We start from the raw sequence: 57,671 nt of genomic DNA, 5'->3' as shown, positions 1-57,671 counted from the left end.
CATTTAGAACAACGGGATTTCTGGAATCAACATTTTTAGCAATGATCTCTTGCAAATCAAGTGCAAATTGAGCAGCAGGAGTGAAGGAATCTTTTCCTAATTGTGGAGTTCCGCCGTGGCCTGATTTACCAGTAAAAGTTACATAAACGGTATCACAGCCAGAAAATAAGTCACCAGCTCCTGAATAAAAGGACCCAGTCGGAATAGTATTGTAATTGTGCATGCCGAATACAGCATCAACTCCGACCATTCCACCATCAGCTACAATTTTTTTAGCTCCTTCAAAGGTTTCCTCTGCTTCTTGGAAGAAGATACGTATTTCTCCATCGAAATTTTCTTTGGATTCATTTAATATTTTTGCTGCTCCCATAGCCATTGTTGTGTGAGCATCATGACCACAAGCATGCATGACACCAGGATTATTGGATTGAAAGTCTAAATTCAAATCTTCATTGATTGGCAATGCATCAATATCGGCACGTAAGGCGACTGTCTTTCCAGGATTTTTCCCTTTGATAGTAGCAATGGTTGAGGTTTTTCCAACTTTTCTATAAGGAATACCATATTCTTCTAATTTAACAATAACTTTATCTTGTGTTTTGAATTCATTCTCACTTAACTCTGGTTCTGAATGAAGTAATCTGCGAAAAGCAATTAATTCTGTTTCTATTTTTGCGGTTTGTTCTAATGCTGTTTCTTTCATAACCTATGCCTTCTTTCTTTATTTTAGTTTAATCCCATTTGTCTTCAGTGTATTCCTTTTCAACAGCTGCTTCAAAAGAAAGGCATTAATAAAAAAGAAGTGTTAATTTGTTGTGCCAACACCGTTTGCCAATTAACACAAAAAGAAAGACCATTATGGCCTTTCTTCTTGTGTATGTTTATAAGAATAAGGATTTAATTTATTAGAATGTTTTTCCTAAAGCAGTAGCTTTTTCTATTCCTTCAGCCATAATATCTGCTGCTTTATCAGGAGCATAATCCATACCTTCAACAAATAATTCTTGGAAATCAGTAATACCGATGTAATTCAGAATTGTTTTCAAATATTGGTTGGCTGGATCTTTTCCGCCATAAACGCCGCCATTTGCTTGAATATGTAAAACTTTTTTATCGCCAGCTAGCCCTACAGCTTCGCCTTTTTCATTGTATTTAAACGTTTTTCCACCAACAGTGATTGTATCCACCCAAGCCTTTAAACGAGCAGGAACATTTAAATTCCATAAAGGATTTGCTATAACAACTTTATCGGCGTTCAAAAAGCCATCCGTATAACCATTAAACAAGGTGATTTTTTGTTGTTTAACTTCAGATAATTCATCAAATGCTGTGCCACTGCCAAGTTCTGACCAAGCTTGTAATAAGTCACGGTCGATGTCTGGAACAGCTAGATCATATAAATTAATATCTTCAATAGTGTCTTCTGAGTGGCTTTCAATATATGATTTTACGAAAGCATTTGTAACTTGCATTGAACGAGAGATTTCTCCGTCTAATGGATGAGCACGAACCACTAATAATTTTGTCATAAATAAAATCCTTCTTTCGATTTTTTTGAGAGCCTTTTCTTAATGGCCTCTGTAGCAATTTTACTAAAGTTATTCTTAAACAGCAAGAAACAAAAATTGTTAATATAACTTGTGTTAGTAATAAAGGTATCAGAAATTTGAAAAAAAACAGGTGGACACATATAATTGATAAACGGTTACAAAAGAACCATTTTAATAAATAAGGCGTATTAAATTGAATACAGTATGAGAATAATGACCAAAGGAGGACAACAAATGCTCAAATTAATAAGGAAACTAAATTATTGGGCTGTTTTGGGTGCTGTCATCTTCATGATCATTCAAGTTATTGGCGATTTGTATCTTCCAACCTTAACAGCAGATATTATTGATAATGGAGTAGCCACAGGAAATGTAGAATACATTATTTCTGTAGGAGTAAAGATGCTGGGCTTTTCTTTTCTTAGTATCTTAGCAGCAATTGCAAATGTTTATTTTGCAGCACAGCAATCGCAACAATTAGGCAAAAAATTACGTAGTGAGATTTACCGAAAAGTCACTTATTTTTCAAATGATGAAATAGATAAGCTAGGGACGTCTTCTTTGCTTACCAGAACAACGAATGATGTGGAACAAATTCAATTGGTCACTATGATGATGTTAAGAATGATGATTATGTCTCCAATCATGCTAATTGGAGCAGGAATACTAGCTTACAATCGCGAGCCGAAACTAGCAGAGATTTTTATTTATGTGATTCCGGCATTGGCTGTTTTTATTGGAATCATTATGTATTTTGCTGTGCCCTATTTCAAATCACTGCAAAAGAAAACGGATCGCCTTAATTTGGTTTTTCGCGAAGGACTAACGGGTATTCGTGTGATTCGTGCATTTAATCGAAATGATTCTGAAACAAAACGCTTTGATGAAGCCAATAAAGACTATGCAGATACTTCTATCAAAGCCCAAACGATCATGAGCTTTATGCTGCCAATTATGACATTGATTATTAGTGCCACCAATATATCGATCATTTGGTTTGGTGGACAGTATATTAGTGTCGGAGGTATGGAAGTTGGAAATTTAGTTACTTTCATGACCTATGCTATGCAAATCTTAATGAGTGTCATGATGTTGGCAATGGTATTTGTATTTATTCCTCGTGGTCAAGTTTCCGCAGCACGTATCAATGAAGTTTTAGCTATGGAAACTATCATAAAAGATCCGGAAAATCCACTCAAGATCCAAAAAGAAAATGTCGGTTCGTTATCCTTTGAGAACGTTTCGTACCGGTATTCAGGAGCAGAAAAATTAGCATTGGAAGGTATTGATTTTGAAGGAAAAAAAGGTGAAGTGATCGCAATTATTGGAGGAACGGGTTCTGGAAAATCGACCATTGCAAATTTAATTACCCGCTTTTACGATATTGAATCAGGAAGTATCAAGATCAACGGTGTAGACATCCGTGAGATGAAACAAACAGATTTGCGTAGTTTTACAGGTTATGCCCCACAAAAAGCATTATTATTTACAGGCACGATTCGTGAAAATCTAAAGTATGGGAAACCAACTGCAACCGATGAAGAAATCTGGCATGCATTAAAAATTGCTCAAGCAGATGATTTTGTCTCAGCATTGCCAAAAGGTTTAGATGCGGTAGTGGAACAGGGTGGAGGGAACTTCTCTGGTGGACAAAAGCAACGATTAAATATTGCTAGAGCCTTAGTAACAAAGGCAGATATTTTAATTTTTGATGATTCTTTCTCTGCACTTGATTTCAAAACCGATGTTGCTTTAAGAAAAGCCTTGATTCCGGAAACGAGAAATTCAGTAGTGGTCATCATTGCTCAACGCATTAGTTCCGTGATAGAAGCAGACACTATCATTGTTTTAGAAGCGGGAAAAATGGTTGGTAAAGGAACACATAAAGAATTGAAACATACAAATGAAACCTACCAAGAGATCATGAGGTCGCAAATGAAAGAGGAGGAGATGTAATGAGTAAGAATAGTAATGCTTCTACTGAATCTCTTCGCAAAATTAAGCCGAAAAACTTTTGGGGGACATTGAAAAGATTGTTAGGATACATGTCTACTCGGTTAATCGCTATAATTACTGTATTTATTTTAGCAATTATAGCAATCGTATTACAGACACAGACGCCAAAAATTCTAGGAGAAGCAACTACAGAAATCTTTAAAGGTGTAGTAGAAGGCACGAAATCAAAGCAAGCTGGACAACCTGTTGATGTTTTGCCGATCGATTTTGAGTTGATTGCGGGTATATTAGCAACGGTTGCTGTTTTTTATATTCTATCTGCCATTTTCAGATACTTCCAGCAATTTACGATGACTCGTGTAGCGCAACGAACCGTATATGACTTACGAAAAGATTTAAAAGATAAGATGAATCGGGTTCCTATGAATTACTACGATACGCATTCAAACGGAGATATTATGTCTCGTGCAGTAAATGATATGGATCAAATTGCCAATACTTTACAGCAAACACTGACTCAATTTGTAAATAGTGTGATTACATTTTTTGCTGTCTTATACATGATGCTGACCATTAACAGTACCTTGACATTAGTCACCATGATTACTGTTCCGATAAGCGCGGTAGTCATTGTATTGATTGCTCCACGCTCACAAAAATCATTTGCAGCTCAACAAAAACGTTTAGGTATTTTAAATAATCAAGTTGAAGAAACGTATGCTGGACATATTGTAGTAAAAACTTATAATCACGAAGAAACAGAAATTTTAACATTTGAAGAAAAAAATGATCAACTTTATCAAGCTTCACGAAAAGCTCAGTTTTTATCTGGTCTCATCATGCCCTTGATGGCTTTTATCCGTAACCTAGGGTATCTAGTTGTTGCAGTTGTAGGTGGAATTTTTGTTGCTAATGGTACAGTGAAGTTAGGAAATGTTCAAGCCATGCTGCAATATTCTAATCAATTCAATCAGCCAATTCGAGAAATGGCTAATTTGATTAATATGATTCAAGCAACGATTGCTTCAGCTGAACGTGTTTTTGAAGTGTTGGATGAAGAAGAAATGACTGATGAACCATCTGCAATTGAACCTATTGTAAATTCACCTTATAAAGTTCAATTTGATCATGTACAATTTGGTTACGGTGGAGAAGATGCACCTTTACTAATGAAAGATTTTAATTTAAACGTTACGGAAGGACAAATGGTCGCGATTGTAGGGCCTACTGGTGCCGGTAAATCAACATTGATTAATCTTCTAGAACGATTTTATGATGTAAGCAGCGGCAGTATCAAAATCGATGGAGTTGATATCCGAGACTATTCAAGAGAAGACATTCGTTCTCATTTTGCTATGGTTTTACAAGACACATGGTTATTTAATGGAACGATTCTTGATAATATTCGTTACGGGAGTGCTGAATATGGCCAAGATGATGAACGTGTTTACAATTCAGCTATAGCCGCTCACGTGGATGACTTTGTACGCAAACTGCCACATGGGTACGAAACGATTCTTAATGAAGAAGCGAGCAACATCTCGTCAGGCCAAAGACAGTTGATTACGATTGCACGTGCTTTCTTGGCTGATCCAGAAATATTGATTCTAGATGAAGCTACTTCAAGTGTAGATACGAGAACAGAAGTATTGATTCAAAAAGCGATGAGAAAGTTGTTGAAGGGCAGAACCAGTTTCGTAGTTGCTCACCGTCTGTCCACTATTCGTGATGCTGACAATATTATTGTAATGGATCATGGAGATGTTATTGAGACCGGAACGCATGACGAATTGATGGCACAAAATGGATTCTATGCTGATTTATATAATAGTCAGTTTGTTCAGCAAGAAGTAAGTTGAGGTTCTTTTTATCTACGAAGAACCGTTGAAATCAACGTACAATACTTTTCTTTTTAAGAGATTCTGCTAAACTAACACTATAGGTATTAAGAAGAGGAGATCTAAAAATGACCCAAATTAAAAGAATCATTACAGGGACGATTGAAGAAAATTGCTATATTCTTTATCAAGAGAAAAAAGCACTGATCGTTGATCCTGGAGATGAATTTGTTTCTATAAAAAAAGAGTTAGACGAATTGAAAGTTACTCCGGTAGCTATCTTGTTGACTCATACCCATTATGATCACATTGGCGCACTGGAAGAAGTAAGAAAAACCTACAGTGTTCCTGTTTATGTTAGTGATCTAGAACAAGCTTGGCTTGCGAATCCGGTCTTGAATCTTTCTATTCATACAGGACATCCATTTACAGCAGAACCTGCTGAATATGAATTTGAATTGTTTAAGACGTATGGTATCGAAGGATTTAAATTTAAAGTAGTACCTACTCCTGGACATTCGCCAGGTGGTGTAAGTTTTATATTTGATGATTTTGTGGTTTCAGGGGATGCTTTATTCAAAGGTAGTGTAGGAAGAACCGATCTAACGGGTAGTGATTCAGAAGCATTGCTAAAAGGGATCAAAGAACAACTCTTTACTCTGTCCGATGACATGCTGGTTTATCCTGGACATGGAGAGAGCACAACGATTGGTGATGAAAAAAGAACTAATCCGTTCTTTTAATGAAGAATAATAACATACACACAAAAAGGTTGAGATTTGATCTCAACCTTTTTGTGTGTATAAAAAAACCACCTTAGCAGGGAATGCTAAGGTGGAAAGGGTAAGGTTTCTTTTTACTTTGGAGGAGTAAAAAAGAAAGTATGAAAAAGTTGGTTTGTTGTTTTGGTATAAATATAGTATAGAATCTAAATATGAAAAAAGTGTGACGAAAAAATAGAAAATAAGTGAAATTTTTCTTTTTGGTAGAATATATCCTCTTATTACGATGAGATGAAGAAAGAATTAGGTGAAAGTCTTGTAAAGAGATGAAAGTTCCTTTATACTTATTAAAAGTAAGTTAATTAAATGATGATATTAATTAAATTAGAAATGAAAAGAGGAATAAGAATATGCCGTTATCAGAGAAAACGATTATTGGAAAAGTAGTATTGAATGTTGAAAATATAGATAACATGAAAAATTTCTATACATCTATTATAGGATTAGAGCTAAAAAATGAAACAGAACAAATTGTTCAATTGGGTGCGTTCGGTGATGAACAAGTCTTATTGGAATTAAAACCAGTTGTACCATTTGGAGAAAAGCCAGCTGCTACTGGGTTATACCATATGGCCTTTTTATTGCCAACTCGTAAAGACTTGGGAGAAATTTTGTATCACCTTTTAGTATCAAAATACCCATTAACTGGTGCAAGTGACCATGGATATAGCGAAGCTCTTTATCTAGACGATCCAGAAGGCAATGGCATTGAAATTTATACAGATAAGCCTAAATCCATGTGGGATATTCGAGAAGATGGACAAATTGCTGGTGTAACAGAACCAATGGATGCAGAAGCTGTGATTGGAGAAGCTAAGCAAGAATTCCAAGGAATGCCTAAAGGAAGCTATATGGGACATGTTCATTTATTCGTTGCAGAATTAGAAGAAACAGAAGCTTTTTACAAAGATATTTTAGGATTTGATTTAAAATTCAAATTCGGTCCTCAAGCAAAATTCTTTGCAGCAGGCGAATACCATCATCAAATTGGAGCGAATGTATGGGCTGGAAGAAATATTCCTGCAGCACAAGAAGGTATAAGAGGTCTAAATTACTTTACGATCCTAGTTTCATCTGCGGATGAATTAGCACAAGTAAAAGAAAAGCTAGATGCAAAAAATTATAGCTATGTATTAGATGAAACAACACAAGCCATTTCGTTGAAAGATACAAATGGCATAGAAATCAAAATTATGGTGGCTTCATAATAAATAATAAGTTGAACCGGCAATGGGTTTGCCGGTTTTTTGTCGTTTATGAGCCGCTAGATAATTGAACTCAGTATAGAAGAAAATGCTTTATTCGATTATAATTAAGAAATAAATATAAAATTGTTTAAAAGAAAAACAGAAAAATTAGAAAGGATAAGAAAATGTATCCCAAAACAAGCATGTTTATTCACCAACTAATAGAAGATAAATTATTGCCAGGCGCAAGTTTTGGTTTTATCAAAAATGATGAACGATTTGACTATCGGGATGGGTTAACTGCAGTTGTACCTTATGCAGAAACTATCCAAGAGGATCAAATTTATGATATTGCCTCTCTAACTAAAGTTTTCTTAACGACAACGATCATTCTACAGTTATGGGAGGAAGGAAAACTAAATCCAAATGACAAAGTTAGCCGTTATTTGCCAGACTTTTCAGCTCAAGAGATAACACTCAAACATCTACTGACACATACTTCTGGAATAGAAGGATATATTCCTAATAGAGATACTTTATCGGCTAGCGAATTGAAACAAGCCATTTTGCATTTGCCTGTTGGAAGTAACTTCGAAAAAGAAGTGAATTACACGGATATCGGTTTTATTTTATTAGGGTTTATTATTGAAACTATTGAAAAAGACAGCTTAGTCAATGTGTTTTCTAAGCGAGTAAGCGGACCGTTAAATTTAATGGATTCCTCTTACCATCCTAGCGACAAACAAAGATGTGCACCAACTGAACTTGATCCAAAAAGAGGATTAATAAAAGGAGAAGTCCATGATCCAAAGGCCAATACGTTAGGTGACCATTGTGGCAGTGCTGGGTTATTTTCAACACTAAACGATTGTTTGACCTTTAGTCAAATGATGTTGAATAAAGGGAAATTAAATGGAAAACGTATTCTTAATGAAACAACTGTGCTATCATTATTAAGTGATTGGACTCCTAATGGCTCCTTGAATCGGTCTTTAGGATGGGATATCAAATCAAAAGGCAATAAAGACTATTTGTTTCATACTGGTTTTACAGGAACCTTTATCTTATTGGATATCTTGGAAAAGGAAGCGTTTGTTTTTTTATCTAATCGCGTCCATCCTACCAATGAGAATAAAGCAGAATACCTTGAGCAACGAGATAAACTAGTAGAGTGCTATTTAACGGAAAAAGAAAAACAAAAGTAATGGATAATTTTAGGAGGAATAATAAGTGATGAATGAACCATTGATCTTAGAACCTGTTTTACAAGAAAAAATTTGGGGTGGAAAAAAACTGAATGAAGTATTTGGTTATGATTTACCGAGCGACAAAACTGGTGAAGCTTGGGCAATTAGTGCTCATCCCAATGGACCAAGTGTAGTAAAAAATGGAGTCTATAAAGGCATGACTTTAGCCGAAGTATGGGACCAGCATCGGGAAGTATTCGGAAACGAAGAAGGAGATGTCTTTCCTTTGTTAACAAAAATATTAGACGCTGCTGAAGACTTGTCGGTCCAAGTTCATCCAGATGACCGTTACGGTATGGAACATGAAGGAGAACTAGGCAAAACAGAGTGCTGGTATGTCATTGATGCTGACGAAGGTGCTGAAATCATTTATGGGCATCATGCTCAAACAAAAGAAGAGTTAGAACAAATGATTCTTGATGGGAAATGGGACGATCTATTACGCCGTATCAAAGTGAAAAAAGGCGACTTTTTCTATGTACCAAGTGGAACAATCCATGCAATTGGCGGTGGGATAACGATTCTTGAAACGCAGCAATCGAGTGATACGACATATCGTGTGTATGATTATGATCGAAAAGATGATCAAGGTAATTTAAGAGAATTGCACGTTAAACAATCCGTTGATGTGACAACTGTTCCGCATGTTGATGCAACTCCTGAAACAAAAACAACAAAACAAAAAGAAGCTAATGTGACGACATTTATCCAAACAGACTTTTTTGACGTTTATAAATGGGAAGTAAACGGTAAAGCAGACTTCCATGCAACTGCACCATATACTCTTGTAAGCGTTCTGGAAGGAAACGGCAAATTAATTGTCGAAGCAGGAGAGTACTCATTAACAAAAGGTACACACTTGATTTTGCCAAACGACATTAAAGAATGGACTATTGAAGGCAAATTAGAAATCATCGCATCAAATTCATAGGATGCGGAGTTCCCCGGTTAGACACGCAGCGATTTTCAAAAATTGAGAGCAAGAGCATCCCGCGCATTGCGCCAATTATAGAAAATGCCTAGTGTTTGGGGAAAGCAGCTCAACTAAAAATAGGATGCGGAGTTCCCCGGTTAGACACGCAGCGATTTTCAAAAATTGAGAGCAATAGCATCCCGCGCATTGCGACAATTATAGAAAATGCCTAGTGTTTGGGGAAAGCAGCTCAACTAAAAATAAGATGCGGAGTTCGACGTCTAGGCTCGGCAGAAAAATAGTTAGTCGCTGTTAGATGTTTCATCTTTACAGTAACTTTAAAAGAGAAGCGAAATTCTAGTAATAGAGCTAGGACATTGATAGTGATTAGCGTTAACCTGGTTCGTAAGTATAGTTAGTATTCATTAGAAGCACCTCTTTCAAATGGATTTGTCGATATTTACAGTATAGGAAAAGCGTATTTTTTTGAACGTCCAGCAAAACAAACTTAAAAAGTCCGTAGATTTGCATGGAAACTGCAAATCTACGGGCTTTTAAAATTTTTGGAAGGACATACATATTTCCCAGACTCTTTCTATTTGAATACTCCGCTGTTATTTTATGTCCACTTCATCATTATTCATATAGATATGTGAGAGAACTTAAGTTAATAGAGTTGTACTCTATATTCCAGAGAGAAAAGACAAAGAATAGCGAGTAAGGGCATTCTATAAAACATTTTAGAAAGAAAAAGATTGGAGAATCTGAAGTAAAGACGTTCTATCTAACATTCCAGAGAGAAAAGAGTCGCGGAATCTGAACTAGAGGTGTTCTATCCCACATTCTAGGAAGAAAAGAGCTGCGGAATCTGATCTAGAGGTATCTCATAAGCAACACATAGGCTAAAGGAAATGTTTTATTAACACTAGAAGGTGAATATTAAAAAAAGAAGCAGAAAAAATGATACATCCATTTTTTCTGCTCTTATTGTTTAATCAAATAATTCTTCTGCTTCTTTAGGGAATCGTTTTTTTACTGCTTCTTTCAAAATACGATCAGTTAATGTTGTATTTCTAACTAATAAGGGACCATGGAAGTATGAACAGTAGGTTTGCTTATAATGAGCACCTTCTGTTTTATCTTCGCCATTATTGCCATAACCCATTTCAACAACACCCAAAGGTTTAACGCCTTCACCAAGAAAAGTACGACCATTATGGTTTTCAAAACCTTTATAGGTTTCGCCAAAATCATCATTTTTGATAACAATATCACCAATAAAGCGATTGTCATCTTGATTCAAGGTGTAGTGGTTCAAAGCACCGATACCGTTGATTCTATTTCCAGCAGCATCTACGTAATAGTGACCCAATAACTGGAAGCCGCCACAAATGCCGACTGTAACACCATCATTTTCGATGTATTCAGTAATAGCCTCTTTTTTAGCTTGGATATCTTTTGAAACAATCCGTTGTTCAAAGTCTTGTCCACCACCGAAGAAAACCAAATCATATTTATCTGCATCAAAAGGGTCATTTAAACTAACGATTTCAATATTAAAGTTGATACCTCTTTTTTTAGCACGGTGTTTTAACATTAATAAGTTGCCGTTATCCCCATAAGTATTTAATAAATCTCCATAAAGATGACAAACATTTAATTCAATCATATTACATACCTCCCTCAATATAGCCTTGGTTTGCTAACTCTTTGCGCAATTGTAAGACAGCTGTATAAGTAGCTAGGACGTATATTTTTTTCGTTGGAGCATTTTTAAAGTTTTTGATGATTTCAGGTATAGTCGGAATAACTTGAAGCTCTTCTTCTGGAATGCCCGCTACTTCTAAACGTGCTGTAATATCTTCTACACGCTCACCACCAACAGTGACTTGTTTGATATCCATTTCTGTTACGATCTCATAATTGGCATCCCAGATCCAACTGACATCTGTTCCATCTGCATAATTAGCATTTAGAATAGAAACAAGCGAGAAAGGTTCAGGAGTTAGTTTGATCATATCTAAAACTTGATTCAACCCAACAGGATTTTTAACTAAGTTGATCGTAATTTCTTTATCATCGATCTGGATGACTTCTTGACGTCCAAAAACGCGTTTTGATGCAGCAAATCCAGCACGAATTTGATCAGTAGAAACATCCAATATACGGCCAACACTATAAGCAGCTAAAGCATTATAAATATTGTATTGTCCGCCGATTTTAATTTCGAAGTCTTCTCCTTCAATTTCAAAACGAGAAGACTCGTGATCCATGTGCGTTAAGTCTGTTAAGCGATATGTTAGGTCAGGACGTTTAAAATCACAATTCGGACAATAATACTTTCCTAAGTTGCTATAAGTTAAGAATTTATAATGCAAAATATTATTGCAGTGAGGGCATAATACGCCATCCGTATTGTAATGAGCTTTTAATTCTCCATCTGGGAGATGATCAAAACCAAAGTAAACACGTTTATTGACGGTTTCTTTTGAATTGAAAATTGGAGCGTCCCCATTGCTCACAATCAAAGCATCAGGAGCTAACGCTGCACCATTCAGCATCATTTGATAAGTGGTATAAATTTCACCATATCGATCCATTTGATCACGGAAAACATTTGTAAAAACAATGGCTTTCGGTTTGATGTATTTTGTTACATGAATCAAACTAGCTTCATCTACTTCAAGAACAGCAGCTTTTTTCTTATTGTTGTTTGTATAAGAATGGTGTTCAAGAAAAGTTGAGATGATTCCTTGCAGCATATTTGCGCCAGTAGGATTTGTAATGATTTCAGGATATTTTTGTTTTAAAACTTGATAAGTCAAAGCCGTTGTCAGTGTTTTACCGTTTGTTCCGGTTACGATAACCACGTCATAATTTCTTGATAAAGTGCCTAATACGGTAGGATCTAATTTTTGTGTCAGTTGACCAGGATAACTACTTCCGCCTTTAAGGAACGTATGAAGCCCCCATTTAGTTGTTTTTCCTACTGCAATGGCAAATGTGCTACGTATACTCAATTGAGTTTCCTCCAATTACTAAAAATACTTTTTTTGCTACTTTGATATTCTAGCACATATTTCTTGTGAAATTGTTAAAATTGCCTAACTTGTTCATTTTTAAAGGCAAATTTAATCTCTTTTCTATCATTCGATGTAAAGAGCATCGTTCATTAATAGGAAGAGAGGCTTCACTTTTACTTTTTTTTAACGTATAATTCATAATGGATTCCTACAAGAGAAATGAGGAAAAACGAGATGGCTCAACTTTTTTTTAAATACGGTGCAATGAACAGTGGAAAGACGATTGAAATTCTAAAAGTAGCATATAATTATGAAGAACAAAACAAACCAGTAGCAATTATGACCAGCGGATTAGATGATCGTGACGAGATTGGTGTAGTATCCAGTCGAATCGGATTGAGACGCGAGGGAATTGCTATATTCGAAGAAACGAATGTTTTTGAAACCATTCAAGCGTTGGACTACGTTCCCGCTTGTGTGTTGATTGATGAATCACAATTTCTAAAGAAAGAACACGTGCTTCAGTTGGCTCATATCGTGGATGAATTAGATATTCCAGTTATGGCATTTGGCTTGAAAAATGATTTTAAAAATGAATTATTTGAGGGATCACAGTATCTGTTACTATACGCGGACAAAATAGAAGAAATGAAAACTATTTGTTGGTATTGCCATAAAAAAGCAACCATGAATATGCGTATGATCGATGGAAAGCCCGTTTATGCTGGAGAACAAATTCAAATAGGGGGAAATGAAAGTTATTTCCCTGTATGTCGTAAACATTACTTCAATCCAATAATAAAGGACGACTTATAGCGTTCTTGGTGTTGTAAAACAAACGACACAATGATGCAGCAGGCTTAGAAGAAAAGGAGAATAACCCATGTTTGATAGATTGGAAAGCGTTGAAGGACGTTATGAAGAATTAAATGAATTATTAAGTGACCCAGAGGTTGTCAGCGATACAAAACGACTAATGAAATTAACGAAAGAAGAAGCAGCTATTCGTGAAACGGTAACTACCTATCGTCGTTACAAAGAAGTCAGTCGAGATATTGCAGACACTGAAGAAATGCTTGGTGAAAAATTAGATGCTGAAATGGCTGAAATGGCAAAAGAAGAATTAAATGATTTAAAGAAAGAAAAAACAGAAATCGAAGAAGCCATGAAAGTCCTTATGTTGCCAAAAGATGAAAATGATGACCGTAATATCATTATGGAAATCAGAGGAGCAGCTGGTGGAGATGAAGCACAATTATTTGCTGGGACTCTATTTAACATGTATCAAAAATACGCTGACGCACAAGGTTGGAAAACTGAAGTCTTAGATGCCAACATTACGGGCATTGGCGGATACAAAGAAATTACCTTAATGATCACTGGAGACAATGTTTATTCTAAGTTGAAGTATGAAAATGGTGCTCACCGAGTACAACGTGTCCCTGCAACAGAATCGCAAGGCCGTATCCATACATCAACAGCAACTGTAGTTGTTATGCCTGAAGCTGAAGAAGTTGAATTAGATTTGCCAGACAAAGATATTCGGACAGATATCTATCACGCAAGTGGAGCCGGCGGACAGCACGTTAATAAAACAGCCTCTGCCGTACGTTTGACTCATTTACCTACAGGAATTGCTGTAGCGATGCAAGATGAACGTTCGCAAATCAAAAACCGCGAGAAAGCGATGAAAGTATTGCGTGCCAGAGTATACGATCATATACAACAAGCGGCTCAAAGTGAATACGATGCTGAACGGAAATCAGCTATTGGAACAGGAGATCGTTCAGAACGAATCCGTACGTACAATTTCCCGCAAAGCCGCGTAACTGATCACCGTATTGGATTGACGATTCAAAAATTAGATCAAATTTTATCTGGTAAATTAGATGAAATTATTGATGCTTTGATTTTGAATGATCAAACAGCCAAAATGGAGCAATTGCAACATGAAGAGTAAGACAACTTATAGAGAAGTCCTGAAATGGGCTTCTTCTTTTTTAGAAACTTGTAAGAGAGAGCCCATTGCTGCAGAACTTTTACTAAGAGAACGCCAAGACTGGTCTAAAACAGACATCATGATGCATTTAAATGATGAAATCCCCTCTGATGTGAAGCATCAATTGTTAAAAGATGTATCCGATCATGGCTCGGGAATTCCGGTCCAGCAGATAGTAGGATATGGATGGTTTTACGATCGTAAGTTTAAAGTGACAAAAGACACGTTAATTCCACGACCTGAAACGGAAGGAATCGTGGATATTTTTTTAAAGGAAACCAGAGCAAATCAAAAATTATCGGTTTTGGATATTGGAACGGGAACAGGGATCATTGGCATTACAATTAAAAAGGAACGTCCGCTTTTTGATGTAACTGCAACCGATCTGTCTTCTAAAGCATTGAAAGTAGCTAAAGAAAATGCGGAGGTTCTAGATGCAGATGTTCGGTTGTTGGAAGGTGATTTAACAGAACCTGTAAAATCAGAAACATTCGATGTCATTATTTCGAATCCGCCTTATATTTCAAATGATGAAGTTCGTTATATGGATGAAAGTGTTTTGCACTATGAACCACATCTTGCTTTATTTGCTGAAAACAATGGGTTAGCTATTTATCAAAGATTAGCTAAAGAGACGCCTGCTATTTTAAATCCAGGCGGTGAAATTTTATTAGAGATTGGCTTTAAGCAAGGAAAAAAAGTTCAAGAACTGTTCCAGTCAGCTTTTCCAACAGCTAATGTGACAATTGAAAAAGATATGAGCGGCAATGATCGACTAATCAGAGTTAAAACAAACTAAATAAAAATAGTTAATTACACCATCAAATGATTTTTTTGAAATGAACGGAGGAATGACTGTGGAGACTATTATCTATCAACCCTCAGAAGTGCTTAAAGCAGCTCTTAAACTAAAACAAGGTGAACTGATTTCTTTTCCTACAGAAACCGTTTATGGATTAGGGGCAGATGCAACGAATGAAGCAGCAGTGAAAAAAGTCTACTCAGCAAAAGGGAGACCAAGTGACAATCCTTTGATCGTACATGTTGCAGCAATAGATGAAGTTGAACAATATATAAAAGAAATGCCAGAAAAGGCTATGAAATTAATGAACGCTTTTTGGCCAGGACCATTAACAATAATTTTTAAAGTTAAAGAAGATGCTTTTGGCCCCACCGTTACGGCTGGATTAGAGAGTGTGGCAATGCGCATGCCTAATAATGAATTAACGTTACAATTGATTCGTGAAACTGGAAAGCCGCTCGTTGGACCGAGTGCGAATACTTCTGGAAAACCAAGTCCGACAACAGCAAAACATGTTTTTCATGATTTAAAAGGAAAAATAGCAGGAGTGTTGGATGATGGGGAAACAGGAGTGGGATTAGAGTCGACTGTTTTGGATATGACAGATGCGGATAGGCCAATGATATTGAGACCGGGAGCAATGACTAAGGAAGATCTAGAGAGCGTCATTGGACCAGTTTTTATAGATAGACATTTGGTTTCAAGTGATGAAGTACCCAAGGCTCCAGGCATGAAATACAAACACTATAGTCCTAATGAGCCTGTGGTCATTGTTGATGGAGAACGTAATTTATGGGAAAAAGCTATTAAGACCTATAAAGAACAAGGAGAAAAAATTGGTCTTTTAGCGAACGAGGCCATTTTAGCTGAGCTTAAAGATGAAGTAAGTGCTGTCTATTCATTGGGTGAAAAAAATAGTATCCAAGAAGCTTCAAAAGGGTTGTACTCAGGATTAAGGTATTTTGAATCTACAGATGCTACATTGATTTTAGCTGAAGCGTATGAACAAATAGGCTTAGGTGAGGCTTATATGAATCGACTTAAAAAAGCAGCCGGTAATCATTTTTTTGAATAAACTTTAAGTAATCCGTAAATATTTATAAAAACTATTGAGGGATGTGGCCATTATGAACAACAAAAATTTTGATAAAGAGTTATTTGATGCAATTGAAAAAGAAAGCACTCGCCAAGAGAGAAATATTGAATTGATTGCCTCAGAAAACTTCGTATCTGAAGCGGTACTTGCAGCTCAAGGAAGCATTTTAACAAACAAATATGCAGAAGGTTACCCTGGTAAACGATACTATGGTGGATGTGAATTTATTGATGTGATAGAAAACTTGGCCATTCTACGTGCGCAAGAACTATTTGGAGCAGAGTATGTAAATGTTCAACCACATTCAGGTTCTAGTGCAAATATGGCAGCTTTCAATGCTTTATTGACCCCGGGAGATAAAGTATTAGGTATGGATTTAACGCACGGTGGTCACTTGACTCATGGTTCTCCGGTAAACTTTAGTGGGAAAACGTATCATTTTGTTTCATATGGTGTAGATAAACAATCGGAAGAAATCGATTACGAAGTTGTGCGTAACTTGGCAGTTGAACATAAACCAAAATTAATCGTAGCTGGAGCGAGTGCTTATTCTCGTAAAATCGATTTTGCACGTTTTAGAGCTATTGCAGATGAAATAGGAGCTTATTTAATGGTCGACATGGCTCATATCGCAGGATTAGTTGCTGCTGGACTACACCAAAACCCAGTCCCTTTTGCAGATGTTGTGACAACGACAACGCATAAAACACTAAGAGGCCCACGAGGTGGGATGATTTTGGCTAAAGAAGAATATCGTAAAGCTTTAAACAGTGCTATTTTCCCGGGTATTCAAGGTGGCCCATTAGAACATGTTATTGCAGCCAAAGCTGTTGCATTTAAAGAAGCTGCTGCTCCAGAGTTTAAAGAGTATGCTGCTCAAATCATTAAAAATGCTAAAGCAATGGAACAAGTGTTGGGTTCGTCAAAAGGTCATTTAATCAGTGGCGGAACAGATAATCATTTATTGTTGTTTGATGTGACAAATTTTGGCTTGAATGGAAAAGAAGCAGAAGTTCTATTAGATAAAGTAGGAATCACGGTAAATAAAAATACGATTCCATTTGAAACGTTAAGCCCGTTTAAAACGAGTGGTATTCGAATTGGAACACCTGCTATCACAACTCGAGGCTTTGATGAAGCTGATTCTAAAAAGGTTGCAGAATTGATCATTGAAACATTAACGGCCAATGGAGAAGAAGACAAGATGAGAGATATTCAAACGCAAGTTTATCAGTTAACAGCTGATCACCCTCTACACCAAACCAACTAAAGTTACAAAGCAACTCATTCAGCAAATAAAGTGCGCTAAAAATAAAGAAAAAACACTAAAATGGTAGCACAATCGGCTAATATCCTTTACAATAGAAATGTTTGAAAAATAATAGTAAATGAGGGCTGAATAAAATGTCGAAAGTTCAAGTTATGGATCATCCATTAATCCAACATAAATTAACCATTCTTCGCGATAAGAATACTGGTACGAAAGATTTTAGAGAAGCAGTTAACGAAATTGCACGTTTAATGGCATTTGAGGTCTCAAGAGATATGCCTTTACAAGATGTGGAAATTGAAACGCCTTTAGTAAAATCTATTCAAAAAGAATTAGCTGGTAAAAAGGTTGCGATTATCCCAATTCTAAGAGCTGGATTAGGTATGGTCGATGGAATGTTAGATTTAATTCCTGCAGCAAAAGTTGGACACGTAGGAATGTACCGTGATCATGAAACTTTAGAACCGGTAGAGTATTTTGTGAAATTACCATCGGATATCAATGAACGTCAATTACTAGTGGTTGACCCAATGCTTGCTACAGGCGGATCAGCTATTGCTGCTATTGATTCATTGAAAAAACGTGGTGCTTCAACCATCAAATTTGTCTGTCTAGTTGCAGCTCCAGAAGGTGTGGAAGCTTTAGAACAAGCACACCCTGATGTAGAAATTTATACAGCAGCATTAGATGAACGCTTAGACGAAAATGGATACATTATACCAGGACTAGGTGACGCTGGAGATCGATTATTTGGAACTCTTTAATCAATAAAGTACGAAGATCCATTTTTTCTGCTGTTTTTATTAAATAATGCAGCTAAAAAGAACGTAAACAAAAGACTAAGTGTCTTCTCTGTTTACGTTCTTTTTTTGTACAGCAAAGATTTTTTTAGTAATTCTAGTGAAAAATAAATAATAAGGATAAAACTCATCTCATTTTTGAAAAGAAAAAGCATAAAAAAATTCCTTTAGAAGACTGAAAAAAGACAAAAATGAGGCGGCTGTATTTTGCGCTCTTAAAAAGAACAGTGAAAGATAGAGGAATGAAATCAAAAAAAAGAGATAAAATGAGGATTAAATGGAAAATAAAGTAAAAGATTAACCAATTTAAAAATTAAAGACATAAATGAGCACCTTAAAATTGTCATTATAAAAAAATGAGAATAACGTAAAGATAAAATTCGGTATTGAACTTTTTAATCATAAGATGCAGAATAGGTAATGGTATTTTTTGAAAACCCTTTGGAAACCGCATAGATTCAACGGATTGTTGAAAAATAGAATTGTTTTTCATTTTCTTTTGTATTTTAAATCGAATGGTGGTATGATAACGAATGCCAGTGAAAAAAAGAGAAATTATTTTTGGATATAGTCAGTATTTTTTACATCGCTAGATAAATGGAAGTGAGTTTAGGCCTAATCCATTTAAATAGGAAAGAAAACTGTTCTATGCTAAAATAGGCATGTGAAATTAGTGAAGATCACATTTTTTCGCAAGACGTGTTTTTCAAATTTTCCTGTTTGCTATTATAGATTTTAATATGGAAAGAGGTGAACGTTGTGGATCACGAAAATCCGATTGTTACATTTTTGGGGTTAGATTTTAATGTCACCAATATGATTGTAACAGTATCAGCGTGCGTGATTGTATTCTTGATTGCGTTTATTTGTACGAGAAATTTACAAATTAAGCCAACAGGTAAGCAGAACTTTATAGAGTGGGTAGTTGATTTTGTTGGAAACATTGCGACAAGTGCAATGTCTAAACAACAAGGTGAGAGGTTTAAGTTATTAGGTTTTACAATTTTAACCTTTGTATTTGTGTCAAATATGATGGGGCTGCCGTTAATTCTTACTGTTGACCATTATCAAATGTGGAAAAGTCCAACTGCTGATCCAGTTATTACGTTGACGTTAGCAGCAATGGTTATTGTTATGACACATTATTTTGGTGTACAAGAACAAGGGGTCAAGAATTACTTTATGAATAGCTTTGTTAGACCAGTTCCATTCTTATTTCCAATTAAGATTTTTGAAGAGTTTACAAACACGTTAACTTTAGCTCTTCGTCTTTATGGAAATATTTATGCCGGGGAGATCTTATTAGGATTGATTGCCTCTTTAGCTCAAAGTAAAGGAGTCTTTACTTGGGTAATTGGTATTCCTTTAGAAATGGCATGGCAAGCCTTCTCCATATTTATCGGAAGTATCCAAGCTTTTGTTTTTACAACACTGACGATGGTATATCTTTCTCATAAAGTTGAACATGAAGAAAGCACAGATCACATTAAAGAAGCATCATAAGTTCGTTAAATTAATATAGGTACCTAAATGGAATAATAAAAAAATACAGCATTATATTTAATAGGAGGAAAATAAATTATGGGTTTAATAGGAGCAGCAATCGCAGTAGCAGGAGCAGCTATTGGAGCAGCACTTGGATCAAGTAAAGTTGTAGCAAAAACAATCGAATCAATCGCACGTCAACCAGAAATGAAAGGTCAATTACAAACATTAATGTATATTGGGGTTGGTTTAGTAGAAGCAATTCCTATCATGGCTGTTGTTATCGCCTTTATCTTAGTTTTCCAATAAAAAACACCAATTAAAATGAAACTTTAAAAATTAACAGGTAGAGATAGCTAAAAACCTCTCTACCTGTTCTTTTAGAGGGTCAGTGAAGTATGGATGAAGGAGTGTGAAAAATGGTTAGTCTATTAGTTGTAGGTCAAATAACAGCTGGTGATTCAATCGTTACGTTGGTCTCGTTTTTACTATTAATGGTGGCATTAAAGATGGTTGCTTGGAAACCTTTAATGGCAATGATGGAAAAACGTGAACAATTGATAGCAGGGAATATTGACGATTCTGAGTTAGCTAAATTAGAAGCAGACCGATTACTTAAAGAACAACAACAACAATTAGAAGATACAAGAACTAAAGCAAGTGCAATTATTGAACAAGCTAGAGATACAGCTGATAAAGTGGAACGAGAACAATTAGCAGCTGCTAAAGTAGAAATAGCTCGTTTGAAAGAAGAAGCTAAGAAAACAATAGAATTAGAAAGAAAACAAGCATTAGCTGGTGCACAAAATGATATCAGCCGTCTATCTATGGATATTGCTGAGAAATTAATTGGAAAAGAATTATCTAAAGAAGGGCATGCTGAATTAATAGAAGAGTACATTGAAAGGTTGGCGAATAGTAATGAAATTAAATAGAAATATGAATAATCGCCAAATTGCAGATGTCTTTTATCAAGATTCTAAAGAAAAAGGAACCGTTGACGTTGCATTTGATAATATGATGGATGTTCGCCAAGTTTTAGAAGAAGTTCCTAATTTAGGAAGCATTTTAGTAGACCCGAGGTTAGAAAAATACAAACGGGATCATCTTCTTTCAGATTTGATCAAACAGTTTTCAATTAATACTCAAAGCTTTTTCCATATGCTGTATGACTATAATTTGATTAGTGATATTCGAGATATTGTAAATGAATTTGAAAAAATCTATGATTATAAAAATAGGACGGTAGTTGCTAAAGTCATTACGGCAGTTCAACTAACCGATGATCAAGAGGCACGTTTAATAGACGTTATGAAATTAAAATTAGATGCAAAAAAAGTATTGTTGCATACGATCGTTGATAAGCATGTTCTAGGCGGAGTAGTTATAGAAGCTGAAAGCCAAGTGTATGACGGGAGCATTCGATCTAATTTCGAGGCATTAGAAAAGCAACTGATTCGATAAAGGAAGTTATGAGGTGAGTTATTTATGGGCGTAAAAGCAGAAGAAATTAGTTCACTAATTAAAAAGCAAATTGCAAGTTATCAAAGTGAATTAGTAATAGATGAAGTAGGTACAGTTAGTTACGTAGGTGATGGAATCGCTCGTGCTTATGGATTAGAAAACGCAATGTCAGGAGAACTATTGGAATTTGCTGATGGTACTTTTGGTATGGCACAAAATTTAGAAGTAAATGATGTAGGGATCATCATCCTAGGAGAATTTACTGGTATACGTGAAGGCGATATCGTTAAACGTACTGGTCGAATTATGCAAGTTCCAGTTGGAGAAGCAATGATTGGACGTGTAGTAAATCCTCTTGGACAACCTATTGATGGTTTGGGAGAGATTATTACGACTAAAACTCGACCAATTGAAGCAGAAGCTCCAGGAGTTATGGATCGTCATTCGGTTAATGAACCTTTACAAACAGGGATCAAAGCAATCGATGCATTGGTACCAATTGGTCGTGGACAACGTGAATTAGTTATTGGTGACCGTAAAACAGGGAAAACCAGCTTAGCAATCGACACGATTTTAAATCAAAAAGGCCAAGATACGATTTGTATTTATGTAGCAATTGGTCAAAAAGAATCAACTGTCCGTAATCAAGTAGAAACATTAAGAAGACATGGCGCTATGGATTATACGATCGTTATGACAGCAAGTGCATCTCAACCTGCTCCATTGCTATACATTGCTCCTTATGCTGGATCAGCTCTGGGAGAAGAATTCATGTACAATGGAAAACACGTTTTGATTATCTTTGATGACTTAACGAAACAAGCAGCAGCTTACCGTGAACTGTCGCTCTTATTGCGTCGTCCGCCAGGCCGTGAAGCTTATCCAGGAGACGTATTCTATTTGCATTCTCGCTTATTAGAACGTGCTGCTAAATTGAGTGATAAATTAGGTGGCGGTTCAATGACTGCTATTCCATTTGTTGAAACTCAAGCAGGAGATATCTCTGCGTATATCCCTACAAACGTTATTTCTATTACAGATGGACAAATCTTCTTAGAAAGCGATTTGTTCTACTCTGGTATCCGACCTGCAATTGCAGCTGGATTATCTGTTTCCCGTGTTGGGGGATCTGCTCAAATCAAAGCAATGAAAAAAGTTTCAGGAACTTTGCGTTTAGATTTAGCAAGTTTCCGTGAATTAGAAGCATTTACACAATTCGGTTCAGATCTAGATGCTGCAACTCAAGCTAAATTAAACCGTGGACACCGTACAGTTGAAATTCTAAAACAAGGCTTGCATGAAACAATTGCTGTTGAAAAACAAGTCATGATTTTATATGCTTTAACACATGGTTTCATAGATACAGTTCCAGTAAGTGAATTAGGCCGTTTTGAAGCTCAATTCTATGATTTCTTAGATAATCAGCATAATGAAATTTTAGAAGAAATAGTAGAAACAAAGGATTTGCCAAGAACTGAAAAATTGGATGCTGTCATCAATGAATTCATTACTAATTTTTTCACTAATTATATTGACTCTTCAGCTGATGCAAACAGCGAACAAACCAATTAAAGGCGGTGAAGAATAATGACAGCCTCTTTAAATGAAATTACAAAAAAAATAAGTTCCACAAAAAAGACCAGTCAAATCACGAATGCCATGCAAATGGTATCCGGTGCTAAATTGTCTAAAGCGGAAGATACAGCTGCTGGCTTTCAAGTTTATTCTGAAAAAGTACGAGAGATCGTCACTCACCTAGCGCATAATCAACTTGCTTTAATAGAAAATGAAATGATTGGAACCAATTCTCCATCAAATATCGACTTTCACGATATGTTAGTAGAACGTCCCATTAAGAAAACGGGCTACATCGTTATCAGCTCAGATAAAGGATTAGCTGGCGGGTACAACAGCTCAGTAATCAAATCTACAGTTGATATGATCACTAAAGACCACTCATCTCCAGATGAGTATGTATTTATGGCTGTGGGAGCAACAGCTGCTGATTTTTTTAAAGCCAGAGGAATGAATGTAGCATATGAGCTGAATGATATTAGTGATCAGCCTACATTTGAAGAAGTACGTTCAATTGCGAGAACAGCAACTGAAATGTATAAAAATGAAGTCTTTGATGAGTTGTACGTTTGCTACAATCATCATGTGAACACGATCATGTTCACATACAGAGCTGAAAAAATGCTGCCTCTATCAGACTTAGATGTAACAGAAACAAAAGATTATGAAAAAGATTATATCTATGAACCTTCTAAAGAAGAAATTTTAGATATCATATTGCCTCAATATGCTGAAAGTCTAATATACGGAGCTATTCTAGATGCTAAAGCTGCTGAACATGCAGCCCGTATGACAGCTATGAAAGGCGCAACAGATAACGCAAAAAACATTATTGATGATTTAACGATTCGTTATAATCGTGCACGTCAAGCCGCTATAACGGAAGAAATTACGGAAATCATAAGTGGTGCTTCAGCGTCTAAGTAAGTTAATGGGAGGAAAATCGAATGAGTATTGGTCATATTGTTCAAGTTATAGGACCTGTTGTGGATGTAGAATTTCCAGTAAACGATACTATGCCTGAAATTAATAATGCTCTCATTGTTGAAAAAAACAAGAGTAAGAATGAAACAGTTGTCTTAGAAACGGCTTTATTACTAGGAAATGGTGTTATCAGAACGATTGCAATGCAATCGACTGATGGCTTGCAACGTGGAATGAGCGTTGTTGATACTGAAAAAGCTATCTCAGTACCAGTAGGAGAAGAAACATTAGGGCGTATGTTTAATGTCTTGGGAGAAACAATCGATGAAAAAGAACCGTTTCCAGAGGATGCACAACGTCACCCTATTCACCGTAATGCTCCAGTATTTGATGAATTAAGCAGCAATACTGCTATTCTAGAAACTGGAATTAAAGTTATTGATTTACTAGCACCTTATTTAAAAGGTGGGAAAATTGGATTGTTCGGTGGTGCCGGAGTAGGTAAAACCGTTTTGATCCAAGAGTTGATTCATAACATTGCAGAAGAACATGGTGGGATCTCAGTATTTACCGGTGTTGGTGAACGTACTCGTGAAGGGAATGACTTGTATTTCGAAATGCAAGATTCTGGAGTTATCAAACGTACAGCAATGGTATTCGGTCAAATGAATGAGCCGCCTGGTGCTAGAATGCGTGTAGCATTAACAGGATTAACGATTGCTGAATACTTCCGTGATGAAGTTGGGCAAGATGTACTATTGTTTATTGATAACATTTTCCGATTTACACAAGCTGGTTCTGAAGTATCTGCATTGCTTGGCCGTATGCCATCAGCAGTAGGGTACCAACCAACTTTGGCAACTGAAATGGGTCAATTACAAGAACGAATCACCTCAACAAGTAAAGGATCAATTACTTCTATCCAAGCGATCTATGTACCAGCGGATGACTATACTGACCCAGCGCCAGCAACTGTTTTCGCCCATTTAGATGCAACAACCAACTTGGAACGTAAATTAACTGAACAAGGTATTTATCCAGCGGTAGATCCTTTAGCATCAACTTCTAGTGCTCTATCACCTGAAATTGTTGGGGAAGAACATTATAAAGTAGCTACAGAAGTTCAACAATTGTTGCAACGTTACCGTGAATTGCAAGATATTATTGCGATTCTGGGGATGGATGAATTATCTTCAGATGAAAAAATCGTTGTATCTAGAGCTAGACGTATCCAATTTTTCTTATCTCAAAATTTCCATGTGGCTGAAGCCTTTACTGGTTTGCCTGGTTCATATGTTCCGGTTGAAGAAACAGTACGTGGATTTAAAGAAATCATTGATGGACGTTACGACCATTTACCAGAAGATGCTTTCCGTAATGTAGGAAGAATCGAAGAAGTTGTGGCTAAAGCAGAGTCTATGGGTTACTAGGAGGTAAATGAGATGAGCGAAATGCAAGTGAACATTGTTACACCTGCTGGAATCGTCTACAATCACCGTGCAAAAAGTGTAATTGCAAAAGCGGTGGATGGAGAAATTGGTATTTTAGCAAATCATATACCAATCATTGTACCTCTTACTATCCATGCTGTTCGTGTTCAACGGGTTTCAGTGGATACTGAAGACTGGATTGCTGTAAATGGCGGTGTAATGGAAGTTAGAGACAATGTTTGTTCCATTATTGCAGATAGTGCTGAACGTGCAAGAGATATTGATGTGGAAAGGGCTTTTGAAGCTAAACAACGTGCAGAAGAAGAATTGCACAAAACAGAAGCCATTGAAAATAATAGTCATTCGAAACGTGCAGAGATTTCGTTAAGAAAAGCTGTCAATCGAATTACTGTATCTAAACACAATAAACGCTAATAAAAAAAGTTGAAATAAAGCAGCTGCGCTGTATTTATTTCAACTTTTTTGTTTAAGAATTAAAAATTATACTATATTACAATTTAAAGACACTATAAATATTTTTTTTTCTTCTTTTATGTTAGTATTATAATGAATTAGAAAGGGAGATGGATCAGTAAATGAACTTTTTAGGTGTTCAATCTTTAATTGCTATTATATCTCATTTGTTTTTTATTTTGCTTACCTTTTGGGCATTAAAAGGAATACGCATCGAAAATACGATGAAAAAAAATAATATTGGGCAGGCTCGAGTCCTTTATTTATTTGTGTCTATAGCTATTGGGTATACAGTGAGTACGTTTTTCATTGAATTTATTCTATCTTCACAAAATCTTATCTTCTTATTTTATTAAGAATTAAATAAATTTAGAACAAATCAAATGTTAAGTTTGTACCTTCACATAACTTCATGCTATAATATTAAATGTTGTCTTGTACTATTTACCTCACACAGTTGTGATAAAGGCAATGAAAATTTTGGAGGGATACTACATGGAAAAGATTGTCGTTCGAGGTGGAAAGCACCTAACCGGAACAGTTAAAGTAGAAGGGGCAAAAAATGCCGTATTGCCTATTTTAGCTGCTACAATATTAGCAAGTAAGGGACAAAGTAAATTAACTAATGTTCCAATATTATCTGATGTATTTACTATTAATCAAGTCTTAAGCCATTTAAATTTAACTGTAAACTTTGATCAAACTAAAAAAGAAATTGAAATAGACGCTACAAAAGAATTACATTTTGAAGCTCCGTTTGAATACGTAAGCAAAATGCGTGCATCTATCGTAGTTATGGGACCTTTATTAGCTCGTTTAGGTCATGCAAAGGTTGCTCTTCCAGGTGGTTGTGCAATTGGGACACGTCCAATAGATCTCCATTTAAAAGGATTTGAAGCAATGGGTGCTGAGGTACATATCGAAAATGGATATATCGAAGCATTTGCGGATAGATTAAAAGGAGCTCACATATACTTAGATTTTCCAAGTGTTGGAGCTACACAAAACATTATGATGGCTGCTACACTGGCTGAAGGAACTACTACAATTGAAAACGTTGCTCGGGAACCAGAAATCGTTGATTTAGCAAACTTCTTAAATCGTATGGGAGCTAAGGTCGTTGGTGCTGGCACTGAAAGTATTCGTATCGAAGGTGTAACTGAATTAACAGGTGCAGAACATAGCATTATACCAGACCGTATTGAAGCGGGTACCTTTATGATTGCCGCTGCAGTTACTAAAGGAAATGTCTTTATTGAAGATGCTGTTGCTGAACACAACAAACCTTTAATTTCGAAATTAAAAGAAATGGGTGTTCAATTTGAAGACGAAGATAACGGATTACGTGTTATCGGTCCTGATAAATTAAAAGCTACAGATGTAAAAACAATGCCACATCCCGGTTTTCCAACTGACATGCAAGCACAAATGACGATTGCGCAAGTTTTTGCTGAAGGAACAAGTACAATGAAAGAAACAGTATTTGAAAACCGTTATATGCACATGGAAGAATTGCGTCGCATGAATGCGGAGTTTAAAGTTGAAGGGCAAACACTAGTTATTTACGGACCAACAGAATTACAAGGTGCTGAAGTAGCAGCAACAGATCTTAGAGCAGCAGCTGCTTTGATCATAGCTGGTTTAGTTTCAAAAGGATATACAAGAGTAACACATCTAGAATACCTAGATCGTGGATACTATGAATTCCATAAAAAATTACAAGCTTTAGGCGCAGATGTAGAAAGAATTGATGAAGCAGTAGAAAGTACAATGACCGAAACTGAGTTTGAAGGATTATTTTCTTAAAAAATCGTTTCTAACATTATGCTATTATTAAAAAACTAAGTCTTATAAAGCAAACACTTAAAAGTGGTACTTTATAAGACTTAGTTTTTTATTTTATTATTTTCAGTCTTGCGAGTCAAAAAACTGCAAAGTCTAGACGTTTCGATAGCTTTTTTACATACAATTTATTTATTCTAGAAAAAAATTCACTTGAAACATCAACAAACTAGATCATACGACTATTTTTTTTCACTCTTATATAACTGAACACCAATTGAAGTAATCTTTGAAACGTTAAATTTATTTAAATGTCTTTAATTCAGCGTTTAAGAATGAAACGACTTATGCTATAATAGGAAATTAGATGGCTACTTTATTTTATAAGACAAGTATGCCTATGATGAACGAACAAGAGCTTGAGAGGAGAAACAAGTAATGGCTAGAGATATAGGGATAGATTTAGGTACAGCCAATGTATTGATTCATGTAAAAGGAAAAGGCATAGTTTTAAATGAGCCTTCAGTCGTTGCAATTGATACCACTACAAAACGTGTTTTAGCAGTCGGAGAAGAAGCCTACTTAATGGTTGGACGTACACCCGGAAACATTCGTGCAATTCGTCCATTACAAGGAGGAGTTATTGCTGACTTTGATATAACAGAAGCAATGCTGACTCACTTTATTAATAAATTAAATGTTAAAGGCTTTTTATCAAAACCAAATATTTTGATTTGCTGCCCTACAAATATAACAACAATTGAACAAAAAGCGATTATCGAAGCTGCTGAAAAAAGCGGTGGAAAAAATGTCTTTCTTGAAGAAGAACCTAAAGTAGCTGCAATTGGTGCTGGAATGGATATCTTCCAACCAAGTGGAAATATGGTTATTGATATTGGTGGCGGTACAAGTGATATTGCCGTTCTTTCAATGGGTGGAATTGTAACTAGCCGCTCTCTAAAAGTTGCCGGAGATCAACTAGATAATGAAATTACACAATTTGTCAAAAAAACACATAAATTATTGATTGGTGAACGTACAGCTGAAACAATCAAAAAAGAGATCGGAACAGTTTTCCCTGGTAAAAGAGACGATTCAATGGAGGTTAGAGGCCGCGATATGATTACTGGTTTACCTAGAACCATTACTATCACATCTGATGAAGTCCAAAAAGCAACAGCTGAATCAATGATGATGATCGTTCAACAAGCTAAAGATGTATTGGAACAAACTCCTCCTGAATTATCAGCAGATATCATCGACCGTGGGGTCATTTTAACTGGTGGTGGTGCTTTATTGGATGGTATTGATCAATTATTCGCTGAACAATTGAAAGTTCCTGTCTTTGCTGCTGAACAACCATTAGATTCTGTTGCTTTAGGAACAGGTATCTTATTGGAAAATATGACTAAAAAGAACCGTAAATTTTAGAAAAAGTGAGGTAAACCCATGACTAAGGAAAAAATAGTACTTCAAATAGTCACATTTGTATTAAAGATTCTACTTGTGATTATCTTGATTGCTCTTGCTTTTGTTGTTGGAGCGATGATTGGTTATGGAGTATTAGGCGATGGTAACCCATTTGCTGTTTTTGAAAAAGAAACATGGGTACACATTTTCAGTTACTTTACGAAACCTACAATAGTCAACTAGTTCCATCCCTTGTACGAAATAAAATATTAAACACCCTAATAATTGAATTAAATTCTATTTTTAGGGTGTTTTTTTATCAAAAATTATGATGAAGCAGCTATTTTTTTAGGGGGAGTCTACATATGTCCATTACAGTTGTACGTCGTACTGGTTTAATAGGTACCATACTAAAAATGACGATAAAAATAAATGGTGAAAGAGTTGCAAAAATAGCAAATGGTCAGAAGTTGGAAATGTCTATTCCTAATAATGTTGTGCAAATATGTGTCACGCAATCCGGAGTTAAAAGTAATACCATAGAAGTTAAAGATGGTGAACGAGTTCAAATAAAGTCCAATAAATGGAGTAATAGAATCTATGTTTTATATTATATTATTTTTATTACCGGTCTATTTACTTCGAATTCATTATATAAATCTATTGCTTTATTAGTGATCTTACTGTTAGGTTTTATTTTGTTGTTTATTGTAAATGCTTTTCAACTGACCATTTTAGATGATGAAACAACGATTTAGTGGAAACCCTTTGAAATAGATAGTTTTTAATCTAATAAATAAAAAAGTTCTCTTTTATACTAAACAGCTTAAGAAATAAAACTGTTTACTGTAAAGGAGACTTTTTTTTATTTTTTGATGAATAAGCAATAAAGTAAATCAATAAAAAATGCAGATAGTAAAAAAGAATACACTAAAAAGGAGGAAAAAAAATGAATCAAATAGGTTTGGTTGGACGTTTAGTAAGAGAAGTAGAACTTAAAAAGATAGGAGAAGATAGAGTTGTCATCAACAATACTTTAGCAGTAGCTAAAAGGAGCAAAAAAGAGAATGGTACTCAAGCTGATTTTATTCCTATTGTTGCATGGGGAAACGTGGCAAAATTAATACAGCTTTACTGTGAGAAAGGACATATGATCGGTGTTACAGGAAGAATTCAATCAAGATCATATATCAATAAAGAAGAAGAGACCATTTTTACTGTAGAAATGGTTGTAGAGGAAGTTTATTTCTTACAAAATAAAAAAGCAGAGCCCATTACAGGATAAAAAAACGGAACATATGATGTCACATAGCTGTAACAATTAGGGCTGAACTACTGAAAAACAGAAAAGTAAACGCATAAAATAATTCGGCCTTGTAATATAACATTAATAAAATCTGACATTAGAAAAACAAACTAGTCTATTAAATGAATAAGAAATTAGAAAAGCGTAAAAAATGAAATGCTGTATTAAAGGGGTTCATTCTAATAAGTTGAAAGATTATGAGAAGAATTCTGTATAAATAAGTTAGTTGAATATTCAGAACAATTACTTTTTTATCAATGGAAACGATATTAAAAAATGGTGTGTTACAGTTGTTTAATTCTCAAGTAACCTGCCTCTATTTCGTACGTGATACGATAACATCCGTATTGAATTAGGAGGAAATTATCTAATGAAGAAAACAGTTGTAATAATTATTGCCTTATTTGGATTGGCAGTGGGAACGACACATATTACTAGTGCGTTAGCTGCTCAAAATGAAGTGACATCCAACACATCTAATGGAATAGATTTAATAAATGGAACTAAAAAAGCAACCAACGTTCAGATGCAAAATGGAACAGATGAGTTAATTGCTGACAGGAGTGACAGTCAAACAGTTGTAGAAACTTTAGCAACGACTCTACCATTTGAAGAAAAGATGGTAAAGCCCATTAGTTTAGAAGAGAGGACAGAAAGTCACGACGTAATCGATACTGTTCATTACACCATAAAATCTGGTGATACACTTGAGAACATCGCAACTGCTTTTGAAGTAAAAGTGGAAGAATTGGTAGGATGGAATGAATCTTTATCTGAAGAAACTCATTTACAGATTGGTGATGAAATTAATATAGAAACTGATTTAGATCCTGAAACAATTGATCCGCAAAAAGTTGTATGGGAAAGTGAAGAACAAGTAAAAGAAGAAATCATACTTCCGGAATCACCAGCTACTGAAGAGAACATAGAAGGGTCAGCCCTTAACACCAGTAATGGTGAAGAAACAATAACAGTAGTAGCTACAGCATATAGCCGAAACCAACCTTCATTAACGAATATTACAGCTACAGGAATAGATCTAAGAGAAAATTCTCAAGTCATTGCTGTTGATCCTAATGTGATCCCTTTAGGGTCTAAAGTTTATGTAGAAGGTTATGGAGAAGCGATTGCTGGAGATACTGGAAGTGCCATTATTGGAAACCGAATTGACTTGCACATGGAAAGCATGGATCAATCATTTGCATGGGGTATTCAAGAAGTTGAATTAACTATTTTAAATTAAGAGTGAATAGAATCGCGGCAGTTGCCTTGATTCTATTTTTTTATCTAAACTTCTAGTTTAAAATAAGTATTGTTCTTTTTGAATAAAAGATGAAGAATCAAAGATGATTTTGTAAGTTGCTTTAGTTGCAAGGGGAAAAAGGGTATAATAAAAGAGAGGAATTTTAAAAAGAAAGAAGGCATTTCATGAATATATTAATGATTGAAGACAATCAATCCGTATGCGAAATGATGGAAATGTTTTTCATGAAAGAAGAATGGAAAGCAACTTTTATCCAAGACGGTAAAGAAGGATTAGATACTTTTTTAAAGGATCCTCAAAGCTGGGACTTGATTACGCTTGACTTGAATTTACCAAGCATGGATGGCATGCAGATTTGTCGTGAAATGCGCAAAGTTTCTAAAATGATTCCGATTATCATGTTGACGGCCAAAGACTCTGAAAGCGACCAAGTGATCGGTCTCGAAATTGGAGCCGATGATTATGTAACAAAGCCTTTTAGTCCATTAACACTGATTGCACGCATAAAAGCTTTATATCGTCGCGCAGACTTGTTGCATGATGAATCCGATAAAGTAGACGTTAAAGCTTATGAAGTTGAAACCAAGTACCTTAAAATGGATAAGAGAACACGTGAAGCTATTCTATATGACAAACCAATTGAAAATTTAACACCTAAGGAATTTGAGTTGTTATACACGATGGCTAAGAGTCCTAGACAAGTCTTTTCAAGAGAACAACTTTTGACTATTGTATGGGATTATGAATATTTTGGTGATGAGCGAACAGTAGATGCTCATATAAAAAAATTGCGTCAAAAAATCGATAAAACAGGTCCACAAATCATTCAAACTGTTTGGGGAGTAGGGTATAAATACGATGATTCTGGAGTTACCTCATGAGAATAAATTATTTTTATCAACAGATGTTAGCTTTTTTTGCAGTAGTGATGACAGTTTTGATCATACTTGGGTTTTCATTTTTGCAATTTGCTCGAAGTACTGCTTATCGCAGTACGGAAAAACAATTATTCGGTTATGCTGAAGCTTTAATAGATGAGGACCTACAAACGGATAAAATAGAAAATGGACAAGTTATTTTAAAAAATCAAGGTGTATCGATTTTTGTATTTGATCATACGGATACGATGACTTATCCTAGTACAACTCAAAATTATATAAGTGGTATTTCAGATAGTGACCTAGAAAAATTGAAAAATGGCGAACCTATTACATTAACGCAAAGAAATACAGACTTCTTTGGTAATCAAATCAACACGGCTATTGTTTATCAGCCTTTTTTTACCCAAAGTACAGGTGATTTTTATGGATTTATAGCTGTAAGCGCACCTATTAGCACAATTGAAGCTAATCTAAAAGATATTCGAAATAACCTGTTTAGTGCGTTTATTTTTTCTGTTCTAGGCGCTACAGTGGCAAGTTATTTCTTTGCTAAGTTTCAAGTAAACCGTATCAACCGTATTCGGAGTGCAACACATAAAATAGCAAAAGGTGATTTTAATGTTCACCTTGAAAATAAAGAAATGGATGAATTTGATGATTTAGCAGCTGATTTCAACACTATGGTCGATTCTTTAAAAAGTTCTCAAGAAGAAATCGAGCGTCTAGAAAATCGGCGAAGACAATTTATGGCGGATGCTGCTCATGAAATGCGCACACCTTTAACAACGATTAATGGACTGCTAGAAGGAATCGAGCATGATATGATTCCAGAAAATCAAAAGCAACGCAGTGTTCAATTGATGCAAAATGAAACACGTCGGTTGATTCGTTTAGTGAATGAAAATTTAGATTACGAAAAAATTCGTTCCAATCAAATTAACTTACAAAAACAAACATTTAATGCTTTTGATGCATTAGAAATGATTATTGAACAATTAAAAGGGAAAGCAGAAGCTTCTGGTAATGAATTGCTCTTAAATTGTCCAAAAGATCTGACTTTGTTTGCCGATTATGATCGTTTTTCTCAGATTGTTGTCAATATTGTTCAAAATGCTATTCAATTTACAGAGAACGGAAAAATCAAGGTTACAGGGGAATTTGGCGAAAATAATGAAAGTATTATAAAAATCGCTGATTCTGGTATAGGAATGACGGCTGAAGAAGTTGAAAATATATGGGAACGTTACTATAAAGCTGATATCTCTAGAAAAAATACAAAATATGGTGAGTCTGGACTAGGGTTAGCTATTGTCCAACAACTCGTTAATTTACATGGTGCAAGAGTTTCAGTAGAAAGTATTGCCGGAGAAGGAACAACCTTTACCTTAGTTTTTCCACTAGAATAAAATAAGTCGGAAGTGAGCCACGCGGCTTCACTTCCGTCTTATTTTAGTTAAACTGCTGCTGTAGTTATTTTTAGTGGTTTTCCTAAGCTTAAAATTTTTTCATCAGAAGTAGCAAAAATAAAAGAGCACTCTGTTGTTCTTGCAAAATGGCGAAATAAGAGCAGCCATTCTTGTCTATCGAATGTAGTTTCATGCTTCAACCAATCGTCTATGACGATCACTTTTTTTTGGCTCATAAGTGCTATCTGTAATTGAAGTTGGATGTATTGTTTCATCGACAATGCAGTAAAGGACTGTTTAGCTAAAGATTCAGATATGTTTAGTTCTTCTAACAGTTCATTTACAAGAAAAGCTGTTGTTCGCTTAGGCTGATTTGGTGCTAAGGATAATGCAACCAACATGTTTTCTTTAACCGTTAAATAGTTAATAAACACATCATCAGTAGTTATTAGGCCAGGAAAAGTTCCAGTTTGTGCTTTTACTTGTTTCATTAAAGAAGGTAAACTCATTTGTTCAGTTGAAACCGTATAAATGGTTTTCGGGCTTAGTAGAAAAAGATCTTTTCCAACAACTTCAGATTGATTAAACATCTAAAATCCTCCTTGGTTACTTATGAAATAGATTAAGAGAGTTTGCCTTTAGTTAAGGATAAGACAATATAGGTAGGTATACCAATAACCATACAACTATATAAGTTGATAAACACTACCAGAAATACAGCTTGAAGCGTGTTATTTTCACCAAATTTGTTATTGATTGAATCACCTTTTAAGAAAGGTTTAACATTAAAACGCGTGAAATTTTCATTTTTAGATTCTGATAAAGAAGAGTCTTTTTGACTAGTACTATCAGGTGGATTGGCTTTTACTTCCATTTGTAGAGTCTCTGCTTCAAATTGTGAGGCTTGTTGGACTATCGGAGGAGCAAAGAAACTGTAAAGTACAAATAAAAACAACACAACACTATTTATTAAAATCAGGTGTTCAATGATCAATTGTGCGGTCAGTTTATAAACTCTTTCTCCCATCAAAAGATAGGTGTTGTATTCTTTATGTCTGATCTTACTCACAAACAGCTGAATCAACACGAGACTGATTGTACCTACGCTAGCGATAGCTAAAAAAATAGATTGGTATTTTACTAGATAGTTTTTTGTAATAGATTCTAAGAGTTGAAAGGTTTGGATGTCTAATGATAGTTGCTGGGATTGCAAAGAATTTACAATGGTCGTTAACTGAATGGAAGAGTCAGAAAATTGCTTTATCAACAAAACAACGGCAAAAACAAGAATAAAATAGAGCAAATAGAAACTAAGCATAGAAATCAAAAAGTAAGGATGGTTTTGCAAGTGGCGATAAGCTCGTTTAACAATTGGCAAGGTCAACTCTCCCTTCAACTCAACGGTTCATTTTCTTTATTGTATCGAGTAAATATGAAAAAAATGTGAAGCAATTAGTAAGAGGATATGTTAGTTCAATACTTTATTTATTTCGATCATAATTTAAAAGCTTAGATACATAAAAAGAGCTGAGACAATTGTCTCAGCTCTTTAGTCACTCTTTATTCAGTTAATTCAGTTTCTGCTGGATTCTCTGTCTCAGCTGGTTGTGTTTCATCAACTACACCAGAAGAATCCTGTAGTAGTTCTGGTGCATTTGTATTATATAGATCAACAGTAGACTGGTTACCATTCTGACTATATATACTTGTAGCTTCTGTTCCTGAACCTTCATTTATAGCTTTCATACGAGCTAATTGATCACGGTAGTCATAATCAGCCGGATCAGTCGTAATCATTCCTTCTGGAGTATAGAAACGTAATAAATCACTTGTTAGAATACTATCAGATAAACTTAGTTGTGTGCTGACATCTTCTCTTAACTGTTCAACTTCAGCAAGAACTTCTTCAGCCGGATCTTCTATTAATTCACCCGTCTCGGTATCATAGATACTTGAACCATCAACGGTATATTTAGGACTGACGAAGTTTCCATCACGGAAGGCTACTGTTTGATCATGGTTTTCTGAGAATAAATCTGTTCCAAGTAAGATATTATCTTTTGTTTCAACACCTAATAAGTGGAGAAGAGTAGGCAGGCTATCAACTTGGCCACCGTATTGAGTATTGATTTTTCCATTACCTGTTCCTGGAATATGAATCATATAAGGAACTTTTTGTAACATTGCATTGTCATAACTTGACCATGTTTCAGGATCTTTATCTAATAAAGGAGCTAATGTTTCATTTCTAGAATTAGAAATACCATAATGGTCACCATAAAGAACAATGATCGAATTATCATATAATCCAGCGTCTTTCAGGTAAGCAAAGAATTCTTCAATAGCTTGGTCTAAATAATGAGCTGTTACAAAATAGTTATCAATAGTACTATCACCAGTAGTTGCAGCTGGGAAGTCCACATTTGCTTCATCTAATGGGTAAGGGAAGTGATTAGATACTGTAATAAATTTAGAATAAAACGGTTGAGGCAATTGTTCTAAATATTGAACAGATTCTTTAAAGAATATTTTATCTTTCATTCCATATTCCAATGTATTTTCTTCAGTGAAAGAGTAGTACTCATCATCGAAGAAGTAATCTATGCCCATTGATTTATACGTGTTATCACGATTCCAAAAAGATCCAACATTACCATGGAACATAGCACTTGTATAATTCTTTTCAGAGCCTAAAATTTGTGAAGCGGATTGGAACGTATTGCTTTCACCAACTTGTGTAAAGGCTCCACCTTGGGATAAACCAAATAGGGAATTTTCAAGCAGCATTTCTGAATCTGAAGTTTTTCCTTGTCCGACTTGGTGGAAGAAGTTGCTGAAACTTTGAGTATCATTATCATGGTAAATACTGTTGATAAATGGTGTAACTTCAAGAGATTCGCCAGTTTCAGTTTCTAATTGGTAGTCAATTAAAAATTGTTGGAAACTTTCTAAATGCAAGTAAATGACATTACGGTCTTCAGCAATACCAAACATTTCAGGATTCGCTTCAGCAAAGTGTTCATCAATGTAGTTTATGACACCTTCAATATCAGATTCATCAGCATTTGCTTTTACTTGATTTGCTTGCGCAGTTTGATAGCCATCATAAGCTGTAAAGAAATTCAAACCAAGGTATTTAACAATGTAGTTACGGTCAAATGTACGAGCCAACAGTTGAGGTCGATCACTTTCTGCTAACGTTAAGTTCGCAGCGAAAAGTGTAAATCCAACAATCGTAGCTGCAAAAGCGTACCGTTTCTTGAATGGACGATTATCGATCATCACTTTCTTAGAGGCTAATAATGCAATTAATAAAATGATATCGATTAAATAAAGAAAATCTGTCGTGTGCAATAAAGCAAAGGTACTTGCGCCCAATCCACCAGCAACATTACCAGCGCCTAAAATCGTGCTGACAGAAAGAAAATCAGAAAATTCTCTATAATAGAGAATATTTGAAAAGAATAAAATTGACATTAAAGCATAAACAACTACTAAAGCAATATAGGCTTTTTTGGAACTTTTAAAGTATAGCGCGATAGAAAGTAGAATGATTGTTGTAGCAATTGGATTGATCAATAAGATGAATTGCTGCATGATACCTTCGACGCCAAGAGAAAATTCTGATTGATACCCTATATATGTCTTGATCCAAAATAGGATAACAGCGAGAGAAAAGAACCCCATTCTCGTGTGTAATATTTTTTTTATGTTAGTCACTGTTGAATCCTCCTTAATAAATGGCCACAGTTTGTTTAAGTTAATGAGTTAAATTTCCAATTGTATGAAAATAGTCCATATTAGTACATCATTCATTATTTTACAATTAATTTACAGTATAGTCAATTTTACTCACTTATAACTGCTTATGCTGATCATGCTAATAGCTATTATACCAAGGAAAGATTAAGAAAAGTAAAAATTAAGTAAAATTTAGACTTTTTAAACAAATAAATTTAAGCGAATGCGGTATAATAATTTGCAAGGATAAATGAGGAGGATTTTTTAATGGTATTTTTGCAACCCCTCTTTGAATTAATTGAATCGAAGTTTGGTGAATCAATCAATCACTTTCCGTTAGTAGAATTAATCTTTTATAGCATCGACCAGACCTTGTTTTATTTTATTTTTTGGCTTATTGGCAGAGGAATAGTGCTGGGTCTCAAAAAGAAGAAGAAAAAACCAATAAAATGGCGAAGAGAAGTTGTTTTAAATCTATTTATTTTTTATATTCTTCTTTTGATTCATTTAACGGTCTTTCGTGCAGAAAATTCAATTAATAATGTATCCATAGTGATGCGCCCTTTAAGTGAAATCAACTGGATCCCATTTGTAGAAACAGCTAAATTAACTCAAGGAACAACTTTATTTGATTATTACTATAACTTATATGGGAATATTATTTGGTTTATTCCAATGGGTTTTGGAGCAGCTTATTTAATGAAAAGAAACCACTTTGTTTTAAGATCTCTATTAATTGGAATAGCTGTATCTGTTTTAATAGAATCTCTGCAGTTTATATTCTATACAGGAGTTTCAGATATAGACGATGTTATCTTTAATACAATTGGAACGATCATTGGTATTGGTTTATTTAAAATAAGTCATTGGATATATAAAAAAAGACAAGTAGGAAAACCGCTTGAAAAGGAGTGAGGACCTTTTTGGGCTTCTTGGAAACTAGATTATAATTTTTTTAATATACCTTGACTAGGTACCTATATCCCTTCAGAAACGAATATAGAATGATACAATAGCTCCCCTAAAAAAGGTAGACCGTTTTTCTCGAAGTATTCTCACAACTTTTCCATATCATATAATGATTTTCAGATGTTTATCTTATGGTGAAAAATTTACTTTCTTTAATGATAGATAATTTTGTTATTTTTTTTATATTAAGTATAGTATGACAACTCAAATATAAAAAATAAGCTAAGCAACAATCATACGTTGCTTAGCTTATTTTTTATAACTGTTACTCTACATAAAATTAGCAAGATAGCTATTGTAAAGACCGTCATTATTCAAAAAATAATATAGTCACAGTGATTTATCCAACACTGATTAAATGCAAAATATTCAATAAAATAAGTACTGCAATTACGACAACTAAAAAATAAAAAAATTTGCCTTTTTTTATTTTTTTATCTAATTGTTTAACCATTTTAGGATCTCCTTTCATTAATTCATCTAAGGAAATAGCATAGATCTCACTAATTAAAATAAGACTATTGATATCAGGTAAGTTCCGGCCATTTTCCCAATTTGAAATAGTTTGCCGTGACACATGTATTTTTTCTGCCACTTCTTCTTGTGTCATTTTTAGAGTGTTTCTTCTTTGTTTTAATCTAGTTGCTAATTTCATATTTCATATAATCTCCTTTCATTTACTTTAGTGAATTTCTAGAAGTTTCACTATCAAAAGTATTTATAATACTGAAATTATACTGATAAAAGTATTTTACATCTCAATTAGAGTGGATAGAAAGTATAAAAAATTGAATTAAAATCTAAAAACATAATCAAAAATTTAACAACATTTCGCTGTATTCATTTTCATTGACTCCAAAATAGCATTTTGTGGTTTTCTTAAAATGAGAGTTATGTTAATTATTAAGATTTTTAGTACACAAAAAACAGTAAGACTAAAAATAGATAACCGTTTCTTTTACTTATTTTTTTCATTATGATGTCTGCCATAGCTGATCTACTCATCGACTAATTCATAATCTAATTATCTATTTTATCTATTAAAACTAAAAAAACGCATTGGTTTACATAGCAGCACCTAATAGTTGCTGCTATGTAAACCAATGCGTTCGTTACTTTTTAATTAAAATTAAATATAGTAAAGGTAACAAGTTAAGGAGGATGTAAATTATTATTTTATTAAAAGTCTAATATTTACATAATAGAGTATAAGTAATTTATATGAAGAAAAAGATGCTATTATTTATTGCGTTCAATATTCTTTATTTACTCAAGTAATAAAGTTAAAGATACAGAAGATATCGCAGAAACTATATAGTATTAGCTTTGGTTAAGGGGCTGTATCTATAGGAATAGCAAAAGGAGGAGCCTCTGGAGCCTTTTATTCAAAAAATGAAAATAAAACAACTAAACTAGCTATTTAGGGAAATAAAAATAAGATAAAGTGGTTAGTAAAGTACTATATTGGAGCTAATATCTATCAACGAACCGATACAAAATATACTGGTAGCGTTACTAATCATTATATTAAAATTTAAAACAAATAGAGGGAGGTTGTTGTATGAAGAAAAGAATATCTATACTCATAATAATTTTAATTTTGTTAGTGGTTTTTCTTGTAAATAAATCGGAACAGAAAAAAATCCCCACTTTAGTTAATTTGTCAGGCATTAGCTATGTTTTGACACATGAACCATATAAAAAATCCGTAAACGCTGACGTAGTCTATGTTGTTCAAAAAAAGGTAAATCGATACAGTTATCCAAAAAACAGCTTAGAATCTAACTTTTTAGACGTAGATACAGAGATTTACCTACCAAAAGAAGAAACTGAATCTATAATTTTTTACAAACTAGATGATGGATTATATGTGGCAAGAGAAAATATAGCTGGAAAATAGAAAGCTTGTTGCTTACTATTATAATAATTCAAAAATCTAACCTAAAATTAAGCAAAGTCTCACTTATTTCATCTTCATTGATCCCAATGTAGCGTTTCGTAATTTTTCCGTTGCTGTGAACGAATATTTCCAATAGATTGGCTGCGTCTTTGGTTTTCTCATAATTGTGGTAAACAAACGTCTTTCGCAGCGTGTGCGTGCCGATATTGTCTCTTCCTAACAGCTTAGCGACCTTCAGAAACATTTGATAGACGGTATTCACTTCTAAGTGATTGCCTTTGATGGTGATGCTCTCAAAAAAATTGTTTATTTCTTGTTGGGTGCGTACTGGTTAAACGGTGTAACTCATTTAAAATCCCTCTCTTCTTACAAAAGTGATACATGATTTCGATTAGTATACAACAAAATCATATATTGAAAGGTTGCATAAAAAAATAACCCTGATTTAATAGTATTCTAGATACATGATTTTATACAATTTCATGTGTCTTCATAATCCCTAGACGACAGAGAATAGAAAATTATCTTTATAAAATAATAGGAGAGTGAAATGTGGAGATTAGAGTAGCAAATGACTTAGATTACCCTGCTTTAAGACGTATACACTTAGAATCACGACGTAAAAGCTTTTATTGGATAGATCCAGAGGAAATGTCTTTAAAAGATTTTGATAAACACACTGTAGGAGAATTTATCATTTTAGCAGAAGAAAATTTTGAAATTCTTGGATTTGCTTCGTTACATTTACCAGATAATTTTATACATAACTTATTTATTCATCCTGATTTTTCAGGTAAAGGTATTGGCACCCAATTGATTAATGCCTCTATAAACAAAATGAATAAACCAATAGAGTTGAAGTGTGTATCTGAAAATAAAAAAGCTATGGAATTCTATGAAAATAATGGCTGGAAAAAAGTTGTCGAAGAAGGTAATCCGAATGAAAAGTATTGGGTTATGGTGTATGAATAAATTATAGTCTATTTTATTAAGTTCTTACAGCTATCTAAAATCTTGATTAAATACTATACTTACTGAAGAGAGAAATGATAGCTAAAAAAACTGACACCAGCACAGCACTGGGATCAGTTTTTTATTTAACCCTCTTTTTTTATTGTCTTTGAAATAAGGATTCAAGTTAAATGTTTTTAGCGCATATTAAGGATTTATATCGGTCTATTGTGTATTAATAATTTGGAAAATTCAACTATTTTTTAACACTAGCTCCTTCGTAGAGACGTAGTTATAAAAATTAAAAGAGTGTTGAAATTAAGGTTACTAGAGCTGGACCACCCTGTATAAAAATAATTTTTTTACTACTTGTGACACTACCATATAAAGCAACAATTATAATGTAAACTAGTAGTAATCTTGTGACTTCAAGAGAATTTGGTGATAAAAATACACCATAGAGCAATCCTAACCCAATTAATCCATTATATACTCCTTGGTTTTTGAGTAACACATTAAGTGACTTTTGACTTAATTCTTTCTGATCAATGTTGAATATACGACTTGTCTTGCTAGAAATTGTAATGATTGTTTGAATATACATGATATAAAAAAACTCAATAGCAACAATCACCGTTAAAATAATAGACCATATAGTCATCACTTATCCTCCAAATTCGAAAATTTTTAAGTCAGGTGCTTTTATGCTGTAATCAGCTACTTTACTAATAAAATTTTGTAGTAAAGGATTTTGATTATGGATATCAATTGCAAATTGATCTTTCCAATTTTCTACCATAATGAAGGTATTTCTTTCTTCTAGGGATTCGTAAAGATTGTAGGCTAAACAACCTTCTTCTTTTCTAGTTTCTGAAATTAATTCTTTGGTGTCTGATAGAAAATTCTCGCGTTGATTCCCTTTGATAAAAAATGAGGCATTAATAACTTTCATTTGATCAGCTTCCTCTCTTATTTAAAAGTAGTGAATTCCTTTGCATCCAGTCGAATAGAATTATATCCTTCTTCTAATGCTTTACCAATGGATAGAATCATGACCGGTACATAACGGTCTTTTTTTAATCCAAATGCTTCTGCTAATTTATCGGCTTCAAATCCACCAATAGGGTTCGTATCATATCCATGAGCACGTGCAACAAGCATAAATTGCATAGCAGCTAAACTGGAATCAATTTTTACGACATCATTCATTTCTTCTCTAGTGAAGTTTTTGTAATAAGGGATGATTGCAGCTAATTGTTCATCTCTCACTTTTGGAGACATTTTACCTTCAATTACTGCCTGATTATAAATTACTTCTCCATACTCATAACATTCCATATCTCCAAATATAAGTATCATTGCTGAAGATGTGTCGTTTTGTCTTGTATTGAAACGAATTAATGGTTTCAATTTTTGTTTTTCTTCAGGACTCTCGACGACTACAAAACGCCAAGGCTGCATATTTACTGACGACGGTGCTATAGTTGATTTCTGGATCATTTCAAGCATTTCTTCGTTAGAAATTTTGATACTCTCATCGTACAATCTGATGGATTTTCTATTATAAGCGATATCTGAAAAATCATTATTTATTGTCATTTTTAAACCTCTTCTTTGATTAATTTTTTAAGCAATAGTCGTAATTGTTTCTCTTCTACAGAACTAAGTAGATGATATAAAGGATTTTGTGGTCTATCATGTTCTTTCTCACAGCTTTCAAGATCCATTTTTGCTTTTTCAGTAATTTCTACGAAAATTTCTCGATTATTTTCTTTATTTCTTTCTCGAATCACATATTCTTTTTCTTCTAAAATTTTTAAATGTCTCGTAACAGCAGCACTATCAATATGTAACCTATGCTGTATTTGCTTTTGCGAACATTTTCCTGTTTCTTTAAGAAGCATCATTAATTCATACCTGGTCAAACTAAATCCAGTTACTTCCTCAAATTTGGATGTCATTTCTTGGTTCGCAATCTTTATCTGATAAAGAAGACTACTAAATTCTTTAAGGTTCAAACTATACCTCCTTTTTTTTGTTCTACAATTGACTAGTCAACAATTGACAAGTCAATTGTAAAACAAAAATATCATTTTGTAAATAATAAAAAATAAATATAAACAATTAAAATTCTATTTTTTTAGTTGTGAGAGCCAGCCTAATTGTATTAATTACTTTAACATTGAACGGATTAGTTGCAAATGGAGTTGTTTTTGCTACTCTTTATTTCTGAACAACTAGAATGAAAAATACCTAATCAACAAGATATTATTGAAAATGCAATTATTTTCTTAAGTACTCAATCTAACTAAATAGGTAAAAAAATTAGGCCCATTAAAATTTAATTCTAATTAGCGAAAAAAATCCATAACCTGAATAGGTTATGGATACCCCATATTTTTAAAAAAAATAAAGAACTTTCAAAAAAAGAACCTTGTTAATACAAGGTTCTTGATACACGATTCTATGTAATTTCATGTATCTTTTATGCATTTTTCATTTTTTATCCTTACTTAATTTATTAAATAATCTCGAATAAAGGTACCAATTAAAACAAATACCAAAAAATAATAAAATACCTGGGATCCATAATAAGCTACCGTCACGTTTGGCATATGCAGCATACACAAATCCTAGGAAAATCAGCATTATAATTGCAACCAAATGAACGTATATTTCCATTATTTTCATATCTACATTCTCCTATCCCTATTATTGATAGTTTAAATATACTCTTTAAAAAATGGAATAACCAAATGAACCTTCTTAAATAAGGTTCGGAATACATGATTCTATGGAATTCCATGTATCGTTTCAAATAATTTGCAACTAGTTATTTTTATCTTTAATTAAATAATTGACATAAACAGTTCGACTGTATACAATGCAAGTATATAGTTGAACTGTTTATTTTTTCGTATTTTATTTTAAGAAGGGAATGAACTAAATGAAAAGAAACAAACATTTACCGCTGACAGAAACTGTTTATTATATTCTATTATCTTTATTTGAACCAGCACATGGTTATCTCATTATACAAAAAGTTGAAGACTTGAGTAATGGTGAGGTGAGGATGGCTGCTGGGACATTGTACGGAGCTATCGAAAACTTATTAAAATTGAAGTTCATTAAGCCGGTTGAGAGTGAAGATAAGAGGCGTAAAGTTTATGTCATCACACAAGAAGGGAAAAACATCCTACTTCTTGATTATGAAAGAATGAAACATATCGTAGCTATTACTGAAAAAAATTTGAATCAGGAAGGTGTATGAGTATGAAAAAATTTAAGTTCTTTTTTAATCTTGATAAAGAAGAAAAATGGTTAAATGAAAAATCCGACGAAGGTTGGGAATTATATGACAAAACATGGGATTATAAATTTCGTAAAACAGCACATTTTTCTACTATAAAAATTGATTATCGCACGTTTAAATCAAAAAACGATTTTCAAGATTATAAGACCCTTTTTCAAGATAGCGGATGGGAGCATATTACAGGTAGTAAATCATCAGGAAAACAATATTTCAAAAAAATAGAAAGGAATGCTAGCACAGATATCTTTTCTGATAACTTTTCTAAAGCTGAAAGGTATCATAGAATGGCTCGCGTATGGGTGTCCTTAGCACTAAGTTATATTCCTCTCACTGTTGTTTTATATATGACTAGGATGGTTGATTTCAAAGCATTAATCCATCCAAAATCTTTGTACTACACACCTGGATTATGGGAGAAGACTGGATCTATTTTTTGGAGAGCCTTTTTATTTGAAACTCCTTTTGTATTTCTTAGAGGATTTTTTTGGATACTTTTTCCTATCTTGATTATTTTATATATTGTCTTTGCTATCAAAGCTCATTACCATTATAAAAATGCTATTTCAAAAGATTAATGATAGAAATTATAGTGCAACATTCCGAAATTAAAGAAGGGATCTAATTTCGAAGTGTTGCACTATTTACCTTCACTATCATTAATTTATCGTCTCAATTTTAGTTATTATCTGAAGATCACTATAATGTCTTCTTGTATTCGTACCAAGCAAACAGAATCTTACTAAAACAAGTTTCTTGGTACACCATTCTATATCATTTCATGTGTTAATTTATATTTTTAAATAAACAACTAGGATTGCAAAGTGTGTAACATATATATTGAATAATGTTTTTTATATGTTACACTCTTCCTATAAGGGATAATAAAGGAGGTCAATAGTATTCGTGGATAATAGAATAAAAGTTGCGCGTATTCAGGTTGATTTAACACAGCAACAATTAGCTGAAAAAGTAGACGTCACTCGTCAAACGATTAGTTTAATTGAAAAAGGCAAATATAATCCCTCTTTAAAACTATGTCTTAATATCTGCCACGCAGTCAATAAAACACTAGATGAATTATTCTGGAAAGAAAAGGACTGATATAAAATGAAAAAAATTACAGATGAACGTTTAATATTAAAGAATCTAAAAAATATCAGAAACGCATATGCTATTCAAACTTTAGGTATCTTAGGTATATTGGGTTATGACTGGATTACTAGAGGATCAGAAGCAATGCACGAAAGCCCACTATGGCTTGTTTTTATCATTTCGACTACTGCATTAGCATTATTCTCTATGGACATTAGTGTAGCTCATGAAGCTCGTAAGAAAACTCCTAAAAGAAGCCTCATTATTTCCATTGTTATTATTGCACTTATTTCTATTGCAGTTGGAATTTTTGTACCATTCACAGGTAAATCTGATCCAATAAACGGATTAATCGTAAGCGGAATCTGTTTTATTTGTATTCTTATACCCTATATTTATATTTATTATCTACGTAACAAACAGCAAGATTAGAATATGATTACCTAAAACGAGCCTTAATCTATTAAGCTTCTTGATACACGTTTTTATCTAATTTCATGTATCATAAATTCTTGTTTAAAAAATAAAAATTTAAATATGTTATCTTTAAACAAAATATAACATAAGGAGTGCACTTTATATGGCTTTAACTTTAGTATGTTTCTTGTTTATAATTATTGTTATATCCAAGAATAAGGACAAATATCAAAAGTAAACAGAACATTGTTAAATCTGAGTTCAGCTTACTTGATTCTATCTAGTTTAATGTATTGATACGTCATAATATCTAGAATAAGATACTTATGATACTGAATGCAAATCAAAAAAATTGGAGGAATTATTATGTTTCTAATATTAGGAATTATTGCTATAGTAGCAACTGTTTTAAATCTTTATTTATATAAAGTAGGCAAAGATTATAAATTAGCAATGGCAATGGGATTGTCATTCACAGCACTGACGCTTGTTGCAGGGTACAGCATGATATCCGGTTGGGTAAAGGTAAAAGATTGGGCTGCTTTATTAGATGTAGTACCTACTATGACAACAGTCCTATGGGGTTTAACGATTGTATCGATTTTATTAAATATAATTCCGATCCTTTTAGAGCAAAAAAAATAATTAAAACTAATCAACTATCTGATAAGAGTCTACTAAAATCAACACTTACTAGGTATTGATCTGATTGATTTTTCGCTGTCTATTATAAGTGTCGATTAAAATATTCAGGTTTCCTTACTTAAAAAAACGTGTATATATTCCCTTGAGCTAATAAGGTTTTATATACACGACTTTAAGCAATTTCATGTATTGAAAGAAGTCTAGGTAACACTGTTCATCACCTATTCGTTATCACTTATAACAAATAGGTGATGAATATCATATCATCAGCAAACATCTATGTGCCCATTAATAATTCATTTTTAGTACTTGGTGAAGAAATGAAAGAATGTCTAGAAACGAAATTTCTAATTCTGGCTACTCAACAAGATATTATTGAAAATGCAATTGTTGCACTAAAATTCCAATTAAATTAACTTTATATAAAGAAGAGAGGAACACTTCAATTGAGAACGGCTTTTACCCTTTAAATTATTTGATAATAGAGAAAAATTCACTTTTTGCTTTCTAGCGTTTTAATTAACAAATTTTTTGGTTGGTGGTAAAATCACTTCAAGGAGTGATAGAGATGACAACTATACAAGTAGAACTATTAGATCGTGTTCAAGAACGTTTTGAAGAAACTTTGGACAAAATGACGGTAGAAGAGGCCAATAAAATGCCACATCCTTTACTTAAATCAGTAACTTGGCTCTTTTGGCATACTGCTCGTGAAATTGATATGCAGATTTCTGATCTAAAAGGCGAAGAAGCAATGTATACAAGTAATGGGTGGAATAAACGTTTTGATTTGCCACTCCCAGATGATACGCCCGAATACAAACATACATCAGAGGAAGCTGAACAAGTCACCGTTTCTGACAAAAATCTCTTAAGTGATTATTTAGATGTCAGTATCAAATTAGCAAAGGATTATCTAGATAATTTAAATGAAGATACTTTAGATAAAATCGTTGATGAAAATTGGTCTCCACCAGTAACTCATCAAGCTCGACTTATTTCTATTATTGATGATGCCGTTATGCATTCAGGACAAGCCGTTTATACACGTCGTTTGGTGATTAATGAATAATAGAAAGTGCGATTAATTAACTTTCTCGCTTAATCACAGCTTATTCGTTGTGCATTTAGTTGCGGTACATCAGAAGGCCTATTCGTTGCATGGCTCTTTAGCTCAATGTAATAAACTGAAAAATAAAAAAATGGGACTTCGTGTTATTTTTAGAGAAATACAAGGTAAATTTGAAGTGATTCAAGTTGTTGTTATTGGAAAAAGAGATAAAGAAACCGTCTATAAAATCGCTGAAAATCGTATAAATTAACTAAACAAGAGCTCTAACACTATAATGAAAAGTGTTAGAGCTCTTGTTTTACAATACATGACTTTATGTAATTTCATGTGTTGCAATTTGGTAAACATCTTTAGTTATTTTTTCTAATACTTCTTGACCATTTTCTTTAAGTTTACTTTTTTTATGTAAATTAAGGAGCGAAACCGTAAAAAGTTAAGATGAAAAGGATATATCCTATAGTAATTAGTCCTGTAAATATAACGATAGCTCCAATAATTATCACATATTTCAAAAAAACTAAATAGATATCTGCGTTCATTATTAATTTCCTAAACAGCAGTATCAAAACTGCTCCCAAAGGGATAAATAACAAAAAATACAATGTAGATAAACCATTAAAGTAAATGTTTATTCCTTGATTAGGCAAAGATGTTTTGAAAAATAGAGAAAAGCCTAATAGGAATACAATAAAGATTAAATTGACTACAACAGAGTAAATACGAAACTTTTTTTTGTATTTACTAGGTAATTTAAGGCCAAAAGAGATTAAAACGTGTATTGCAGAGATTACGACTGCAACGACAATATTTAATGGAAACAGCATGTGGATTCTCCTTGTCATATCTAGAAATGGTTGATCCCTCTAAACATGAATTTTTTTATATTTGAATTAATTATATAACAAAAAATACTTTATAAATAGCTGCCAACAGTTTACATGACGCAACTATTGGTTTACATTCATCAAAAAGTAACCATATAATTTAATGATTACTTTTTTGATTTATTTTTACGAATACATGAATCTATGTAATTTCATGTATTCAAGTAACTACACTTGCAAGTCTTTTTTTGTTATGACATTGGTTAATATTCATAAGTAAGATATACTTATTAAAATAAAGGAGGAGATCATTATTTTTATAAGTGCATTAAAAAGTAAGAGAACGTTATGGATATTGTGTTCAATCTTGTTATTTTTTTTACTGCTTAGTTGTTTATATGAGCCTTTATTATCAAATATTTTAACCCTTCGAGTAGAAAAAACACTAATAAATGGAGAAATAAAGTATCCGCCTTTTACCCCTCTTGAAGTTCCGCCATTTGGTACGGATATCATTGGGTTTACTATCTTTGCTAAAATTATTCAAGGATTTAAGTATACTTTTTTTATTGGGTTATTATTAAGTATCGCTCAAATCTTAAGTAGCTTATTTTTAAACATTCTGATTCTTTATAAAGTAGGAACAACGTTTTTACTGCCTGTCTTTTCATATTTTGATAAGCTTTTTACATTGATTCCTAAACCTTTTTTATTGCTGCTATTAATAGGACCTTATTCTGATGCATTATTATTTAATACAGATAACGTTCAACCGGAGGCTAATTGGATGTTTGTGATGATTCAATTGTTCATTTTGTTTCTTATAGGACTCCCTAATTTGGTTAAACTTTATCATGCTGAATTAGCTTTTCTTTTCAAACAAGATTTTTTCCTGGCCAGCCAAACATTAGGTAGTTCTAAATTTAGAACCGTTAAGTATTCTTTTAAACCCCAATTAACGGAGCTTACATTAAATTTATTTTTCAAAATCCTCATACAAAATTTATCTCTTTTTATCTACTTAGCTTATTTTCAATTGTATCTAGGAGGCTCACTAGTAACGCAGTTAGATGCAAGTACTACATATACAGCAACAATATCTAACGAATGGAGCGGGTTGATTGGGCAAAATATTAATCGACTAGCTAGCACACCTTGGACAGTACTCACACCGTTAGCTTTTTATGGCGGACTTATTTTCTTGCTCAATGGAATCAAGCGATCTTTAACTGGAGGGCTGCAAAATCAATCCATTTAGAAAAATGATAAAGCAATCTATTTCACTTATTACACTGCCAATTGGTATTATTTTACTCGTTTGTTTGAGTTATTCGTTACCCTTAACTATGAGAGATACAGGTTTATTAGTGGATACGATTAAAGAAACCTTTGCACAGATTTTTACATATCGCTATTTATCTGAATTAGTCATTATTTATCACCAGACCAACGGTGAATACACGTTTAAATTGATCAGTGCTAGTTTAGTAATAACGTTAGTTTCGCTTATGTTATATAGTTACTATTTTCCAAAATTTAAGAATAAAACGATAACAAAATTTACTAGGTACTTAGAAGATATTGAGAATTTACCTGTGCTTGGTATCGTGTTTTTTATCCACTGGCTTAGCGTAGTTATCTATAAAGAGACTTCCATCTATTTATTTAAAACAGTGGGTACCCCAAGAGAGCCCGCGATAGTTGTCCCCTTAATCATATTAAGTATTTTTCCTATTGTTTTTCTGATTAAATATATGACTCCGTATATCAAAGATGTTTATCAATCCAATTATTTTGTCTTCGCAAAATCGCTGGGGTATCCTAAATATAAACTATTCTTTTCTTATGTCATTCCTAACGTATTACCATTTTTAGAAAACATTATGAAATTTATTTATTTAGAGATGATCACCGTGATGCTTTTTATTGAAATTCAATTCAATACAGGAGGACTATTAACGGGTCTAAGAGATACACAGTTGATACCTTCTAACACTACTAGCCCGCAAGTAATGGTTATCAATTATTTGATTTTATTACTGATTCCGTATTTTCTTATGAGTATTTTGTTTAAAATAATCAAGTTCTTCAATTCAAATAAGTAACTTTATCATAATTTCAAATATCTTTATGCGATTAATGGTATCTATCATTCGATACTTTGAACTAAAAAAATCAGGTACAAAAAAACAATCGAGCTCTTATGAGATCGATTGTTTTTTCCTTTATTTAAAAGGGTTATGGACAGACTATTTCATCTAATTTCATGTGTTGGGAAAAATCCAATTTCTTTATAGGATTTGAAACTTATAAGTATATGTTCAATCATTCAGGTAAGAAATAAACTGAAATACCTGTTTGTTATTTAATTTGAATAGGTATTTTCATGGTGGCTAGTTAAATAATTATCTCTAGTTATTCCATAAAAAAAGGTATCTACCATTTTACCTTTTAATTCATGCGCATCTTTAGTGATATGTTCGAAAGACATGCCCACTTTTTTCAATACACTTCCTGAAGCTATATGGCCAGTATCATGGCCAGAAGTAATATGTTCTAAAAGGAGAGTGTTGAAACCAAGAGATAATATTCGTAAGCAGGCTTCTGTTGTTAAGCCTTGTCTCCAATATTTTTTGTTCAACATGTATCCAATTTCGCCTTCATGCTTTTTATCATCTACTCTAAACTCTATCACGCCAATCATTTTATGAACTTCTTTATGTTCTAACGCATAAAAACCTAATGGTGATGTTAAGTAATAATTCGCAATAAACTCTTTTGTTTGATGCAAAGACGTATGTGGATTGAAAATATATCTCATCGTTTCTTCATCGCTAGCATATTCAAAAAAATCTGCGGTATCTTCCAAAGTTAGAGGCCTTAAAATCAAACGCTCTGTTTCTAAAATAGAATTTTCAGCTAGTAATAAAATGCGACTTTTTTGACTTGTCATAATTTCTCCTTCATCTGGTATTTATTTAGTTTATCAATAGGGTAATATTATTTTTAAATTTTATCACAGTTGTGTAATCCTTATAAGAGAATGTATAGATATACTTGGATTTAAAATTGAATATAAGATTGATATTGAAAACTTACAGCGGTCTCGATTTTTCGTCTATATTTCATTAACAGGTAGACGCCTTTATTCATTATTTATGCCCATCGCTTAACTTATGAATCCAATTTTAATTATTAGTTCTTGAAAATCTGGATCTAGGTAGCTTTTTGACCAAATAAGATAGCGCTTTTTGTAATTTTCTTCTTGTTCAGTTAGCTTGAATAAACGGCAAAGTTCAAATACTTGTTCACAGTACACTTTTGCCTCTTCTTCTCTTTTTTGCGTAAAAGCAAAAATCCCCTTATTAAATAAAAAATCTAAATGAGGTTCAATTAATAGGGTATTCTCTAATAGTTTTTTTTCGTAAATAGCAAGAGTTTCTTCTGCATAATCGTAGCGTTTATGTAGAAGAAATGCAGAAAAATTATTTGACAAAATACTAAATAGTAAGTTCATATCTTGTGGAATCGATTGGTATAATCGGCTTTTTTTTATTGCTGTTTTCATTAAAAGATAGGTTGTTTCTACATCAAATACAAAACCAAAAATCTCGTAAATATATAATTCCATTTCTCCCCAGTCTTCCACTTGTATCAAGTAAGAAAGAACTCTCGGTTGATTTAGTGGTTTTTTTTCTTTGTCTAGAACAATAATGCTCTCCACAAACAAAACTATGAAACTCATCCAACTATTCGATGCAGGTTTTTGATTTTTTAAATCAATGACCAACTCTTCAAGTTTGTCATATTTTTTATTATTGACCAAATTCTTTACTCTATTAAAATAGTTCTTTAATTCATTTTCTTCTTCTTGTCTCAATAAGTAAAAATATTCTTCTGGTGAGGTGTTCACATTCGTTAGCAATTCAATAAATGAATCAATTGAGATCATTGATTGTTCATTTTCAAAACGTGATAATTGGGAAATTGATAATGTATTTCCAGCAGCTTCTTTTAGCTTCATGCCTTTTGCTATCCGTATTTTCTTAAATGTTTTGCTATAATTCATACTTTCTCCTAACTTATTGCATATATGCAATTTTTTATTTTGATTAAGTATAGTTCGTTTATACTTTAGATACAAACAAAATAATTGTACATTCAACACAATATCCTTTCATTTAAAACTAGATTTATGCATCATTATGGCCAAATAATTTGTTTTAAGAGAAAGAATAAATAGGGGGAAAACAAATGAAAAAATATATATTACGTTTTTGGAAGCCTAACTTGTTGATTTTTGGCATATTAGTCATCACGAATGTTTGTCTAACTTTAGTGAGTGTAATCATGGCATCATCTTTAAATGCATTAGTTGATCTTAATTTTACATTATTTTTTGAGACACTTTTAGCTAATGCGGTAATTTTTATGATATATTTATTCTTTTCGTATATTCTAATCAATAAAAAAAGCCAAACAAAACAAAAAATGGCTACTGCTATTCGAACGGACGTTACAAAGCGAATGGAACAGACGAGCTACTCAAATTTTCATACAAAACCAGTTGGAACATATGCTTCCTGGCTCAGCAATGACTTAAATACGATTGAAACGGTTGCTTTTGATCAATTTTATACCGTCTTAGGAGGAATAATTAGTGCTGTTAGTTCAATTATTGCTATGTTTATATTTCATTGGTCCATTGTTTTATTGACCCTAGCTGTTACTATTGTAACCATTCTATTACCAATGTTGTACCAGAAAATGCTTAGCTTGGTCTCTTTATTAGTAACTGAAGAAAGCGAACGGTTCTTAAGCAAAGTCACAGACACTCTCAATGGTTTTGATACGTTTTTTTCCTTTAATTTACTAGAAAAAATAACAAAAGATATGGAAGAAGCATCCCTCAAACTAGCTGACGTTAAAAATAAACAAGCTAAAGTAATTGCAAAAGTAGCCTTGTTAGGTACTTTTGGAAATATTGTGGGTCAACTGTCGATTATGGGGCTAACCGGGTACTTAGTCTCTCAATCGATAGTGTCCGTAGGTTCAATCTTGGCAACGGGAGAGTTAGCAGGCACTATCTTTAATACTGTAGGAAATATCAGTCAACAAATTGCTGCCATCCGCTCAGTTGAACCTGTTTTTAAAAAGTTAGAAACAATTGAACCTTCTGTTGAGAAATCCACTGAAAAAATTAAAATAATTGACTCAGGAATTGTTTTAGATAATTTAAGTTATGCATATGATGACAAATTGGTTCTGAATAATTTAGACTTTTCATTTCAGTTAGGTGGAAAATATGCCATCGTTGGTGCAAGTGGTAGCGGAAAGACAACACTATTAAATATTCTAAATGGTAAATTAATGGATTACGATGGTTCAGTCCAATTTGCAGGAAAAGAATTGAGTGTATTATCTGGAAGAGAATTGCGTGAACATATTTTATACATGGATCAAATCCCGTATCTATTTGAAGGAACAGTCCGAGAAAATATCACTTTAGATGAAGATTTTTCCAATGAACAAATCCAACAGGCATTAAAGGCTAGCAATTTAGATGAAGTGGTAAGAAATCTACCTCAAGGAATTGATACAGATATTGGCGATGCTGGTCGTCTACTTTCTGGTGGACAACGACAACGCGTAGCACTCGCTCGTGGTTTGGTTCGTGGCAAAAAAATTATCCTACTAGACGAGGGAACCTCTAGCTTAGATGAAAAGAGTGCGTTAGAAATCGAAAAACAATTGATAGAAAATGAGGAACTAACTGTACTGATGATTACTCATCAACTACGTGAATCGATTCAGAAACAATTAAATCAAGTCATATTGCTTTCATAAACCTATTTAACCTAGTAACTAAATAGGCTAGATATAAACATGTATCTAATATCAATAATCTTTTTTAAATAGTTATGCTACTATAATAAATAACTGTATAATTTTGATTAAGCAAACTACAAGGAAGACTAATTAAAGGTTGATTGAAAAAGTGGACTTTAATTGCCCATGACACTATCTTTAAAGAACCTCACTTCATTCATATGAACCAGTGGCATATAGAGATTTAAACCCAACAAAATAATGAAAGATATAGATTAAAAGGAATCCCAGTTATGTATTAAAATATGCCACAATTTGAAGAGGAGTCAGAATGTTTTATTTAACGTTAGCTATTATATGTAGTGCATCTATTGCTCTAATTTTTAAGTATACAGAAAATTCAAATGCAAACAGATATGTCATAACAAGTGCCAACTACTTTATCGCAGTTGTTATCAGTCTGTTTATGATTTTTTCTAGAAGGTTATTAACTGGTATTACTCGTGAGTTATCTTTTGCTAAAGATTTTTCACTACTATCCAGTAATAATGACCATATGTTATCTCCGTATTCCAGTATCCTTTGGGGATTAATCATTGGAGGCATATTTGGTTGTTTCTTTTTCCTTTCATTTGTATACTACCAAAAAAGCATAAAGGAAAATGGTGTAGGAATTTCAGGCACGTTTGCTAAACTCGGGATATTGATTCCAATGATTTTTTCAATCGTTATATGGAAAGAATTTCCTTCTTCTATTCAATGGGTGGGAATTGGACTATCCCTAGTCTCTATATTAATTGTTAATCTATCACAGAAGTCTCTCGAAAAATTTGATATTAAACCTACCCTTATATTTTTGTTTTTCTTTGGAGGTATGGCAGAGTTTTCAAGTAAGATCTATCAAAAATACGCATTAAATGAGTATAAAGATGTATTCCTCTTTGCATTATTTTTCGTGGCATTCTTATTGAGCATTTTCTATACGTTTAGAGAAAAAGGAATAATAACGAAGAAGGATATTTTAACTGGCTTTGCAGTAGGGATACCCAACTTATTCTCTTCCTATTTTTTAATCCTGTCATTAGCTACTTTGAAAACTTCTGTAGTATTTCCAATTTATAGTGCGGGGAGTATTGTGCTGATCAACATAGGTGGATTTTTAATCTTTAAAGAAAAAATCACTAAAAAGAATCAAGTTGCAATCGTTTTGACTGTAGTAGCTCTTGTGCTTATTAATGTATAAATAAAAAAACCCGTAACTACGTAGTAAATCTTTATGCGATAGTTTGTTAAATTAAAGGAGGTAGGATTTTAAATGAATATTTACACAATAGGTCATTCTACTCATAGTAGTGATGAGTTTAGTTCTTTGCTGAAATCATATGGTATAGAAGCGCTAGTTGATGTACGTTCTTACCCTGGTAGTAATCATATGCCTCAATTTAATAAAGAAAATATAGAAAAATGGTTACCAGAAAGTGGGATTAGTTATCTTCATATGCCTTCATTAGGCGGTAGAAGAAAGAAAAATCATGAAATTGATGAATCATTAGTGAATGGATGGAGAAATACGTCTTTCCAGAACTACGCAGCGTACAGTCTAACGGATGAATATGAAAAAGCAATCAGTGATTTATTAGACCTTCAAAGTAAGAAACGAGTTTGTTACATGTGCTCTGAAAGTGTTCCTTGGAGATGCCACCGCTTGATTATTTCGAATACTTTGGCACTAAAAGGACTACATGTTCACCATATTATGACAGAGAAAAAAACTACTTTACATGAAATTGGTATGTATGGTGCAAAACCGGTTATAGAAGGATCCACACTCATTTATCCAAAGCAATCAGTAGATAATGACAATGAAGAAGGTAAAAGATAAATAATTTGAACCTATACTAAACAAATAGAAGGCTGCTATATGTAGTGGAGTAATGTTGACAGCTTGCTTAGTGGTTCATTCATACTAACCAAAACAAGCGAAAGTCAATAACGAAACATCCGCAGCCATAACGAATCTGAATAAATGGACAAAATGGAACCGGAAAATGCTTGAAAAGAAGTGAATCAAGTGGTTTTCTTATTGGTCTCACAGCTTATTTGAACCATACTTATGGTATACTAAATAAAATAAAAACAAAAAAGGGGTATATAAAATAGTGGAAAAATACAAATTAAAAAGACGAGCAACTCAAATGGTGCGGGATGGTTATCCTGTACTCTTAAAAGAAGATTTCGTCAAAGAACCGATTGAGTCTGAAGGAACGATCGTTGAATTACTAGATGATAATAAAAAATTTGTTGCACGGGCATATCTTGCGAAACAAAATAAAGGTGATGGATGGATCTTAACGTTAAATGAAAACGAAAAAATCGATCAAACTTTCTTTGAACGCTTATTCAAAGAAGCCTTAGCAGAACGAGCTAGTCTAAAAGCAAATGAACAAACAACTGCTTACCGTTTCTTCAATGGTGAAGGAGATGGACTTGGTGGTTTAACGATTGATGTTTATGCGGATTACTATGTATTCTCATGGTACAGTGCTGGTATTTATAAACACCAACAAACAATCTTAAAAGCATTTCTTTCAGCTGTTCCAGATGTTAAAGGAGTATATGAGAAAATAAGATACCAAACGAAAAGAAAACCGGAAACGGACCATATTTACGGCGAAGAAGCACCAGAACCACTTTTAATCAAAGAAAATGGCCTAACATTTGCTACTTATTTAAATGATGGATTGATGACTGGGATTTTCTTAGATCAACGCAATGTCCGTCACAGTATTCTTGAACAGTATTCTATGGATAAAACAGTCTTAAATACATTTAGCTATACTGGAGCTTTTTCAGTTGCTGCAGCAATGGGTGGGGCTAGTCACACTACTAGTGTAGATTTAGCTAACAGAAGTCTAGAAAAAACAAAAGAACAATTTGAAGTAAATGGTTTAGACCCCGAATTACAAACTATCCGAGTAATGGATGTCTTTGATTACTTCAGATATGCGATCCGTAAACAATTAACTTTTGATACGATCGTCGTAGATCCACCAA

Annotated in this window: 60 protein-coding genes and 1 pseudogene (2 of these 61 cut by a window edge); 45 read left to right on the top strand and 16 right to left on the bottom strand. The window is 33.6% G+C overall.

The annotated features are described in order from the left end of the window. Positions 1 to 703, bottom strand: the 5' portion of a protein-coding gene (locus tag BR65_RS05555) for a M20 family metallopeptidase (RefSeq protein ID WP_034537206.1). Its footprint begins 476 nt before the window's first position; 703 of the gene's 1,179 nt are visible here — the first part of the coding sequence; the start codon lies at positions 701 to 703; the stop codon falls past the left edge of the window. Between the two features lie 202 nt (positions 704 to 905). Then, positions 906 to 1,529, bottom strand: a complete 624-nt coding sequence (locus BR65_RS05550; RefSeq protein ID WP_034537203.1) for an NAD(P)H-dependent oxidoreductase — start codon at positions 1,527 to 1,529, stop codon at positions 906 to 908. A gap of 255 nt (positions 1,530 to 1,784) precedes the next feature. Between BR65_RS05550 and BR65_RS05545 the strand changes: the two genes are divergently transcribed. The 6 genes from BR65_RS05545 (at position 1,785) to manA (ending at position 9,491) form a co-directional block, all read left to right on the top strand. Next, positions 1,785 to 3,506 carry an ABC transporter ATP-binding protein gene (locus tag BR65_RS05545; RefSeq protein ID WP_034537201.1) on the top strand — a complete coding sequence of 574 codons (1,722 nt, stop codon included), beginning with the start codon at positions 1,785 to 1,787 and terminating at the stop codon, positions 3,504 to 3,506. Continuing rightward, positions 3,506 to 5,365: an ABC transporter ATP-binding protein gene (locus BR65_RS05540; RefSeq protein WP_034537199.1), complete on the top strand. Its 1,860-nt coding sequence runs from the start codon at positions 3,506 to 3,508 to the stop codon at positions 5,363 to 5,365. Before BR65_RS05545 ends, BR65_RS05540 begins: the two co-directional genes overlap by 1 nt. Positions 5,366 to 5,472: 107 nt before the next feature. Continuing rightward, a complete protein-coding gene (locus tag BR65_RS05535; protein ID WP_034537198.1) occupies positions 5,473 to 6,087 on the top strand; it encodes an MBL fold metallo-hydrolase in 615 nt (204 codons plus the stop codon). Positions 6,088 to 6,476: 389 nt separating this feature from the next. Next, positions 6,477 to 7,334 (top strand): VOC family protein, encoded by an 858-nt coding sequence (locus tag BR65_RS05530; RefSeq protein WP_034537197.1) that lies wholly within the window; start codon positions 6,477 to 6,479, stop codon positions 7,332 to 7,334. 164 nt (positions 7,335 to 7,498) lie between these two features. After that, the gene (locus tag BR65_RS05525; RefSeq protein WP_023178647.1) at positions 7,499 to 8,518 is read left to right on the top strand and encodes a serine hydrolase domain-containing protein; all 1,020 of its coding nucleotides are present in this window, start codon (positions 7,499 to 7,501) and stop codon (positions 8,516 to 8,518) included. A 28-nt stretch (positions 8,519 to 8,546) separates the two neighbouring features. After that, a complete protein-coding gene (gene manA / locus BR65_RS05520) occupies positions 8,547 to 9,491 on the top strand; it encodes a mannose-6-phosphate isomerase, class I (RefSeq protein ID WP_034537196.1) in 945 nt (314 codons plus the stop codon). A 973-nt stretch (positions 9,492 to 10,464) separates the two neighbouring features. On the opposite strand, the gene BR65_RS05510 is transcribed toward manA, so the two are convergent. Beyond that, positions 10,465 to 11,142 carry a type 1 glutamine amidotransferase gene (locus BR65_RS05510; RefSeq protein ID WP_034537193.1) on the bottom strand — a complete coding sequence of 226 codons (678 nt, stop codon included), beginning with the start codon at positions 11,140 to 11,142 and terminating at the stop codon, positions 10,465 to 10,467. A 1-nt stretch (position 11,143) separates the two neighbouring features. Continuing rightward, a complete protein-coding gene (locus BR65_RS05505) occupies positions 11,144 to 12,493 on the bottom strand; it encodes a Mur ligase family protein (protein WP_034537191.1) in 1,350 nt (449 codons plus the stop codon). Positions 12,494 to 12,730: 237 nt separating this feature from the next. Between BR65_RS05505 and BR65_RS05500 the strand changes: the two genes are divergently transcribed. The 23 genes from BR65_RS05500 to BR65_RS05390 all read left to right on the top strand — a co-directional run bounded on the left by BR65_RS05500 (position 12,731) and on the right by BR65_RS05390 (position 33,864). Continuing rightward, on the top strand, positions 12,731 to 13,312 hold the full coding sequence (locus BR65_RS05500; protein WP_023178642.1) for a thymidine kinase: 582 nt from the start codon (positions 12,731 to 12,733) through the stop codon (positions 13,310 to 13,312). 67 nt (positions 13,313 to 13,379) lie between these two features. After that, positions 13,380 to 14,456 (top strand): peptide chain release factor 1, encoded by a 1,077-nt coding sequence (gene prfA, locus BR65_RS05495; protein WP_034537189.1) that lies wholly within the window; start codon positions 13,380 to 13,382, stop codon positions 14,454 to 14,456. Further along, entirely contained in the window at positions 14,446 to 15,294 is an 849-nt protein-coding gene (gene prmC / locus BR65_RS05490; protein WP_034537188.1) for a peptide chain release factor N(5)-glutamine methyltransferase, read from the top strand. The genes prfA and prmC overlap by 11 nt, the downstream gene beginning before the upstream one ends. Positions 15,295 to 15,352: 58 nt before the next feature. Next, positions 15,353 to 16,372 carry an L-threonylcarbamoyladenylate synthase gene (locus tag BR65_RS05485; RefSeq protein WP_023178638.1) on the top strand — a complete coding sequence of 340 codons (1,020 nt, stop codon included), beginning with the start codon at positions 15,353 to 15,355 and terminating at the stop codon, positions 16,370 to 16,372. A 49-nt stretch (positions 16,373 to 16,421) separates the two neighbouring features. After that, complete coding sequence (gene glyA, locus BR65_RS05480; RefSeq protein WP_280512916.1) at positions 16,422 to 17,663, top strand: serine hydroxymethyltransferase; 1,242 nt, start codon at positions 16,422 to 16,424, stop codon at positions 17,661 to 17,663. Between the two features lie 134 nt (positions 17,664 to 17,797). Next, entirely contained in the window at positions 17,798 to 18,427 is a 630-nt protein-coding gene (upp, locus tag BR65_RS05475) for a uracil phosphoribosyltransferase (RefSeq protein WP_023178635.1), read from the top strand. 795 nt (positions 18,428 to 19,222) lie between these two features. After that, the gene (gene atpB / locus BR65_RS05470; protein ID WP_034537183.1) at positions 19,223 to 19,966 is read left to right on the top strand and encodes a F0F1 ATP synthase subunit A; all 744 of its coding nucleotides are present in this window, start codon (positions 19,223 to 19,225) and stop codon (positions 19,964 to 19,966) included. A 78-nt stretch (positions 19,967 to 20,044) separates the two neighbouring features. Beyond that, positions 20,045 to 20,257 carry a F0F1 ATP synthase subunit C gene (gene atpE, locus BR65_RS05465; protein WP_007720713.1) on the top strand — a complete coding sequence of 71 codons (213 nt, stop codon included), beginning with the start codon at positions 20,045 to 20,047 and terminating at the stop codon, positions 20,255 to 20,257. 110 nt (positions 20,258 to 20,367) lie between these two features. Further along, positions 20,368 to 20,883 carry a F0F1 ATP synthase subunit B gene (gene atpF, locus BR65_RS05460; protein WP_034537182.1) on the top strand — a complete coding sequence of 172 codons (516 nt, stop codon included), beginning with the start codon at positions 20,368 to 20,370 and terminating at the stop codon, positions 20,881 to 20,883. Next, positions 20,870 to 21,412, top strand: coding sequence for an ATP synthase F1 subunit delta (atpH, locus tag BR65_RS05455; RefSeq protein ID WP_023178629.1), 543 nt, complete (start codon positions 20,870 to 20,872; stop codon positions 21,410 to 21,412). Before atpF ends, atpH begins: the two co-directional genes overlap by 14 nt. 24 nt (positions 21,413 to 21,436) lie before the next feature. Continuing rightward, positions 21,437 to 22,984, top strand: coding sequence for a F0F1 ATP synthase subunit alpha (atpA, locus tag BR65_RS05450; RefSeq protein ID WP_023178627.1), 1,548 nt, complete (start codon positions 21,437 to 21,439; stop codon positions 22,982 to 22,984). Positions 22,985 to 22,999: 15 nt separating this feature from the next. Continuing rightward, positions 23,000 to 23,914 carry a F0F1 ATP synthase subunit gamma gene (locus BR65_RS05445; protein WP_034537181.1) on the top strand — a complete coding sequence of 305 codons (915 nt, stop codon included), beginning with the start codon at positions 23,000 to 23,002 and terminating at the stop codon, positions 23,912 to 23,914. 20 nt (positions 23,915 to 23,934) lie between these two features. Then, positions 23,935 to 25,341 carry a F0F1 ATP synthase subunit beta gene (atpD, locus tag BR65_RS05440; RefSeq protein ID WP_023178624.1) on the top strand — a complete coding sequence of 469 codons (1,407 nt, stop codon included), beginning with the start codon at positions 23,935 to 23,937 and terminating at the stop codon, positions 25,339 to 25,341. A gap of 12 nt (positions 25,342 to 25,353) precedes the next feature. Then, entirely contained in the window at positions 25,354 to 25,776 is a 423-nt protein-coding gene (locus BR65_RS05435) for a F0F1 ATP synthase subunit epsilon (protein WP_023178622.1), read from the top strand. Between the two features lie 161 nt (positions 25,777 to 25,937). Further along, the gene (locus tag BR65_RS05430) at positions 25,938 to 26,171 is read left to right on the top strand and encodes a DUF1146 family protein (RefSeq protein WP_023178621.1); all 234 of its coding nucleotides are present in this window, start codon (positions 25,938 to 25,940) and stop codon (positions 26,169 to 26,171) included. Positions 26,172 to 26,310: 139 nt separating this feature from the next. Next, entirely contained in the window at positions 26,311 to 27,621 is a 1,311-nt protein-coding gene (gene murA, locus BR65_RS05425) for a UDP-N-acetylglucosamine 1-carboxyvinyltransferase (RefSeq protein WP_023178619.1), read from the top strand. A gap of 414 nt (positions 27,622 to 28,035) precedes the next feature. Beyond that, positions 28,036 to 29,028 carry a rod shape-determining protein MreB gene (mreB, locus tag BR65_RS05420; protein WP_023178617.1) on the top strand — a complete coding sequence of 331 codons (993 nt, stop codon included), beginning with the start codon at positions 28,036 to 28,038 and terminating at the stop codon, positions 29,026 to 29,028. Positions 29,029 to 29,046: 18 nt separating this feature from the next. Continuing rightward, on the top strand, positions 29,047 to 29,250 hold the full coding sequence (locus tag BR65_RS05415; protein WP_023178616.1) for a DNA-directed RNA polymerase subunit beta: 204 nt from the start codon (positions 29,047 to 29,049) through the stop codon (positions 29,248 to 29,250). Positions 29,251 to 29,372: 122 nt separating this feature from the next. Then, entirely contained in the window at positions 29,373 to 29,765 is a 393-nt protein-coding gene (locus tag BR65_RS05410) for a hypothetical protein (RefSeq protein WP_023178614.1), read from the top strand. A 191-nt stretch (positions 29,766 to 29,956) separates the two neighbouring features. Next, on the top strand, positions 29,957 to 30,292 hold the full coding sequence (locus BR65_RS05405; protein ID WP_034537180.1) for a single-stranded DNA-binding protein: 336 nt from the start codon (positions 29,957 to 29,959) through the stop codon (positions 30,290 to 30,292). Positions 30,293 to 30,683: 391 nt separating this feature from the next. Then, the gene (locus BR65_RS05400) at positions 30,684 to 31,556 is read left to right on the top strand and encodes a 3D domain-containing protein (RefSeq protein WP_034537178.1); all 873 of its coding nucleotides are present in this window, start codon (positions 30,684 to 30,686) and stop codon (positions 31,554 to 31,556) included. 185 nt (positions 31,557 to 31,741) lie between these two features. Next, complete coding sequence (locus tag BR65_RS05395; RefSeq protein ID WP_023178608.1) at positions 31,742 to 32,458, top strand: response regulator transcription factor; 717 nt, start codon at positions 31,742 to 31,744, stop codon at positions 32,456 to 32,458. Beyond that, positions 32,455 to 33,864 (top strand): sensor histidine kinase, encoded by a 1,410-nt coding sequence (locus BR65_RS05390; RefSeq protein ID WP_023178606.1) that lies wholly within the window; start codon positions 32,455 to 32,457, stop codon positions 33,862 to 33,864. Before BR65_RS05395 ends, BR65_RS05390 begins: the two co-directional genes overlap by 4 nt. A 47-nt stretch (positions 33,865 to 33,911) precedes the next feature. Here the strand turns inward: BR65_RS05390 and BR65_RS05385 are convergent, their stop codons facing one another. From BR65_RS05385 to BR65_RS05375, 3 genes are all read right to left on the bottom strand, one after another. Then, positions 33,912 to 34,454: a hypothetical protein gene (locus BR65_RS05385; RefSeq protein WP_034537176.1), complete on the bottom strand. Its 543-nt coding sequence runs from the start codon at positions 34,452 to 34,454 to the stop codon at positions 33,912 to 33,914. A gap of 32 nt (positions 34,455 to 34,486) precedes the next feature. Beyond that, a complete protein-coding gene (locus BR65_RS05380) occupies positions 34,487 to 35,242 on the bottom strand; it encodes a hypothetical protein (RefSeq protein ID WP_034537174.1) in 756 nt (251 codons plus the stop codon). A gap of 182 nt (positions 35,243 to 35,424) precedes the next feature. Further along, a complete protein-coding gene (locus BR65_RS05375) occupies positions 35,425 to 37,551 on the bottom strand; it encodes an LTA synthase family protein (RefSeq protein WP_051932831.1) in 2,127 nt (708 codons plus the stop codon). A 321-nt stretch (positions 37,552 to 37,872) separates the two neighbouring features. Between BR65_RS05375 and BR65_RS05370 the strand changes: the two genes are divergently transcribed. Continuing rightward, entirely contained in the window at positions 37,873 to 38,520 is a 648-nt protein-coding gene (locus tag BR65_RS05370; RefSeq protein ID WP_034537171.1) for a VanZ family protein, read from the top strand. A 394-nt stretch (positions 38,521 to 38,914) separates the two neighbouring features. On the opposite strand, the gene BR65_RS05365 is transcribed toward BR65_RS05370, so the two are convergent. Further along, positions 38,915 to 39,229 carry a helix-turn-helix domain-containing protein gene (locus BR65_RS05365; protein ID WP_023178598.1) on the bottom strand — a complete coding sequence of 105 codons (315 nt, stop codon included), beginning with the start codon at positions 39,227 to 39,229 and terminating at the stop codon, positions 38,915 to 38,917. 906 nt (positions 39,230 to 40,135) lie between these two features. On the opposite strand from BR65_RS05365, the gene BR65_RS05360 reads away from it, so the two are divergent. Continuing rightward, positions 40,136 to 40,474 (top strand): hypothetical protein, encoded by a 339-nt coding sequence (locus tag BR65_RS05360; RefSeq protein ID WP_034537169.1) that lies wholly within the window; start codon positions 40,136 to 40,138, stop codon positions 40,472 to 40,474. Between the two features lie 28 nt (positions 40,475 to 40,502). Here BR65_RS05360 and BR65_RS13625 read toward each other — a convergent pair. Then, a pseudogene (locus BR65_RS13625) lies at positions 40,503 to 40,754 on the bottom strand (tyrosine-type recombinase/integrase); the annotation flags it as partial. A 272-nt stretch (positions 40,755 to 41,026) separates the two neighbouring features. On the opposite strand from BR65_RS13625, the gene BR65_RS05355 reads away from it, so the two are divergent. Further along, positions 41,027 to 41,446: a GNAT family N-acetyltransferase gene (locus tag BR65_RS05355; RefSeq protein ID WP_034537167.1), complete on the top strand. Its 420-nt coding sequence runs from the start codon at positions 41,027 to 41,029 to the stop codon at positions 41,444 to 41,446. A gap of 280 nt (positions 41,447 to 41,726) precedes the next feature. Here the strand turns inward: BR65_RS05355 and BR65_RS05350 are convergent, their stop codons facing one another. The 5 genes from BR65_RS05350 to BR65_RS05330 form a co-directional block, all read right to left on the bottom strand. Continuing rightward, the gene (locus BR65_RS05350; RefSeq protein WP_034537165.1) at positions 41,727 to 42,086 is read right to left on the bottom strand and encodes a DUF1304 domain-containing protein; all 360 of its coding nucleotides are present in this window, start codon (positions 42,084 to 42,086) and stop codon (positions 41,727 to 41,729) included. Between the two features lie 3 nt (positions 42,087 to 42,089). Next, positions 42,090 to 42,377, bottom strand: coding sequence for a putative quinol monooxygenase (locus BR65_RS05345; RefSeq protein ID WP_034537162.1), 288 nt, complete (start codon positions 42,375 to 42,377; stop codon positions 42,090 to 42,092). Positions 42,378 to 42,394: 17 nt separating this feature from the next. After that, entirely contained in the window at positions 42,395 to 43,024 is a 630-nt protein-coding gene (locus BR65_RS05340; RefSeq protein WP_034537160.1) for a nitroreductase family protein, read from the bottom strand. 2 nt (positions 43,025 to 43,026) lie between these two features. Then, positions 43,027 to 43,443, bottom strand: a complete 417-nt coding sequence (locus BR65_RS05335) for a MarR family winged helix-turn-helix transcriptional regulator (RefSeq protein ID WP_034537159.1) — start codon at positions 43,441 to 43,443, stop codon at positions 43,027 to 43,029. 478 nt (positions 43,444 to 43,921) lie between these two features. Next, positions 43,922 to 44,116 (bottom strand): hypothetical protein, encoded by a 195-nt coding sequence (locus tag BR65_RS05330; protein WP_034537158.1) that lies wholly within the window; start codon positions 44,114 to 44,116, stop codon positions 43,922 to 43,924. 256 nt (positions 44,117 to 44,372) lie between these two features. Between BR65_RS05330 and BR65_RS05325 the strand changes: the two genes are divergently transcribed. From BR65_RS05325 to BR65_RS05280, 9 genes are all read left to right on the top strand, one after another. Next, positions 44,373 to 44,696: a PadR family transcriptional regulator gene (locus BR65_RS05325; RefSeq protein ID WP_034537155.1), complete on the top strand. Its 324-nt coding sequence runs from the start codon at positions 44,373 to 44,375 to the stop codon at positions 44,694 to 44,696. Positions 44,697 to 44,698: 2 nt separating this feature from the next. Continuing rightward, positions 44,699 to 45,313: a DUF2812 domain-containing protein gene (locus BR65_RS05320; RefSeq protein WP_034537154.1), complete on the top strand. Its 615-nt coding sequence runs from the start codon at positions 44,699 to 44,701 to the stop codon at positions 45,311 to 45,313. Positions 45,314 to 45,641: 328 nt separating this feature from the next. Next, positions 45,642 to 45,839 (top strand): helix-turn-helix transcriptional regulator, encoded by a 198-nt coding sequence (locus BR65_RS05315; protein WP_034537153.1) that lies wholly within the window; start codon positions 45,642 to 45,644, stop codon positions 45,837 to 45,839. 6 nt (positions 45,840 to 45,845) lie between these two features. After that, entirely contained in the window at positions 45,846 to 46,262 is a 417-nt protein-coding gene (locus BR65_RS05310) for a hypothetical protein (RefSeq protein WP_034537152.1), read from the top strand. Between the two features lie 351 nt (positions 46,263 to 46,613). Continuing rightward, positions 46,614 to 46,892, top strand: coding sequence for a hypothetical protein (locus BR65_RS05305; RefSeq protein ID WP_023178593.1), 279 nt, complete (start codon positions 46,614 to 46,616; stop codon positions 46,890 to 46,892). A 568-nt stretch (positions 46,893 to 47,460) separates the two neighbouring features. Beyond that, on the top strand, positions 47,461 to 47,964 hold the full coding sequence (locus BR65_RS05300; protein WP_081701921.1) for a DinB family protein: 504 nt from the start codon (positions 47,461 to 47,463) through the stop codon (positions 47,962 to 47,964). An 85-nt stretch (positions 47,965 to 48,049) separates the two neighbouring features. Continuing rightward, positions 48,050 to 48,214, top strand: a complete 165-nt coding sequence (locus BR65_RS05295) for a hypothetical protein (RefSeq protein WP_023178590.1) — start codon at positions 48,050 to 48,052, stop codon at positions 48,212 to 48,214. A gap of 941 nt (positions 48,215 to 49,155) precedes the next feature. Further along, the gene (locus BR65_RS05285) at positions 49,156 to 50,046 is read left to right on the top strand and encodes an ABC transporter permease family protein (RefSeq protein WP_238336954.1); all 891 of its coding nucleotides are present in this window, start codon (positions 49,156 to 49,158) and stop codon (positions 50,044 to 50,046) included. A 4-nt stretch (positions 50,047 to 50,050) separates the two neighbouring features. Then, positions 50,051 to 50,893 carry an ABC transporter permease subunit gene (locus BR65_RS05280; protein WP_238336955.1) on the top strand — a complete coding sequence of 281 codons (843 nt, stop codon included), beginning with the start codon at positions 50,051 to 50,053 and terminating at the stop codon, positions 50,891 to 50,893. A 260-nt stretch (positions 50,894 to 51,153) separates the two neighbouring features. Here BR65_RS05280 and BR65_RS05275 read toward each other — a convergent pair whose 3' ends face one another. Together BR65_RS05275 and BR65_RS05270 are read right to left on the bottom strand one after the other, a co-directional pair. Beyond that, the gene (locus BR65_RS05275; RefSeq protein ID WP_034537147.1) at positions 51,154 to 51,741 is read right to left on the bottom strand and encodes a GNAT family N-acetyltransferase; all 588 of its coding nucleotides are present in this window, start codon (positions 51,739 to 51,741) and stop codon (positions 51,154 to 51,156) included. A gap of 216 nt (positions 51,742 to 51,957) precedes the next feature. After that, a complete protein-coding gene (locus tag BR65_RS05270; protein WP_034537145.1) occupies positions 51,958 to 52,857 on the bottom strand; it encodes an Rgg/GadR/MutR family transcriptional regulator in 900 nt (299 codons plus the stop codon). 185 nt (positions 52,858 to 53,042) lie between these two features. On the opposite strand from BR65_RS05270, the gene BR65_RS05265 reads away from it, so the two are divergent. The 4 genes from BR65_RS05265 to BR65_RS05250 form a co-directional block, all read left to right on the top strand. After that, complete coding sequence (locus BR65_RS05265; RefSeq protein WP_034537143.1) at positions 53,043 to 54,635, top strand: ABC transporter ATP-binding protein; 1,593 nt, start codon at positions 53,043 to 53,045, stop codon at positions 54,633 to 54,635. A gap of 313 nt (positions 54,636 to 54,948) precedes the next feature. After that, entirely contained in the window at positions 54,949 to 55,860 is a 912-nt protein-coding gene (locus BR65_RS05260; protein ID WP_034537141.1) for a DMT family transporter, read from the top strand. A gap of 72 nt (positions 55,861 to 55,932) precedes the next feature. Beyond that, entirely contained in the window at positions 55,933 to 56,499 is a 567-nt protein-coding gene (locus BR65_RS05255; protein ID WP_081901356.1) for a DUF488 domain-containing protein, read from the top strand. Between the two features lie 277 nt (positions 56,500 to 56,776). Further along, a protein-coding gene (locus tag BR65_RS05250) for a class I SAM-dependent rRNA methyltransferase (RefSeq protein WP_034537139.1) crosses the window boundary here: on the top strand, positions 56,777 to 57,671 show its 5' portion. Its footprint extends 287 nt past the window's final position; only the first 895 of its 1,182 coding nucleotides appear in the window; its start codon is at positions 56,777 to 56,779; the stop codon falls past the right edge of the window.

Origin of the sequence: Carnobacterium inhibens subsp. inhibens DSM 13024 (assembly GCF_000746825.1) — a bacterium.
GTDB classification, from domain to species: Bacteria; Bacillota; Bacilli; order Lactobacillales; family Carnobacteriaceae; genus Carnobacterium_B; species Carnobacterium_B inhibens.
This window is presented reverse-complemented; position numbering and strand designations above follow the sequence as displayed.

Excerpts from the sequence above, each read along its gene's own strand:
- BR65_RS05535 (WP_034537198.1), top strand. The coding sequence starts at position 5,473 with ATGACCCAAATTAAAAGAATCATTACAGGGACGATTGAAGAAAATTGC.
- murA (WP_023178619.1), top strand. The coding sequence starts at position 26,311 with ATGGAAAAGATTGTCGTTCGAGGTGGAAAGCACCTAACCGGAACAGTT.
- prfA (WP_034537189.1), top strand. The coding sequence starts at position 13,380 with ATGTTTGATAGATTGGAAAGCGTTGAAGGACGTTATGAAGAATTAAAT.
- BR65_RS05435 (WP_023178622.1), top strand. The coding sequence starts at position 25,354 with ATGAGCGAAATGCAAGTGAACATTGTTACACCTGCTGGAATCGTCTAC.
- BR65_RS05330 (WP_034537158.1), bottom strand. The coding sequence starts at position 44,116 with ATGAAAATAATGGAAATATACGTTCATTTGGTTGCAATTATAATGCTG.
- BR65_RS05545 (WP_034537201.1), top strand. The coding sequence starts at position 1,785 with ATGCTCAAATTAATAAGGAAACTAAATTATTGGGCTGTTTTGGGTGCT.
- BR65_RS05270 (WP_034537145.1), bottom strand. The coding sequence starts at position 52,857 with ATGAATTATAGCAAAACATTTAAGAAAATACGGATAGCAAAAGGCATG.
- BR65_RS05305 (WP_023178593.1), top strand. The coding sequence starts at position 46,614 with ATGTTTCTAATATTAGGAATTATTGCTATAGTAGCAACTGTTTTAAAT.
- BR65_RS05360 (WP_034537169.1), top strand. The coding sequence starts at position 40,136 with ATGAAGAAAAGAATATCTATACTCATAATAATTTTAATTTTGTTAGTG.
- atpH (WP_023178629.1), top strand. The coding sequence starts at position 20,870 with ATGAAATTAAATAGAAATATGAATAATCGCCAAATTGCAGATGTCTTT.
- BR65_RS05385 (WP_034537176.1), bottom strand. The coding sequence starts at position 34,454 with ATGTTTAATCAATCTGAAGTTGTTGGAAAAGATCTTTTTCTACTAAGC.
- BR65_RS05540 (WP_034537199.1), top strand. The coding sequence starts at position 3,506 with ATGAGTAAGAATAGTAATGCTTCTACTGAATCTCTTCGCAAAATTAAG.
- BR65_RS05510 (WP_034537193.1), bottom strand. The coding sequence starts at position 11,142 with ATGATTGAATTAAATGTTTGTCATCTTTATGGAGATTTATTAAATACT.
- BR65_RS05350 (WP_034537165.1), bottom strand. The coding sequence starts at position 42,086 with ATGACTATATGGTCTATTATTTTAACGGTGATTGTTGCTATTGAGTTT.
- manA (WP_034537196.1), top strand. The coding sequence starts at position 8,547 with ATGAATGAACCATTGATCTTAGAACCTGTTTTACAAGAAAAAATTTGG.
- BR65_RS05500 (WP_023178642.1), top strand. The coding sequence starts at position 12,731 with ATGGCTCAACTTTTTTTTAAATACGGTGCAATGAACAGTGGAAAGACG.
- atpE (WP_007720713.1), top strand. The coding sequence starts at position 20,045 with ATGGGTTTAATAGGAGCAGCAATCGCAGTAGCAGGAGCAGCTATTGGA.
- atpD (WP_023178624.1), top strand. The coding sequence starts at position 23,935 with ATGAGTATTGGTCATATTGTTCAAGTTATAGGACCTGTTGTGGATGTA.
- mreB (WP_023178617.1), top strand. The coding sequence starts at position 28,036 with ATGGCTAGAGATATAGGGATAGATTTAGGTACAGCCAATGTATTGATT.
- BR65_RS05445 (WP_034537181.1), top strand. The coding sequence starts at position 23,000 with ATGACAGCCTCTTTAAATGAAATTACAAAAAAAATAAGTTCCACAAAA.
- BR65_RS05300 (WP_081701921.1), top strand. The coding sequence starts at position 47,461 with ATGACAACTATACAAGTAGAACTATTAGATCGTGTTCAAGAACGTTTT.
- BR65_RS05550 (WP_034537203.1), bottom strand. The coding sequence starts at position 1,529 with ATGACAAAATTATTAGTGGTTCGTGCTCATCCATTAGACGGAGAAATC.
- BR65_RS05325 (WP_034537155.1), top strand. The coding sequence starts at position 44,373 with ATGAAAAGAAACAAACATTTACCGCTGACAGAAACTGTTTATTATATT.
- BR65_RS05405 (WP_034537180.1), top strand. The coding sequence starts at position 29,957 with ATGAATCAAATAGGTTTGGTTGGACGTTTAGTAAGAGAAGTAGAACTT.
- BR65_RS05375 (WP_051932831.1), bottom strand. The coding sequence starts at position 37,551 with ATGGGGTTCTTTTCTCTCGCTGTTATCCTATTTTGGATCAAGACATAT.
- BR65_RS05340 (WP_034537160.1), bottom strand. The coding sequence starts at position 43,024 with ATGACAATAAATAATGATTTTTCAGATATCGCTTATAATAGAAAATCC.
- BR65_RS05255 (WP_081901356.1), top strand. The coding sequence starts at position 55,933 with ATGAATATTTACACAATAGGTCATTCTACTCATAGTAGTGATGAGTTT.
- BR65_RS05260 (WP_034537141.1), top strand. The coding sequence starts at position 54,949 with ATGTTTTATTTAACGTTAGCTATTATATGTAGTGCATCTATTGCTCTA.
- BR65_RS05265 (WP_034537143.1), top strand. The coding sequence starts at position 53,043 with ATGAAAAAATATATATTACGTTTTTGGAAGCCTAACTTGTTGATTTTT.
- BR65_RS05390 (WP_023178606.1), top strand. The coding sequence starts at position 32,455 with ATGAGAATAAATTATTTTTATCAACAGATGTTAGCTTTTTTTGCAGTA.
- upp (WP_023178635.1), top strand. The coding sequence starts at position 17,798 with ATGTCGAAAGTTCAAGTTATGGATCATCCATTAATCCAACATAAATTA.
- BR65_RS05395 (WP_023178608.1), top strand. The coding sequence starts at position 31,742 with ATGAATATATTAATGATTGAAGACAATCAATCCGTATGCGAAATGATG.
- atpA (WP_023178627.1), top strand. The coding sequence starts at position 21,437 with ATGGGCGTAAAAGCAGAAGAAATTAGTTCACTAATTAAAAAGCAAATT.
- BR65_RS05400 (WP_034537178.1), top strand. The coding sequence starts at position 30,684 with ATGAAGAAAACAGTTGTAATAATTATTGCCTTATTTGGATTGGCAGTG.
- prmC (WP_034537188.1), top strand. The coding sequence starts at position 14,446 with ATGAAGAGTAAGACAACTTATAGAGAAGTCCTGAAATGGGCTTCTTCT.
- BR65_RS05320 (WP_034537154.1), top strand. The coding sequence starts at position 44,699 with ATGAAAAAATTTAAGTTCTTTTTTAATCTTGATAAAGAAGAAAAATGG.
- atpF (WP_034537182.1), top strand. The coding sequence starts at position 20,368 with ATGGTTAGTCTATTAGTTGTAGGTCAAATAACAGCTGGTGATTCAATC.
- BR65_RS05530 (WP_034537197.1), top strand. The coding sequence starts at position 6,477 with ATGCCGTTATCAGAGAAAACGATTATTGGAAAAGTAGTATTGAATGTT.
- BR65_RS05410 (WP_023178614.1), top strand. The coding sequence starts at position 29,373 with ATGTCCATTACAGTTGTACGTCGTACTGGTTTAATAGGTACCATACTA.
- BR65_RS05280 (WP_238336955.1), top strand. The coding sequence starts at position 50,051 with ATGATAAAGCAATCTATTTCACTTATTACACTGCCAATTGGTATTATT.
- BR65_RS05365 (WP_023178598.1), bottom strand. The coding sequence starts at position 39,229 with ATGAAATTAGCAACTAGATTAAAACAAAGAAGAAACACTCTAAAAATG.
- BR65_RS05430 (WP_023178621.1), top strand. The coding sequence starts at position 25,938 with ATGAACTTTTTAGGTGTTCAATCTTTAATTGCTATTATATCTCATTTG.
- BR65_RS05345 (WP_034537162.1), bottom strand. The coding sequence starts at position 42,377 with ATGAAAGTTATTAATGCCTCATTTTTTATCAAAGGGAATCAACGCGAG.
- BR65_RS05310 (WP_034537152.1), top strand. The coding sequence starts at position 45,846 with ATGAAAAAAATTACAGATGAACGTTTAATATTAAAGAATCTAAAAAAT.
- BR65_RS05370 (WP_034537171.1), top strand. The coding sequence starts at position 37,873 with ATGGTATTTTTGCAACCCCTCTTTGAATTAATTGAATCGAAGTTTGGT.
- BR65_RS05275 (WP_034537147.1), bottom strand. The coding sequence starts at position 51,741 with ATGACAAGTCAAAAAAGTCGCATTTTATTACTAGCTGAAAATTCTATT.
- BR65_RS05525 (WP_023178647.1), top strand. The coding sequence starts at position 7,499 with ATGTATCCCAAAACAAGCATGTTTATTCACCAACTAATAGAAGATAAA.
- BR65_RS05415 (WP_023178616.1), top strand. The coding sequence starts at position 29,047 with ATGACTAAGGAAAAAATAGTACTTCAAATAGTCACATTTGTATTAAAG.